Below are 56,778 nucleotides of genomic sequence, written 5' to 3'. Positions count from 1 at the left end.
CTGACGCTGGAGGAGTATCTCGCCGCCGGCCATCTGGTGGTGACGCCCTGGAACGAAAAGAAAGGGCTGCTGGACACGCACCTGGCGCGCATCGGGCTGACGCGGCGCATCACGCTAAAAACCCCGTCAATGCTAAGCTCCCCTTTTATCGTCGCCGAGAGCGCACTGCTGATGGCGATCCCCTCTTCCGTGGCGCGTCGGCTGGCGCAGCTCGCTAACGTGAAAACCTTTCCGCTGCCTTTCGCCGTGCCGCGCTTTACCGTAAAAATTTACTCTCACAAGCGCAGCGGGAAAAAAAGCTCGACGGACTGGCTCAAAAACACCCTCTGTCAAAGCGTTCAGCAGAAAAATGACGCGTTTTCTGGTACAAAACCAGCCCGTATATCCAACGCGCCGGGCGTGCTCAAGCACTCCTGAGGCGCGTGATTCGGTTGACCGCAAAGCCTGAGCGGCGATTCAGGTAAGTCTTGATCAGGGAAGCCTGCATGATACGTCTTGAAGATGTCACCTTGTTCGTCCGTTCCGCCGCGCTGGGCAGCTTTTCCCGCGCGGCCCGCGAAGCCGATATCCTTCCCGGTCAGGTCAGCGCCGCGGTCAACCGGCTGGAGCGCGACCTGAATAAACGGCTGTTTGCGCGATCGACCCGCAGCCTGCGCCTGACCGCCGACGGCGAAGCCTGGCTGCCCTACGCGCAGGAGATGCTGGCTATTTTGCAGGCCGGCGCCGAGCAGCTGCAGGGAGAAGAAGATGAGATGCAGGGCGAGCTGCGGATCGCCGTGCCTTCCGACATCGGACGTAACGTCGTGCTGCCGGTTATTACTGCCTTTTGCGAAAAACACCCCAAACTGTCGCTGCGCATCTCTCTCTCCGACCACGTCAGCGACGTTTTCCGCGACCCGGTGGACGTGGCCATTCGCTACGGCGTGCTGGAGAACAGCAGCTATGTCGCGCTGCCGCTGGCGGAAGATAATCGCCGCGTGCTGGCGGCCTCGCCCGCCTATCTCCAGCAGCACGGCAGACCGCAGCAGCTGGAGGATTTGCTGCGCCATCACTGTCTGCTCTATAGCCTTAACGGGCACGTCTACGACAAGTGGTCCTTTCCGGAAAACGGCGTCAGGCGTCAGCTGACGGTGAACAGCCGTATGCTGTGCGATGACGCAGACGTGGCGCGCCGCTGGGCGGTGGCCGGCATGGGGATCGTCTATAAATCCTGGATCGACGTCAGCGCCGACGTGCTCGCCGGCCGGCTTGAGATCCTGCTGCCCGATCGGCCCGGCGAGGCGGCCCCGCTTAACCTGATCTGTCCGCATCGCAAGCAGTTCTCCCCGGCGATCCGCGAGCTGCACCGGCTGCTGCGCGAGCAGCTTAAAGCCATTACGGCGCTGATGCAGACCCACCCCGCTTTCGGCTATGCCGAAGCAACGCTGCCGTCGAAGCAGCAGCGCGTATAAAGACGCGAGGCGTTTTGCCGCTCGCCGCGATTAGTCGCCGGCGTCGTCGAGCGCCACCATTTCGTGCGCTTCGCTTTGCTGCAGCCAGTCGCGGCTGTTGACGCGCAGCATTTCGATAAAGGCGTGCCCCGCGCTGGAAAGACGGCCGATATTCGGACAAAGGATACCGATGCGGGTGGCTGGCAATACCTCTTTTACCCTTAGCGGACGCAGCCGGTCGTGATAGCCGGGAAAGCGCAGGCGGACAGAGGTCCACATGCTCACCATCGGCGCCTCGTCCATCATGCGCGCCATTATCCAGGGCGATGAGCAGTGCGTAATGCGGGACGGCATCGGCAAGTTATAGCGGCGAAAGACCTGCGCCAGAATGGAGTGCTCGCCCGGCTCATCCCAGTCCAGCCAGTGATAATCCAGCAGATTACGCAAAGCGACCCTGTGCGTCACCGGATGATCCTCGCCGGCGATAAGGGTATTGCTCAAGGCGTACAGGGTTTCCTGGTACATCGGTGCGGTGCCCATGCCGGCCGTAGCGGAGATGACCGCCAGGTCGATGCGATTATTTTCCAGCGCCTCGTAGAGCTGATGCGTGCGGGCCTCCATCGCAATGATTTTTACCCCCGGCAGGCGCTGCTGGAAGCGCAGCAGAGTGGTGGTAAACGGCCCCCAGGCGGCGGCGGAGGTAAAGCCGATGCGCAACTGGCTCATCGACTTGCCCAGCAGGTTATCGATCTCCTCACGCGCCTGGCTCAGGGACTGATCGATATCGCGCGCATGGCGCAGCAGCACCTGACCATACGCATTCAGCGTGGCGCCGCGCGAAGAGCGCTCCAGAATGGGCATGCCGATCTCCGCCTCTATCTCCTGAATGGTTTTGCTGATGGCGGGCTGCGTCAGATGCAGCGTCCGGGCGGCTTTGCTGAGGCTGCCTTGCGCCGCGACCTCCAGCAGCACGTCAAGCTGGTTCAGCTTTAGTTTCATTTCGTCTCTCTCCCGCGCCGTACCTGAATGGTGCAAAAAGCGCGCTATAAAAGGTCAGCCAATATAACCTGACCCATAAAAATTACTCATGGTTGATATGCATTTATTTTATGGCAATAGTGCTGTTTCTCGCCTTTCTCTGCGTCATTACCCGTAAAGATCAGCGTATGAAACAGACCGTCCGATATGCCTCTGCGGAAACCGAGCTTTCCGCCTCGCTCTCCTGTCCTGACGCGGCTCTCTCCCAGCCGCGCAGTCAACAGACGAGGTCGCTGCTGGCGGTGACGCTGGGAAATGGCCTGGAGATTTATGATTTCACCGTTTACAGCTTTTTCTCCGTCATCATCGGCCATCTTTTTTTTCCTGCCGGCAGCGATTCCGCCTCGCTGCTGCTGGCGGTTGCGACCTTCGCCGTAGGGTTTATTATGCGTCCGCTCGGCAGCCTGCTGCTGGGGCAGTATGCCGACAGGCACGGCCGCAAAGCGGCGCTTACCCTGATAATGGGGCTGATGGCGCTGGGGGTGATGATGGTGGCCTTTGCGCCTGTTTACGCGCAGATCGGCCTCTGGGCGCCGCTGCTGCTGGTGATCGGGCGGATGCTGCAGGGATTTTCAGCGGGAGGCGAAGTCGGCGCGGCAACCAGCTGGCTGATGGAGGCGGGCGATCAATCGCAGCGCGGCGTGCGCGTGAGCTGGCAGATGGCCAGCCAGGGCGGCGCGGCGCTCACGGGCGCGGCGCTGGGCGCGCTGCTCACCCACACGCTGAGCAGCGAAGCGCTCTACGCCTGGGGCTGGCGCATTCCGTTTATTCTCGGGCTGGCGATCATGCCGGTGGGGATCTATATCCGCCGCCATCTTCACGAGCCGCCCGTCACGCAGGCGGCGCGGCAGGGAAATCCGGCGCGCGAAATCTGGCGCACGCATCGCCGCAAACTGCTGCTGGGCATTCTGCTGGTGATGAAAAGCACGACGACATTTTATCTTATCGTCTACTACATGCCGGCTTATATGGTGAATGCCCTGCACCAGCCTGCCGCCGCCTCATACTGGATCAGTATTCTTGCCGTGCTGCTGACCCTGGTTGTGCCCTTTTTCGCCGGTAAGCTCGCGGACAAGCTACCGCGGCGCAAACCGATCCTGCTCGCCTGCGCGCTCGGCTCGATGCTGCTGATATGGCCCATTTTCGCGGCCCTGCAGCAGGGCGCGTCGATGCTGCTGGTGCTGCTGCTTATCGCGGTCGATCAGGTACTGGCCAATATCAGCGCGGTGGCGTTCTTTCTTTTGATCCTTGAAGCCTTTCCGCGCCAGGTGCGCGCATCGGGCATGGCGCTGGTGTATGCCATCGGCGTGACGCTGTTCGGCGGCTTCGCCCAGTTCAACGTGACCTGGCTGCTGAACGTCACCGGCGAGGCGATGGCGCCGGCCTGGTATCTTCTGTTTAGCGCGGTCGTTTCGCTGACCGCCCTGATGGCCTGGCGTGAACAGGCCCCGCTTGCCGACGACTGACCCTGAAGGAGAGAGTATGTTGATCACTGAAATCCTGGAATATGAAGCGGAGATGATCGCCATTCGCCGCGATTTTCATCAGCATCCAGAGTTAGGATTTGAAGAGTTTCGCACCAGCCAGCGCATCGCCGAGCTTCTGACCGAGTGGGGATACGAGGTACACCGGGGCCTGGGCGGCACCGGCGTCGTGGGCACCCTGAAGGTGGGCAACGGCGAAAAACGTCTCGCCCTCCGGGCCGATATGGACGCCCTGCCGATGCAGGAGCTGACCGAGGTGCCGTGGCGCAGCGCGGTCGCCGGGAAAATGCATGCCTGCGGGCACGACGGACACTGCGCTATCCTGCTGTCGGCGGCGCGCTATCTGGCGGAAAAGCGCCCTTTCTCCGGCACCCTGCATCTGATTTTCCAGCCGTCTGAAGAGTCGGTCGGCGGCGCGCGGCGGATGATAGAGGATGGCCTTTTCACCCTGTTTCCCTGCGATGCCATATTTGGCCTGCACAATATGCCGCTGCTGCCCGCCGGCACGTTCGTCACCAAACCCGGCGCGCTGATGGCCTCCTCTGACAGCATGACCATTACGCTGCAGGGCAAGGGCGGGCATGGTTCAACGCCGGAGAACTGCCGCGATCCTATCGTCGCGGGCGCGGCGATGATTATGGCGCTGCAGACCATTGTTTCGCGCAATGTCGATCCTCAGGAGGCGGCGGTGGTTACGGTAGGCAGCCTGCAGAGCGGCGCGACCCATAACATCATTCCCGATAAGGCGGAGCTGAAGCTCAATATGCGCACCTTCAGCCAGCAGGTACGCGAGTCGGTGAAGGCGCGGATCCAGACGCTGGTCCAGGCGCAGGCGGAAAGTTTCGGCCTCACCGCGCGCATTGAGCCTGACTTTGGCTATCCGGTGACGGTTAACCATGCGAAGGAGACGGAATTCGCGTTACAGGTGGCGCGCGACGCGTTCGGCGCCGACAGCGTTGCCGATCCGCAGCAGGTGAAAAGCGTGATGGGCAGCGAGGATTTCGCGTTTATGCTGGAGGCGCGCCCGGGCTGCTATCTCTGGCTGGGAACCGGCACAGGCGAGAACGACTATGCCGTGCATCACCCCCTGTATCAGTTCAACGACGCCTGCATTTCAACCGGCGCCACCTATTGGGTGCGGTTAACCGAGGCCTTTTTGCCGCGCCGATGAGTCGGCGCGGCATTGAGGATGCCTGACCGGTTTTTTCGATGAGGCGGCGGCCAGCTTCTACGCTTTAAAGGGGGATAGCCTGCGGCTTTCCCCTTTTTCGCAACCTTACGGAGAGACCTATGCAGCACAAGCACCTACTTTTAGCGGGCGCCAGCGGCGTCGTCGGCTTTGCCGCTCACGATGCCTTTCATCAGGCAGGCTGGCAGATCACCACGCTCGGACGATCGCCGCAGAGCCCTCACGCCTCTCCTCACCTCAGCGCGGATCTCACCTCGGCGGAGGATCTCAGCCGGCACCGCAAGGCGCTGGAGTCCGTTACCCATATTTTCTATGCCGCGCTGCGCCAGGATCCCGACCCGGGCGTGGAGGCGGACGTCAACGCGCTGATGTTTGAAAACCTGATCGCGGCGGTACGCGCGTCAGGTTCGGCGTTAAAACAGATCATCTTCGTGCAGGGCGGCAAGGTCTACGGCGCGCACCTGGGGGTCTATCGCACGCCGGCGCGGGAAGAGGACAGCCGTCATTTTCCGCCTAATCTCTATTTCCGCCATGAGGACTATGCCCGGACACTGGGCGATGAAACGGGTATCGGCTGGACGGCGCTGCGCCCGGACATTGTTATCGGCCACTCTTTCGGCTCGCCGATGAATCTGGGCAATCTGCTTGGCGTCTACGGCACGCTGTGCCGCGAAACCGGCACCGCCCTGCACTTTCCCGGCCCTGACGCGGCCTGGCGCAATACGCTGGTCAATATCACCGACAGCCGCATTCTCGGCCAGAGCGCGCTCTGGGCCGCTGAACATGACAAATATGGCGCGTTCAATATCACCAACGGCGACGTCTTTCGCTGGAGCCACGTCTGGCCGAAGCTGGCGGACTGGTTCGGCGTGCCTGTCGGCGAGGCGCAGCCGATCTCGCTGAGCGAGCGTCTCCACGCCCTGAAGCCGCTCTGGGCTTCGATTGCCGATAAAGCGCAGCTGCAGGAGCGCGATATCGATCGCCTGGCGCTGGGCGGCTTTGGCGATTTTATTTTTCACGTCGAGAAAGATGCGATATTCGACGTGACCAAAGCGCGCCAGCACGGCTTCGACGCGATGACTAAACGCTCCGACGAGGTGCTGATCGCGCATCTGGAGGCGATGCGCAGCAGCAGGCTGATCCCTTAAAAAGGCGGGCGCGGCCGGAACTGCGCCCGATAGCTGAAAAAACTGCGCCTGAAGATGACAGCCTTATGACGGGCTCTGATAAAACGGAAAGGCGCCGAGTAGCAGGCAGCTGGCGAAAAGCACCATGCTGGTGATAAACGACCAGCGCAGGGTGCCGCGCTGCGTCTGCGCATAATCCAGCTTGAGCATCCCCACCAGCAAATAGGTGGAGGCGACCAGCGGGCTGAGAATATGCACCGGCTGTCCGACCAGCGCGGCGCGCGCCATTTCAACCGGCGCAATGCCGTAATGACCGGCGGCCTGCACCAGCACCGGCAGCATGCCGAAATAGAAAACGTCATTGGAGACCAGCCAGGTCACCGGCACGCTAATCAGCGCGGTAATGGCGGCTAAATAGGGGCCCAGCGCGGGCGGAATGATATTAACGATCGCCTGCGCCAGCGCATTCGCCATGCCGGTTTCTGCAAAAATGCCGGTGAATACCGCAGCGGCGAAAATCAGGCTGGCGACGGAGAGAATGGCGGGCGCATGGCGCGCCAGCTGCGCCTGCTGTTGATTAAGCTGCGGAAAGTTGACCAGAAAAATAATGGCCGTCGCCAGCATAAACAGATAGGCCATCGGCACGATATCGAGCACCAGCAGGGCAATTAAAGCGATAGTCAGCAGCCAGTTGGTCCAGAAACGCCAGGCGACGCAGAGTCTCTCTTCGAAAAGAATATTGTGGTGGGCGGCGGTGTCGCGCTGCCAGCCGAGACGCTTACGCTCCTGACGACCCAGAATCCATGCCATCACGAACGTCCAGACAATCGCGGCAAGCAGGGGCAGCAGCAGCGGAATAAACAGCGTGCTGGTTTCAACGTGAACCGCCGTTGCCGCGCGCGCCGTCGGGCCGCCCCAGGGAAGCATATTGCCCAGCCCCGTACACTGTAGCAGCAGACAGGCAGCTTTTAATTTCGACAGGCCGACGCGCTCGTAAATCGGCAGAAAAGCGGAGAGCACGATCATATATACCGTCGCGCCATCGCCATCCAGCGCCACAATAAATCCCAGCAGCGCGGTTCCGGTGAAGATTTTAACCGGATCGCCATCCACGACGGAAACGATACGCTTAATCACCGGATCGAACATGCCGGCATCGGTGACGCTCATAAAATAGAGCATGGCGAAAATCAGCATGACGCCGGTGGGCGCCACGGTGCGTAATCCCTTAATCACCATATCGCCCGTCTCGGCGCCAAAGCCGGCTATTAATGCAAAAAAGGTCGGCACCACAATTAATGCTGTCAGCGCAGACAGTTTTTTGGTCATTAATAAACCAATAAAAAGGGCGAGCATAAGCAGGCTGATCGTCAGCAGCATAATATTATCCTGTTGCAGGGTTAAGGCGCGCTTGTCAGCGACAAACGAGAACGTATCGGCATTTAAAATAAATTTTTATTAGATAATTATTTTTAATATCAACAGCTAATACAATCTTTAAAAGGAGTGGTAACGTGCGCTATTTCATATTTCTTATAAATTTAAAATTGCGCCAGGTGATAATAATCGGGCGTGAAACTCCAGGGTGAAAATCGTATCGCGCTTCACGCCCGCGGTTATTTACAGCGCCAGTCAGGCGACGCTGAAATTATCGATGATCGCGGGGCGACGGGCGCACCGGCAAATCCAGACGATAAAGTTTGACCGGGTACTCAACGGTTGAGGGCTTGCCGCCGGTGGTGGCGGGCGTGCGGTTAATCTGCGCCGACGGCATCCAGAGCTGCCCGTCGGCAATCCACATCGCATCAATCCACACCAGTCGGGGATCCTGCACCACGGTACTCACTTCCCCCTGCGGCGTGATCCGTTTTACGGCGCGGGTATTGATGTCCGAGGCATAGATATTGCCCTCGGCGTCGATGGCGGTGCCGCCCGTGCTCCAGGTATCGATAAACTTCTCCGCGTGGCGCGCGACCTCTTCCGGCGAGAGCGCGGCGTCGTTGAGGTAGCGCGTTTCGATACGCGCCATCGGGCCGGGGATCGCCTGGTAATAAAGCCATTTACCGTCCGGCGAAACCTCCAGCTGATCCAGCCCGACGCGCTTTTCACGCCCGTCGCGCAAAAAGAGCTTTTTCCCGTCGGCGTAGATAGGCAGATGGTCAATAGAGAGCGGATGGTTATCCAGCACCCGCCAGCTTTTGCCCGTTTTCAGATTCAACACCACCAGCCCCACCGCGCCGGGATCGGTGATATAGGCGAAATCGCCGTTGAAGCGCACGTCGTCAAGATAGCTTTCCGCTTTTAACGTCGGCGCCGTGAACAGGTAGCTCGCCACCACTTTGCGGCTGTGAATGTCGATGCGCACCAGCTTCGCGCCCTGCTCGACCGCCTTATCACCGGTGCCGATGCCTTTATTGCCGGCATCCATCACCCAGAGATCGCCCTCCGGGCCGAAGCGCAGCGCGTTGACGTGTAAAAAGTGATGAGCGGGATCCTGGCTCTCCCAGCGGTTCCACTCCGCATTCGGCCAGGCCTCCAGCGCGCCGTTTTTAACTTCGACCAGCTGCGGCCCCGCGCCCTCGGACTGCGTCAGCGAGGCGAATATGCGCCCCTCCGGGCTTACCGTGACGCCGTTCCAGACGCGCGGCGAGGTTTCCACCTGCTGCAGGCGGCTGTCCTGTTGGGTCGGCAGCTCAACCGGCAGCCGATCCTGCGCCCAGAGCGGCGCCGCCGCCAGCGTCGCCAGCAGCGACAACAATTTTGCGGTGCTTTTCATGTTTCCTCCTTGTCTTTCAGTCACAGCGGACACCCTTTCGCGCGCAGAATGGCATTGAAGCGCTCGGGATCGGCGCTGCCCTGCCGGTTGGTTTCGCGGATGCGCGCTTCGCGCTGCTCATGCTCCCGCACGCGAGGCAAGAGCGAAGCCAGCTGCGCCACGGGAATGCTGATCACCCCATCGGCGTCGGCGACAATCAGGTCGCCCGGATTCACCACCAGTCCGGCGCACTGGATAGTGACGTTGATTTCGCCCGGCCCCTCTTTACTCGGACCGCGCAGCGTATTGCCGCGCGCCCAGAGCGCGACGCCGCCCTCGGCCCACTCGTTGACATCGCGAATGGCGCCATCAATGACAAAACCGGCGATTTTTTTGGTCAGGGCGGAGGTGCGCATCAGGCCGCCGATCAGCGCCTGGGTCATATCGCCCGCGCCGTCGATCACCAGCACGTCGCCGGGCTGCGCCATCTCTATCGCTTTATGGATCATCAGGTTGTCGCCGGGCCGCACTTTTACCGTCAGCGCCGGGCCGCACAGCACCAGCGTGGGATCGTTATGCCAGGGCAGCAGGCCCAGCGCGCCGCAGGAGCGCCCCATACAGTCACCGATATTGGGCACCGGTAAGCGGCGAAAGGCGTCGATGGTATCAGCGTCAGGCAGACGATCGCGTTGCCCAATAAAGTAGCCGGCAGGCCAGGTCGAAGAGGGGGTCATGAGGGTTCCTTAAGTACTGCGCGGTTGACACAGGTCAGCGGATTTACCGCCAGACCCTTGAGAAAATCGAGACACTGAAGGGCCGCGAAGCGGGCGACCTTATCCAGCGCTTCCGGCGTGGAGCCGCCGATATGCGGGGTGATCGTCAGGTTTTTCAGGGCGCGAAAAGGGTGATCGCCCGGCAGCGGCTCCGTCGCCACGGTATCCAGCCCGGCGGCGAACAGATGGCCGCTGCGCAGCGCCTCATCCAGCGCCGCCTCGTCAATCAGCTCGCCGCGCGAGGTGTTGATCACCAGCGCGCCTGCCGGAAGCAGCGCAAGCGTGCGGCCGTTGAGCATCTGACGCGTGGCGGCATTGACGGGGCAGTGCAGGCTCAAGACGTGGCTTTGCGCCAGCAGCGCGTCGAGCGACGCCAGCTGTTCTTCAGGATCAATCGCCTGCGGGTCGCGCAGGGCGGGATCGTAAAAGCGCACCCGCATGCCCATGGCGCGCGCCGCGCGCGCGACGCGCTGGCCGATCTCTCCCATGCCCACCAGCCCCAGCGTTTTACCGCTCAGCTCCATGCTGCTGCCGTTGCGCGTCCAGCGCCCTTCGGCAATCTCCTGCTGCTGCCAGCTGATGCGGCGCGCGGCGTTAAGCATCAGCCCCAGCGTCAGCTCGGCCACCGATTGCGCGTTGGTGCCGGGCGTAGTCAGCACCGGGATGCCGAATGAGGTCGCCGCCTCGACGTCGATATTGGTGACGCCGACGCCATGTTTGCAGATCACTTTTAGCGTCGGGCAGGCGGCGATGGCCGTGCGGCTTAGCGTGACGGTACGCGAAATCACCGCGTCGAACGGAATCTGCGCCATCAGCGCCTCGACCTCCGCCGCATCCTGGCTGCCGCGCAGGTAGTGCACTTCGCAGCCCGCTTCTGCCAGCACGCGCTCTCCTCCGGCGCCCAGCACAGGCGCGGTCATCAGAATGGTCCAGCTCATGTGTTACTCCCTTGTTAATTTTCATCTAGCCTGGCAGGATGGAACGATAAAAAGTATTCCGCTTTTTTTATTAATTGATTCCTGTGAGGAATGGATGGAGCTAAAAGATCTCAGTTACCTGCTGGTGGTGCGCGAAACGGCGCACCTGGGCAACGCCGCGCAAGCCCTTGGCATCACGCAGCCTGCGCTGACGAAATGCATTCAGCGGCTGGAAAAATCGTGCGCCACGCGGCTGATTTTGAAGGTGGGGCGCGGCATCAAACTGACCGAGGCGGGATTGCTACTTTGTGAACGCGCTCAAAAAGTGCTGCACCTGATGCAGGTCACTCAGCAGGATTTAAACGCGCTGGGATCCGGGGCAGCGGGCGTGATTCGTCTGGGCGTGGCCGCCACCGCCGCCGAATTTATCCTGCCACACCTGACGCGCGAACTGCTGCAGCGCGCGCCGACGGTGGTGCTCGAGGTACAGGTCGGGATGAACGATCTGCTGCAGTCGCGACTGCGTGAGAACAGGCTCGATCTGATTCTGGGATTTCTGCCCGAGGAAAATCATGAGTTTGCCATCCGACCGCTGACGGAAGATCCGGTGGTGGTGGCGGCCAGCAGCCTTCATCCGCTGGCGGGGGTGCATCCTACGCCAGAACAGCTGAATCAGTTTCAGTGGCTGCTGCCGTCGCCGCAGGTCGCCACGCGACAGTGGCTTGAACAGCGCCTGCGCAGCGGCGGATATGCCCCGCCGCGCGTGCAGATGGAGAGCAATACGCTGTCGCCGCTGCGCCAGGTGCTGGCCCAGACCCAGCTGCTGAGTTTTCTCTCGCGCCGACTGTTGCATGAGGATATGACGCAGCACGCGCTGGTGGAAATTCCCCTGCCGCTGGTGATGATGCCGCGCACCTTTGGCTGGCAATTCCGCTCCCTGAGCGAACTGACCCCCGCGGCGCGCCTGCTGGTGGAGTTGGCGGAAAAACGCTGGCAGTGGTAATCGCCTTTACCCTGCGGTAAATATCGCCACCGCACGAAAAGTCAAAAAAACAATTTATTACGCAGCCTATTTTAAAAATAAGAGTGCTAACCTGAATTAATAAAAAAATGCGTAATGTTAAAAACGGCATATGGGCGCTGTCGCGCCTGTTTGCGGTCGGACTCTTTTTTATTTCCGGCCTCGATAAAATAATTCATTATAACGAGAATATTATTCTGATGCGTGAACATCAGGTATCAGGTTATTTTCTCCCCTGGGTTATTTTACTGGAGGTGGCGGGCAGCGTAGCAATAACCGCTGGATTTTTAACGCGTTTCACCTGCATATTCATGGTGGCGCTGTCGCTGTTGTCCGGCTTTTTGTTCTACCCCGGCTATTCGCATGTACATCTTATGATCTGGTTAAAAAACATCTCCTGCTGCGCGGGTTTTTTACTGCTATTTATTCATGGCGCAGGCAGCTGGAGCCTGGATAACTGCATCGAAATATATTTTAAAAATAATAAGCGCGTCTCATTTTAAAAAAATAATCCTTATTTCCGTACCTGACTCGTCCCCGGAGAATAAATGAACAGGCGTCACTTTCTGCGTCTGATGCTCGCATCAGGCATCATCATCCGCATGCCCATTACCGGCTCGCCGGCCGCTCACGCCGCTGAACCCGAAAACCGCTTTCACAGCGTTAGCCTGGCGCTAACCGGACGACAGCAGCTGGATCCGGCGATCGGCCAGCGTTTGTACGCGCTGTTAACGCGCCAGAACCCGCTTTTTCCTCAGCGTCTGTCGCAGCTGGCCGAGCGCCTTGACCGCAGCGACTCCCGCGCGCCTGAGGCGCTGCTGGCGTCGCTGTCCGAGGAGGAGGTCGACACTGCGCTGGCCATCATCACGCCCTGGTACCTTGGCTATACCGGCAATCCCGCCACCACGCGCGCCACTGACGACGCGCACTTTGTCAGTTTTCTCTCCGCCCTGATGTACGAGCCCACCGCCGACGTTACGCCGCGTCCTTCTTACTCGCAGCGCGGCAGCGACTACTGGCAGGCGGTGCCGGACGGCGTCAGCGCGCCGCCGATGCCGGCGAATATTCGCGCCTGGGGAAAAGCGTCGCCGCGCGCGGCATCCCGCGTCGCGCAGCCGCAACCGGCCTGGCTGGCAATGGTGGAAGGACGCGCCAGAACCTATGCGGAGGCTTTGCGCCTCACCGACAGCGCCGGAGATCGCTCATGACGCACTATGACGCCGACGTGGTGATTATTGGATCGGGCGCGTTAGGGGCAAACGCGGCATATCAGCTGGCGAAAGCGGGCAAGTCGGTGATCATGCTGGAGGCCGGCCCCTATATTCCGCGCTGGAAAGTGGTCGACAACTACCGCAACAGCCCCAGCAAACGCAACTGGTGCGCACCCTATCCCAACCTGCCCTGGGCGCCGAACAGCTACAGCGACGGCTATATCGAGGCGCAGGGCGATGACGATTTCAACTATGTCACCAGCTTTCTCAAGGTGGCGGGCGGCAGCACGCGTCACTGGGCCTCTGCCTGCTGGCGGCTGCTGCCCAACGACTTCAAACTAAAAAGCGTGTACGGCGTCGGGCGTGACTGGCCGATCGCCTATGACGATCTGGAATCCTGGTATCTGCGCGCGGAGCGCGAGGTGGGCGTGGTCGGCACCGCAGAGGAAGATCAGAGCGGTCAGGGACGCGACGCCTGGCCGCCGCGCTCCGCGCCCTATCCCCTGCCGCCGGAAGCGAAGCCCTACATGGTGCAGCGCATGCAGGCGAAGCTCGGACCGTTAGGCTATCAGGTGATCCATGAGCCGCACGCGCGCGTTTCCCGCCCTTATGACGGCCGTCCCGCCTGCGCCGGCAACAATAACTGTGAACCCGTTTGCCCTATCGGGGCGATGTACTCAGGGGATATGCACGTTGATAAAGCGGTGGCGCTGGGGGTCGATCTGCGCACCGAGTCGGTCGCCTGGAAGCTGGAGAAGGGGCCGAAAAACCGCATCGTCGCGGTGCACTACCGCAAACCTGACGGCCGCGACGTGCGCCTGAGCGCCAGGGCGTTTGTGGTGGCGGCGCACGGGCTGGAATCCCCGAAGCTGCTGCTGATGTCCGAGGTGGCAAACAGTTCCGATCAGGTCGGCCGCAACCTGATGGATCACACCGGGCTGAGCATGACCTTTCTTGCCGACGAACCGCTCTGGACCGGACGCGGCTCGGTGCAGCACGGCAGCATCGCCACCCGACGTGATGAACCCAGCCGCGCGCAACACTCCGCCATCCGCTACGCGCTGCGCAATCTGGTGCCGAACAGCGATGTGACGCCCGCGCTGCTCAGGCAGGGGCTGGCGGGCCGCGAGCTGGACGCGGCGATACGCGACCGCGCCTCGCGCATTATGAATATCAGCACCATGAGCGAAACCCTGCCGAGCCCCACGAACCGGGTGATCCCTCACCCGACGCGGCGCGACGGCGCTGGCCTGCCGACCCTGCAGGTTAACTATCAGCTGGACAGCTATGTGCGCGGCATGCGACCGCAGGCCTATCGCGACTTCGCCAATTTCCTGATGGCGTTTAACGGCGAGATGGTGGAGCCGCCCACCGGCTGGCGCAATCAGTATCACATCATGGGCACCACGATAATGGGCGACGATCCGCGCGACTCGGTGGTTGATGCGCACTGCCGCAGCTGGGATCACGCCAACCTGTTTATCGCCTCTACCGGCGTGATGCCCACCTCCGCCACCGTGAATCCTACCCTGACGGGCATCGCGCTGGCGCTCCGTCTGGCCGATACGCTGATTCAGGAGCTGTGAAGATGCGAACGGCAACCTTTCTTCTGCTGTTTCTCCCCGCGCTGGCGCTGGCGCTGGCGCAGCCCGACAGCGCCACCCTGAAGCGCGGCGAATATCTGGCTATCGCGGGCGACTGCTCCGCCTGCCATCGCAACCCGGATAATGGCCACCCCTTTTCCGGCGGCTATCGCATCTCCTCGCCGCTGGGAGACATTATCGCCACCAATATCACGCCGTCGCGCGTTAACGGCATCGGAAACTACTCTCTGGCGGATTTCCGCCGCGTCATGCGCGAGGGGCGGCGGCGGGATGGTAGCTATCTCTATCCCGCGATGCCCTATACCGCCTTCGCCTCGCTGACCGATGAGGATATCGCGGCGCTCTACGCCTGGTTGATGACGGGCGTTCCCGCCGAAGATCATCAGGTGCCCGCTACGCAGCTCCCTTTTCCTTTCTCCTGGCGCGCGATGATGGCGCTGTGGAACGGCCTGTTTTTGTCGCCGCAGCCCCTCGCCAGCGGCAGCGCTGAAGCGATCGGCAACGCGCGCGGCGAGTATCTGGTGAAAACGCTGGGACACTGCGGCAGCTGTCACACGCCGCGCAACGTGCTGATGGCGGAGAAAAGCGCGAGTTTCCTGCGCGGCGGAGCCGTCGGCAGCTGGCAGGCGCCCGATCTGACTCAGGCGCGCCTTTACGCCTGGTCGGAATCGGAACTGGCGACCTACCTTAAAACCGGCTCGCTGCCGGGCAAAGCCAGCGCGGCGGGCGAGATGGCCACCGTAGTGGAAAACTCTTTTTCCCGCCTGACCGACAGCGATCGACGCTCTGTCGCCCGCTATCTGCTGACGCTGGGTCAGGCGCCGGCCGATGCGCATGCTGCGCCGACGCCCCCTCCGCGCGCTATTGCAGCGTTCGAGACCGGACCGTCCGCGACGCTGCGCGGCGCCATCGGCGGCGAGCAGATGAACGGCGCGCAGCTCTATAACGCCGCCTGCGCAAGCTGCCACGGCGCGCAGGGCGAAGGCAGCCGTGACGCGCCGCAAACTTTTCCCCGGCTAACCGGCACCTCGGCGGTGCTCAACGCCGATCCCGCCAACCTGATTATGACCGTCGCAGAGGGGGTAGACCGCACCACCGGCTCAGGCCACGCCTTTATGCCACCCTTCTCCAGCCAGATGAGCAGCGCCGAGCTGGCGCGTCTGCTGGACTATGTCTCAACGCAGTTCGGCACGGCCGGACGGCACATCACCGAAGAGCAGGTTAATCACACCCTGCGCCATCCCAGGCATTCGCTCTGGCTGCAGCGCGCGCCGTGGGCGGGAGCAGGCCTGCTGGCGCTACTGATCTGTCTGGGGATATGGCGCTATCGAACGCATAAAAGGAGTCACCATGAAAGCACCTCTCTGTAGCGCACTCTGCGCCCTCGCCGCGTTGTGGAGCGTCACGGTCAGCGCTACGCAGACCCAAACCATCCTGAGCGCCGAGGATGCGCAGCGCATAATTTCGCGCGCGGAAAAAGAGGCGCAGTCGCTGAAGGCGCAGGTTTGCATTGCCGTGCTCGATCGCGCCGGACAGCTGCTGGCCTTTAAACGCATGGATAACGCGCCGCCGGGCTGTATCGACTCGTCAATGCAAAAAGGACGCGCGGCGGCGCTTTATCGCACCTCGACCGACAAATATATGGCGCGAGCCAACGGCACAGAGCCAGCGATAGCCACGCTGCCCAATATGGTGCCGCTGGGCGGCGGCGCGATCGTGACGGTTAACGGCGAGGTGACGGGCGCAGTGGGCGTGAGCGGAGCGGCAAATCCAGCGGAGATCGCCATTGCCGACGCGGGCAGCAAAGCGCTTAACGCGCCCTGACCTCGCCTCTGGCGAAGGCGGCAAAGCATTACGCGGGGCGGAGCGGCTATCCGCCCTGCGACAGAATAAGAATGAGACGCTTTTCTAATAAATTCTTCTTCAAAAACATCTATTTATTTTGTGACATGAAAATCAAAAGGCAAAATGTTATAAACTTGATAAGCTAATCAGGCGCAAAGCCAGTTTCTGTGCAACCGTGACGATGCGCAGTGCGCAACGCCTGCCCGAGACGCAATCACTCAGGGTAGCGTTTTCGCCTGCGTCCAGATCAAACTTAATGACATGATGGCAATATGAGTAAAAATGACGACGAAAAGCTGGTTGATATTTTGACAGGCGAGGCCGTGATGGCGCTACTGGCGCAGGATTCGCCCGTTTTTGCCGAGCACGTCGTGGCGCAGCTTCAGGCGATGGCGGCCTCTGAGCGCGATCCCATCAGGCTGCGAGCCTTTCAGCACGCGATTGCCGAGCTACTCGGCGCCGCGGGCCAGCACGGCGCCGCTTCTCGCTACGACGACTGGCAGGAGAGCGAGCCCACCCTTCACTGATCGCCGCCGCTATGGCCTGATTTTTTTAGCGACAAAGCGTGCCGCATCACGATATTTTTTTTGCAGCAGCGCATCCGCTGTCTGTTCAGCTTGTTGTTCGAGCAGCGTGCTCAGCCCCGCCAGCTCAAGCGGCTTTCCCGCTTTTAACAGCAGCGACGCTATCTCTCCGATCGCCGCATGAATATCGTCTGCATCTTCTGCTTTTTCAGTGCTCACAACGCCTTTGTCCATGCTGGTCATTATCGTTCTTAGTCCCTGACAGCTGCGCCTGGGTAAATGTCTACATTCGGACGATCAGGGAATCGCCTTGATCAGTTTCTGCCGCAGGGCCGCGACCCGGCTGGTCAGATCGGATAACTCCTCAAGCGGCGTATCCATCACTGAGATCATATCCGCCGGCACGCCAGCGGCCTCGGATTTCAGCGCGGTTCCCGCTGGCGTCAGCGTAATCAGCACGCGACGCTCATCATGTCCCGTATCGCGCCGTCTGCTGATCAGGCCCGCCTGCTCCAGCCTTTTCAGCAGCTGGCTCAGCGTGCCCGAATCAAGATGGACGCGCGCCCCCAGTTCAGAGACGGTGACATTGTCGGTTTCCCACAGCGCCAGCAGAACCAGATACTGAGGATAGGTCAGCCCCAGCGGCTTCAGACGCGACTGATAGAGCTTGGTCATCGCCAGCGAGGCCGAGTAGAGCGCGAAGCAGAGAAACTGATCGACGGTAACAGGCGCGCTGCCTTGCGAAGCGCCGCCGCAGGTTTCTGGTAATTCTTCATTCATGGTATTGCTGCTTATTATCTGATCGATAGAGGACGGCACTGCGTCATCCTGTGAGGCCGTGATAATATTGAATCAAATTAAATTGATGTCAACCTACCAGCCAGAGAGAAATCTCTGATTAATCAAAATTTCCTTTGCTCGCGGCCAGCGTGAGCTGTTGCAGGGCCTCGCAGGTCCTGCAACAGCGCGAATCAGTTATAGTCGACCCGAACCACCGCCTTCGACTTTTGCGGGTTCAGGTAACTCAGGCTGACGTGGTCCACGCCAGGCAAAACCACATCGCCTTGCGCCACCTGCTGAATGCCGATTTGCTGCGTATGAACGCCGTTGTTGTTCTGGCAGGTGAAGGTGATGCGGCTGGCGGCTGGGGTTAACTGGCAGGGATTCTGCGAGATCGCGCCGCTAAACGTCAGAGAACCGCCTGACGTCAGGGGCGCGGCGAAAGCGGAATTAAACAGCATTAGAAAGGTCAGACCAAGACCAGCACTCACTTTTGCAGCGGACGATGTCATCAACAGACTCCTCTGGGAAGTTCGTCCGTGAAAGGGATAATGCGATCCGTTATGGCATTGAATGGCAGAGCGTGACTCTTGTTATCACTGGCACTGTGAGTAACAGTATATTCACAAAGATGAAAAGCCGCCTGTCATTTAAGAAGGGATGTCTCTGGCGTGAAAGAAACGGCGATGCCTCTCCGACATCGCCGTTGCGCTTTAGTCGATCAGCTTATCCAGAGAGAGCGGCAGATCGCGAATGCGCTTGCCGGTCGCGTGGTAGACGGCGTTGCTGATGGCCGCCGCCATGCCCACAATACCTAGCTCGCCGACCGCTTTGCCGCCCATCAGGGTGGCGTGGTGATCCGGCTCGCCGACGTCGATGGTGACGATCTCCGGCACGTCCGCATTCACGGCGATCAGGTAGTCCGCCAGGTTGTTATTGATGACGCGGGCGTTGCGCGGATCGATGACGCCCCCTTCCAGCAGCGCCTGGCCCAGCCCCATCACCATGCCGCCGATCCACTGGCTGCGCGCCAGCTGCGGGTTGTAGAGACGGCCGCTGTCAAAGGCGGAGACCATCCGCTTAACCCGCACGGTGCCGAAATCTTCGTCGACGCGCACCTCAACGAACTGCGCGCCCCAGCTGTGCGCGGAAAAGGCTTCCGGACGCGTCATTTTCGCCATCGAATGCACCGCCTCATCGCGATCCTCTTCGCTATCCTCCTCAGAGAAGGTGCCAGAGAGCACGGAAAGCGTCAGCGAGTCGTTCAGCTGCACCAGTTTGTCGTAGCGAATGGCGCGGTCGGGCTGATTTTTCACGCATACGGCTCCGTCGCGCAGCACCAGCTGCTCGCGCGCCACCTGAAACAGCGGCAAACCGGGCGATTCAGTCGCCAGCGTAAAGAGTTTCTCGCGCATCGCTTCCGCCGTCTTGTGCACCGCCGCGGTGAGATTGCCCGCCAGCTGCGAGCCGCCTGCTACGCCAGCGCGCGGCAAATCGGTATCGCCCAGCTCGACGCGGATCTGGCGCGACGGGATCTGCAGCACCTCGGCGGCAGTCTGCGCCAGTATGGTATAGGTGCCGGTGCCGATATCCGCCCCGGCGCTCTGCACCACCAGGCTGCCGTCGCTGTGGAAAATCAGCTTCGCTTCGGCGGGCGAGCGGCTGACCGGATAGGTCGCCGTCGCCATGCCCCAGCCAATCAGCTCGCGCCCTTCGCGCATCGAGCGCGGCGCCATGCTGCGCCTGTCCCAGCCGAAGGCGTCAGCGGCGGCGGCATAGGCCTCTTTCAACCGGCGCGTGCTCCAGGGCGCGTTCAGCTGATAGTCATGATCGGCCCAGTTGCGCAGGCGGAACTCCAGCGGATCGATTCCCAGCGCACAGGCCATCTCATCCATCGCCACTTCCAGTCCAAAGGCGCTCGGGTTCTCGCCCGGCGCGCGCATCCAGCCAGGCGTAACGGTGTTGATCGCCGCCACGTAGTGACGCGAATAGACGTTCGGCACGGCGTAGAGACGGCCCGTGACTTTGTTGGTGCCCTCGGCGAAGGTATCGATCAGCGAGGTGTCGCTCAGGCCGTCATGGATAATGGCCAGAATTTTACCGTCGCGCGAGGCGCCCATCTCAAGGTTTTGAATCGTCGCCGGACGACCGCCGAGGCCGGTAAAGGTTTGCGGCCGGGTTAAAGAGACTTTGACCGGCCGCCCCAGCGCGCGCGAGGCGACGCAGGCGAGCGCCACATGGGTATAGGGCACCGGCTTAGAGCCGAAACCGCCGCCCACGTAGGGGGAGATGATGCGCACCTGGTCAACCCCGATGCCCAGCCATTCGGCGATCTCGGTCTGTGCGCCCATCACCCACTGGCTCGGTTCCCAGACCGTCATACGCTCATCCTGCCAGGAGGCGACGCAGGCGTGCGGCTCCATCGGCATGTTGTATTCGCGCGGCGTCGCGTAACGGCTTTTGATTTTGACTTCCGCCTGCGCCATCGCCTGATGGGCATCGCCGAGATCGATATTGGTGCCGCTGCTCTCTTTACGCGCGGCGCGCGGATCGTCCGGGTAGATCAGCGCCGGTTCCGTCTCATACTCCACTTCCACCAGGGTGGCGGCCCAGGTCGCCTGCTCGAAGGTCTCTGCCACCACAAGGCCGATATTCTGGCCGTTATGGATGATCTTATCGTCCTGAATCGGCGTATAGGTGGACTGCGCCGCGCCGCCGTCGGCGATGGCGGTCGGCTTATTGATTTTCAGGCTGTTGAGGTGGGTGTAAACCGCCAGCACGCCCGGCGCCTGACGCGCCTTTTCGGTATCCATACGGGTGATGCGTCCACTGGCAACGGTGGACTGGATCACCACACCGTACGCCGCATTTTCCGGCTGATGCTCAACTGCATAACGCGCTTCGCCCGTCACCTTAGCGACGCCGTCGCCGCGCTCGCGCTTTTCGCCCAGCGCCTGATAACTCTTTTCTGCCGTATCCATTGTTAATCCTCTCTGTTCGGCCTGTTAAGCCATGCCGCCCGCTTTCATCAGCGCGCGTGCGATGGCGCGCGGCGCCAGCAGTTTCTTGTGCTGGTTCTGCGGCAGCAGCTCGGCGTCCTGCACCACCAGCTCGGCGGCGCGACGCAGGGTCTGCTCGTTGAACGGCTGCCCGCGCAGCGCGCCTTCAACGTGCCGCGCGCGCCATGGCTTCGTCGCCACGCCGCCGACGGCGATGCGCAGATCGCGGATGCGGTCGCCATCAAGCTCGATGCCGACCGCCGCGCTGGCGGCGGCGAACTCATACGAGCTGCGATCGCGCACTTTCAGATAATGGGACTGGCGCAGCGCCGGCGTTAACGGCAGCTCCACCGCCACGATCATCTCGTCCGGGGCCAGATCGTGCTCCAGATGCGGCGTATCGCCCGGCAGCAGGTAGAACTCATCAATGGGAATGCGGCGTTCGCGCTGTGCGGCGTTGCGCACGATCACTACCGCTTCGAAGGCGGTCAGCGCCACCGCCAGGTCGCCGGGATAGACCGCGATGCAGCTTGCGCTGGTGCCCAGAATGGCATGGTTGCCGTTGACGCCGTCGCGCGCGGCGCAGCCGGATCCCGGCCGGCGTTTATTGCAGGCGGAAAAGGTATGGGGATCGCGGAAATAGACGCAGCGGGTGCGCTGCAGCAGATTGCCGCCGATCGACGCCATGTTGCGCAGCTGCGGCGACGCCGCCTGCCACAGGCTGTCATAAATCGCGGGCGCCTTTAGCTGGCATTCAGGATGATTTTCGACCTCGCTCATACGCGCCAGCGCGCCGATGCGCAGCGTATCCGCCGTAAAGGCGATTTCGCGCATCTCCGGAAGCAGGTTGATGTCAATGAGCGCGGCGGGCTGCTCGACGTCGCATTTCATCAGGTCGATCTGGGTGGTGCCGCCTGCCAGGAAGCGGCTGCCTGCGCGCTGCTTCTGGCGCAGCGCGTCGTCCGCGTCGCTGACGCTGACGTAGTCGAAGGGATTCATGTCGCCTCCTTGCTGAGATCGGCGGCCGCCTGCTGGATCGCCTCGACGATATGGGGATAGGCGCCGCAGCGGCAGAGATTGCCGCTCATATATTCACGGATTTCGTCCGCCGAGCCGGCGTGCCCTTCGTCGATGCAGGCCACGGCGGACATAATCTGCCCTGGCGTGCAGTAGCCGCACTGAAAGGCGTCGTGTTCCAGAAAGCGCGTCTGCACCGGATGCAGGGTGCCGTCGGCCTGCGCCAGGCCTTCAATAGTGGTGACCGACTGGCCGTTAGCCTGGGCCGCCAGCGTCAGGCAGCTCAGCACGCGTTTGCCATTGATAAGCACCGTACAGGCGCCGCACTGTCCCTGATCGCACCCTTTTTTGGTGCCGGTAAGCGTCAGGTGCTCGCGCAGCGCGTCAAGCAGAGTGACGCGGGGATCCACCTGCATCGTATGCGGTTGCCCGTTGATCTCCAGCTGTAGTTGTAGATTTTCAGACATAGCTCGTTTCCAGTATTTAACGGGTTTTAAAATGGGGTGTTATGCACGTTATGAGGGAGGCTATTGTGGTGTGCAATCCGTTAAGTCTAGACGGCTAAGCGAAAGCGGGGTTGCCTGTTTCTGGAAATCTGTTGCCTGATTGTCCAGGTAGCGATTTGAAAAGGGTAAACGGAGGTTATAAAAGGGAACCGGCCGCGGCGGCGGGTTCCTTGCTGGCGGTGCGTTTCGCAGGCGTCAGGCGAGCTGCGTGATAGCATACTCGCGGGCAATCGCCGCCGTTTCCCGCCCCCACGCCGAGGCTTTGGTTCTGGACTGATGCATATCGAAAGTTTGCTGGCTGGTGAACAGCTCTTCTACTGACCAGATCAGCGGATCCGCCGTCTCCTTTACCTCGAAGCTAAGGCAGCCTGACTCTTCTTTCGTCAGCCTGATATGCTCGGGAAGATAACGGCGCACCCGCGCCGTCTCCTCCGGGTTTTTACAAATTAGCCGACCGGTAAGCTTGATCATCGTTTTCCCTTCTGTTGCGTCACGTTGCGACTTTTTTACTACAAAAACGTGACGCTGCGCTATCCCGACGGTCTGTTCAGGGCGCGAATACCGCGCGCACGCAGCCATCCTCTTTATGCTTGAACATCTCATAGCCGCGCGGCGCCTCTTCCAGCGAGAAGCGGTGCGTCGCCATAAAGGCGGGATTCAGCTCGTTCTTCGCCACGTGATCCAGCAGCCGATGCATATAGCGCTGCCCGTGCTGCTGCGCGGTGCGGATCGTCAGGCTTTTGTTGATCATCAGCCCGAGCGGGAATTTGTCCATCACGCCGTAGACCCCCAGAATCGCGATGTTGCCGCCTTTGCGGCAGGCGTAGAGCGCCTGACGCAGCGCGGCGCCGACGTCGGTTTCCAGATGCAGCAGCTGTTTGGTTTTATCGTAAACCTGGCTCAGCCCTTCGCCGCGCGCCTCCATGCCGACGGCGTCGATACAGCTGTCCGGGCCGCGACCGCCGGTCAGCTCCAGCAGCGCCTCGTTGATATCGACCTGGGTATAGTCGAGCGCTATGCTGCCGGCATAGTCCCGCGCCATCGCCAGCCGCTCCGGGTAGCGGTCGATGCCGATGACCTGATGCGCGCCCATCAGCCATGCGCTTTGCTGCGCCATCAGGCCCACGCCGCCGCAGCCCCACACCACCACGGTGTCGCCGGGATGAATATTGCAAAAATCCGCGCCCATATAGCCGGTCGGCGCCGCGTCGGAGAGAAACAGCGCCTGCTCGTCGGTTACCCCTTCCGGCACCACAAAGCAGTCGTTGTCGGCGAAGGGGACACGGACATATTCGGCGTGCGAGCCGGCGTAGCCGCCAAAGGCGTGGCTGTAGGCGTAAATGCCGCCGGTTGGATGGCCCAGCACCGTTTCGCCCTTCTCCCACTGCGGGTTGGTGTTGTCGCAGCAGGAAGGCAGCTGATGCTGACAGTACCAGCAGGAGCCGCACGAGATAAATGAGGGCACCACGACGCGATCGCCGCGGCGAATATTTTTCACCGCGCTGCCGACCTCGACCACCTCACCCATAAATTCATGCCCGAGAATATCGCCCTCGCGCATGCTGGGGATGAGCCCGTCGATGACGTGAAGATCGGAGCCGCAGGTGGTGGTCAGACGAACGCGGATAATCGCATCATGGGGATTGAGCAGGCCGGGATCGGCCACCGTTTCAACGCTGAGATCGTTTACGCCGTTCCAGCAGAGTGCGCGCATCTATTTCTCCTTATCCTGGCGGTCGGCATGGCGGCCAGCAGGCTGGCCGTCAAGGGTTGGAATTTCGCCGGTTTCGGCCAGACTTTTAAAGCGGTGCAGCGCCTTGCTGACAATCTCTTTAGGCAGGAGATCGAAAAAGGTGGTGACCTTTTTGCCCAGCGTACCGCCCGGCGGCGTAAAGCGCAGCGTCAGCGCCAGTTCGGTTCCCCACTCGCCGGGCGCCGGGCGCAGCAGCAGCTCGCCCTCGTTGGGGATGTCTGCGCCCTCCAGCGACTGCCAGGCGATGATGTCGCCCGGCTGCGCCTCGACGATGCGGCTCTCCCATGCGTAATGTTTGCCGAGCGGCCCGTCTATCTGCCACCGCGCGTCGCTTTTGTTAATGGGCGTGACGGTGGCGAAATGGCTCATGATGCGCGGTAAGGTGTCGGGCGCCAGCCAGAGCGCGAACAGCTCTTCGGCGGGACGTCCGACGGTTATCCAGCGCCGCAGCGTGAGCACATCAGCCGCAGCTTCAGGTTGTGAGTTTTTGGCCAAAGGATCCTCCCGTAAGGCGCAAACAGGCGATGAACACAGTTTGAGTTAAGTTCAGAGGATCGGATATTGCGAGCGTAACCGCAGAGGAAGAGGGGCATGCGAGGATCGAAAAAAAAGCCGGGGACCTTCCCCGGCCGCACTATTGCTGGCTGTTCTGCCAGTGACGTTCGCAGTGTTCACGCGCTTCTGCAAGTAAATCTCGCAGCTCGGGCAGGCTGTCGCCTGAGCCGTAATCCATCGCGACGGCCACCTCTTTTTGTTCGTCTCTGGCCGCGAAAGTGAGCTTCTCGTCCAGTTTTTCCCAGTCGCCGTCGTGCTGACGGTAGATCAGCGCATAGGTCGGCGTGTTTTCGTCATCGCCGTAAATTTCATATTTCTGCTCAGGGGCGTCGTCAGGGCCGAACTGCAGCGTTTCGATCAGGGTTGCATCACTCATCTTGTTCTCCTTCGTGGGTAAGCAGTAAGGGTAGCTCATCGCGCGAAATCTCCTGAGATCTGAACAGATGACTCGCCGCGCGCCTGTCGCGCGGTCAGGGGGAAATAAAAGTAATGACCTCTCAGTAAACATAGGAAGATAGTTAATATTAAGGGAAAACAGATATATTTCTTTATGCCTGTTCTCAAAATGGAATAATAGTGTCAATGCGCGGAAGACATAGCGCTAGGTGGTTTTTCGATAGAATGGTAATATTTTTGTTATTGTTCTTACCAGTTACTATTGAAATATCATAAAATGTATCACTCATCCAGAAAATTAAGCGCTATTATGTTCGCCTGGGGTCTGGCTGGCATCCTTTTCTTGTTATTTATTACTTACAAAGTTCACGCCAAAGCCATTTTTCAAACGGCAGAATGCCTTTATCATAAAAGTTTCGAAAACTATTTTGACTGGTTAACGCACATATCACAATTTATTTACAGGACAATCTTTGAAACCTGCGATCATGATTATCGTTAACAGTATCAACACAAATAAAAACTAATGAAAAAGAAAACGAAACAACAGGTGCCATTTAACCAAAAATAACCAGACCAGAAATCCAGCCGAGCAGTAAAAGATTAAAAAAAGTAGCAGGCCTGCCAGTTTGTCCGAGAATCGCATTAGCATCCTTTCCAGCTTCATCAAAAGACTTCCGTAAAAATGACAGATTTCATAAATGCCTCATTTAACAAATCATGCTTTAATCAGCGTTCATTATCAGACTGGGATCATAAATCACCCTTCAACGCTTAATCTTACCAGCTAAGAATGTTCTCACCCTTTGAGCACGACAATCGGCATCAGGCATTTCAGGATCGCAGGCACCGCCCGCGATGAAATTATTCATAAATAAATGCGCTGCGGAAAATGTCTTACGACGGGGTGTTGAGTCAGGGTTTATCATGAGAAGAATAACGTTATCGCTGAGGTGTCTGCACGTCACACATCACGAGACGGATGATTTATGTAACTTTTGTTGTTTTTGCCCCTTGCCGGGCGCTTTTTTATTTTTAGCTCAGGCGAGCTTATAAAAAGGCAAAAGCAAAGCGTCAGCGCTTTGGTCTTTTATTTCATGCCGCGATATTTTGATGACCTCATCCAGACCTGATTTTTATACTCAAAGCTGATGATTAACTGCGCTCCTTCGGAGGAGCGCTTGTTCTCATCACATACAGCCGCCGTTAAAGAGCGCTCCTTAGGCGATGACGGCCGGCAGGTCGACGCAGACGTCAGGCGCTGCGAATGGCCTTGAGCGTTTGCGCTTTGCGCGCCTTCACTCGCCAGACGATCCACAGCAACCCAAACCAGAGCGGCATAGCACAAAGCGCGGCTAGCGTATCGGGATCGAATACCATAATCACGACCGAAAAGGCGAAGAACAGCAGGCTTATCCAGCTCATTACGATGCCCGCCGGCATTTTAAACCGCGACTGGGCATGCAGTTCCGGACGCTGCTTACGGTAGGCCAGATAGGCTACCAGGATCATGCCCCAGCTGTAGATCACCAGTATCGCCGCAAGCGTGGAGACGATGGTAAACAACGTCATAACGTTCGGCACAAGAAACAGCAGCAGCGTGCCGCTCAGCATGCAAAAGCAGGAGAAAAGCAGACTGCGCACGGGAATGCGCGTGCTTCTCGACAGAATGCGAAACTGCCAGTGCGCATGTTTTTCTACCGACAGGCCGTAGAGCATCCGGGTGCTGGAATAGACGCCGCTGTTGGCAGAAGACATCGCAGAGGTAAGGGCCACAAAGTTGATAATCGCGGCGGCGGCAGGCAGGCCCGCTTTGGCAAACAGGGTTACGAACGGGCTGACGTCGGGAGAGATCGCCGCCCAGGAGGTAACGGCGATAATCACGACCATAGAGAGCATATAGAAAATGATGATGCGCAGCGGGATCGCGTTAATCGCCTTCGGCAAGATTTTCTCGGGCTCGCGTGTTTCGGCAGTCATGGTGCCGAGCAGTTCAATGCCGGTATAGGAAAAGATGGCGATCTGAAAACCCGCGAGGAAGCCCGTCACGCCATGGGGCAAAAAAACGGCCGGATCTGACAGGTGATGCAGCGAGGCCTGCACGCCGTCGGGCGAGGTCCAGCCGGTGGCGACCATCCACAGGCCGGTAAAAATCAGCGCAACAATGGTGATGACTTTGATTAAGGCAAACCAGAATTCCGCCTCGCCGAACATCTTTACCGACAGCAGATTGAACAGACAGAGAATGCCCAGCGTAATAAGTGCCGGTATCCAGGCGGACATCTCGGGAAACCAGTACTGCATATAGCCGCCGCAGACCACCACGTCGGCAATGCAGGTCACGACCCAGCTCAGCCAGTAGGACCATCCCAGATAAAAGCTGGCTTTAGGGCCGAGATAATCGGCGACGAAGTCGGCGAAAGAGCGATAGTCGAGTTTCGATAACAGCACCTCGCCCATGGCGCGCATCACCATATACATAAAGAAGCCCACTAGCGCGTAGATGATGAGAATCGAGGTGCCCGCCACGGCGATATTCTTTCCGGCGCCCATAAACAGCCCGGTGCCGATGGCGCCGCCCAGCGCAATCATCTGAATATGGCGCTCGCTAAGCCCGCGCTCAAGCTGCGATGAAGAGGAGTGAGGCGACGGCGCGTGCGGTTCTTTTTCAGTCATGGCAATTCTTTCTAAATTAGGGAACTCGATTCAGCTTCAGCGCCGGTTCGCCCTCAAACCCGGAGCGCCTCTGAGAGTCGCCGCCCGTTTTTCAGCGCGGAATAGGTGTCGCCCTGGCAGGAGGACCGCACGCGAAAAGCCGGGCATCCTGTACCTGTTCGACGCCATATTTATTTCTCCTGTCGCAACAGGCGGAATAACGTGACGATTTACAGAAGTCCCTGCGCCGGTAATTAACTGGCGCAATTAAACCGCGCAATAAATATATTTATCGCACTCTTTGTTTTGCATAAAATAGTGAGAGCAGTCTCGATTCGCGTCGTTACTGATTAATGAAAGCCCTACCGTCTGTTTCAGTGAGACTCATACTGGTCGCCACCTGTAACAAAGTCAATACACACCCAACCCATTCTATTCACTTTTTGAACCCTTTCAAAGATCTGAAAAAATTGGCGAAAATGGCTTTTATGCAAAACAGACGCTGAATCAATGCATAAGTATGCAGCACAATATGGGTAAAAAAGATGAGTAATTATTCATATCCAGCCGTCTGAAAGCGGCTTATCTGATTTGATTGCGTCTTTACCGCTCATACAGCGGCAATGGATTAATCACAGAGCGACTTTTTTTAAGCAAAAAACGCTGTTTTTATTATGCGCCGGGCTCCCGCAACCCTGTGCGGTTAACTTTCTTTAGCGCAAAGCCAGAGGCATAAAGTGATCCGACAGGGTAACGGTGCGTTATCCAGACGGGTTAAGGATGGGGTGAGCGGTTTCTGGAGCAGAGAGAGGAGATTAACCTGCGCGTCAGCAGAATGATAACCGCACGCAGGTCGCATTATCTTTGCGGCCTGCCCGGCAGACAGGCTTGCGCCAGAGTGCTAACAGAGGTCCGGGCCCAGTTGACCGGTTCGCTCACGAAGTTCCAGGATTTCCTGACAGCTGATGCAGGTCGTGACCGAGGGCAGCAGCTCGCGCCGCTCAGCCGGAATATCCTCGCCACAGTTCACACAGGTGGTCCGGCCGGGGCGTGCCAGCCGACGACGAATCGCCTCGACTTCAGCGTTTTCGGTAAGGGAGATTGCCTCCATCGCCTCATCAATGATGTCTGCCATATATCGCGTCTCGAACAGGATCCTTACATTAAAAATAAATAAGCGGCTGGCGCTGCGTACGCCAGCCCTGACAATCAATGCCGCGGCTTGGCAGTAAAAATAAACAGCGAAAAGCGCCTTTTTTACGTCATGCAACCCAGGGGAAACCACCTTTCAATAACGCAATGGCTAAAATAGTGATGCTTCCCCAAAAGCCGAGGCTCAACAATAAAATAACCCGCCAGGCATCACTACTTGAATAATCTGCAATGCTGTTTTTCATCTTCGCTACCCTAATGTAATCAGGCCGATATACTTTGCCCCGTGGCAAAAAGATGCATCACGCATAAAGAGTTTAAAATGATGCAGCTAAATCCTTTGTCAACAATGCCATTATCGTCAGCGTCAGACTTGATACATATCAAATAAAAGAGGCGGATTTATTTTTTTACTATAGTAACCCCTCATCCATTATTGTCATTTGGGAATGGATGTTGTTTTTTATCACCTGTGTAGCCGTGGTGTTTTTCTCTCTTTTTTTGTGTCATCATTCTCCTCCTTCGTTGTCGCCTGTCAGAGATTCATTCGTGAGCCAACTCGCTATATTAAACCGGACGCCATTCGAACGAATGATGCACGCCATTTTGTTTGAAGTTATCGCTAATATTCTGGTGTTTATTATTTTGATTGCCTTCTCTTCCGCCGCGCCCGCGCAGTCAGGGGTACTGACCCTGGTTTCCTCCGCCGTGGCGATGGCATGGAATTATTTTTTTAATGTGCTGTTTGATTTCGCGCAACAGCGCACGGGCTTTAAAAAGGGGTTAGGGGTACGCAGCTTACATGCGCTTTTGTTCGAGACGGGGCTGCTGCTGGTTCTGGTTCCCTTTGCCGCATGGTGGCTGGAGATAACCCTGTTAGCGGCGATACGGCTGGAAACTGGTCTGGTGTTGTTTTTTCTTGCCTATACCCTGGTATTTAATCTTGTATGGGATTTGGCCCGGGATCGCCTCTACAAAAGCGCTGGCTAAATGTTCGCATTCTGTCTGGCTACCCTCACGCGCGACCGGCATCAATTTATTATTTCTTCGGTATAATGATTTCCTGTCGCCTGCCTTAACCGTAATTAAACCAGCGCGGAATTATCCGATCGCCATGACCCTCATGGTTACAAATTTGCTTGCCGGTTGTTAACTCATCCTCAATGCGCACCGCATCTCTGTTTATGAAATTTGTGGAAAAACGTTCTTTTTCAAAGAAAAAAACCGCTGGCGACAGAGATACTTTTATCAAAATGTTATATTTGAAAAATAATAATGGCCGTGAAGGCGTGAATCTCCCGGTTTTATCAGGCTTGATCTTGAAAAGGTTAATAACTATAAATGCCTCACAGCGAAGGGATATGACAGCGATTTCCGCCAGCATTGCTCGCTTTTTATTATTAGCCAGGGAGTTAACTAAATTGAAAATTGAGCCCTCTTCTCAGCATACTGATAGTCATTATCCACATGACAGATGCATTATTCTGGAATCGGGGCAGCCTCATTTCAGCAGAGGTATATCACCCATCCTTTTCGCCAGCGTACCAGAGCAGGGAAAGAGCAGCGGAAAACAGCGTCACTGGCGCAGACGATGCCGAACGCGCTAAGGGTTCCATTTATTTTACTGTCAGATACAGGAAAGAATTTATGAACAAAAATGATTATTTAAGTGAATTAAGGCGCTGCCCTTCAAAAGATATTCTCGATATCGTAACCAGTTATATGCGCAAGAAAGTCCCTTCACAAGACATATGCTCTTTTGAAGGGGCTTACGATCACCGTAAGGCTGAGCTGATAATGAATGAAATGCTCAACGATATTCCGGTGGATGTCTGGAGGCTGGTGAATTAGCAGGAGGAGTGAATCGGAAATATTGCTAAAGGAGAAAGGGCTTCACATCGTAGTGAAGCCCATTATATGGTCAGAATTGATGTGACAGGCCGACAGGATCGCTTACTTTGGATGATCCCGGTGATAAAGCGCCCACTCATCTATTTGTTCACCCGACGGCAGCGTGCAATAGCCTGTAACGCCCGCCTCGCTTTTTACCTGCGAAGGTTTTCCGCCGACATGAAGACACCAGTCGGTAGCCGGATTGTGCATGTCGAGGCGCTGCGGTGCCGGCGCGCGCTGCGCACAGGCGGCAAGTTGAAGCCCGGCCACCAGCAGCGTGACGGCTGTTTTACTGATTTTCATCACGTTAACTCCTGAGTCTGTTTTTATAAAGCATAGGTTAAGTGCCTTAAACAGGCTGTATGCCTGCATGAAACAGGAAAACTCGCTAAGTGTTCTGAAACGTCTTGAATACCTGACGTTATATTCCCCTGTTCATCATGATAATGGCAATATGCTGACAACGTTTTATTTTAGCTGGCTTCTGTTAAACCGCCTCTCAATATTACTCTCATCTGATTGTTATCTCCCTGGCAACAATCAATCGCCTAAATAGATATCCTCAAAAAACAACAGGTGTAATGAAAATTAACATCTTCCCCGCCATTACAATAGCCGCAGCGCCTTCATTTTTAATGGAAATTATTTTTACACTGATTTCCCTTCAGGTGATAAACGCAGTACATAACCTTTTCGCCATCTTTACATCATTAAAATTCGACCTGCATAATTCTGCTGATCTTTAACACTACCCTGTTCTTACTGGAACTATTAAAGAACATTTACATGTGCCCGTTAAAAACTGGTGACTCGCTTTTTTCAGAAGCAAAAGCAATTCGCCAGTGCTAAAGCCTCACTTAAATCTTATGGAAGAGTTACTGGTATGAATAACAAATTTGAACTGAGTCGGATTGCAAAAGCGTTACTGCTTGCCAGCGGCATGGGTATCGTGCCGGGCATGGCGCTCGCGGCGGTTATGGTTGGCAGCCAGACGGGCAGCAATATTACTTTAGAGGATGGAGCCACGCTGATTGGTGACAAATTATTGGATGACGGCCTTTACGGCATCCTGGTTCCGGCAGGAGCGCCAGGCACGGTGGCGGCCGGCAGCGGTTCGACCATAAGCGTTAAGGACGCCGACCATTATGCTAAAGGCATTTTTATAAAGGCTGATAGCAGCAGCTTTACCGCAGATAGATTGATTCTTAATGTGTCAGGCAAAACCGCCGTCGGCATGGAGCTGAGCGGCAATAAGGTCAGCGCCGATTTAGGATCCGGCTCTTTAGTCAATATCGTAGGCTCGGGTTTTGAGGGCATAGTGGTGAAAAATGCCTCTTCGCTGCAGGCTGATAAGCTCAATATCACCACTCAGGGCAATAGCATTATTGCCCTGCATGTCAACAGCTACGGCAGCAGCGCCAGTCTTGGCGGCGGCAGCAGTATTAATACCAACGGCACTAACAGTCATGGCATCCAGGTCGACGCGCTAACCGGAACAGCGGATAACGGCGCGGCCAGCCTGAAGGCGAACGACTTGACCATTACTACCCTTGGCGCAGGCTCCCAGGGTCTTAATATTCAGACTAACGGCACGGCCGATCTGGGCAGTAACTCAACCATTATCACGAGCGGCGATACCTCGGCGGGCATCTGGAGCCTGGGCGAGCTAACCGCCGATCATCTGGCCATCAGCACCTCCGGCGCCACCTCAAATGGCATATCTGTTCTCGACACCGGTGTGGCTACTATCGGCGCGGGTAGCGTGATCTCCTCCGCCCAGGCCGGCGCGATTGCAACGAAGGGCGACACCGCGACGATCAATTTTCTTGGCAGCGAAGAAGAACGCAATACGCTGAAATCGGCGGGCTCATACGCAGCATCCGCACAGTCTGCAGGCGCGGTCATTAATATGCAGAACACAGATATTGCGATAAACAGTATGAGCGTAACAGGCAGAGGGCTTTGGGCAACGGATGGCGGCTTAATTAACGGCGACGGGTTGACGATTACCGGTTCCGCTAATTCTTACGGCATTTATGCCCTGGCTGACGGCAAGGTTAACCTGACCGGCGATCTTACCATCAAGATGAACTCGCCCGATGGAATCGCGATGGTCACGCCCTATGTTGAGGGCAATGCGCCAGGCATTATCAGCGCCGACGGGAAAATGAATATCACCGGCAGTGTAGTATCAGTGGACGGCCTAATCGATCTGAGCTTCGCTACAGGTTCTCTCTGGTCCGGCGCCGCCAAAAGCGATAACGTCAACAGCGGCCATCTTAACGTCAGCCTCATCGACAGCACCTGGAACGTCTCGCAAAGCTCTAACCTCGATAATTTGCAAATGCGCAACGCGCTGGTCGATCTCACCGCAGCCACGGACAATGAAACCTACTCAACCCTGACCATCGCCAACCTGAGTGGCAGCGGCGATTTTGCGCTACGCACCGATCTGGTGGGCGACGGCGTAAATAACATCGGCGACAAAATTGTCGTGACCAACAGCAGCGCCGGCGACTACGGCCTGAAGATTCAGAACCGCGGCAGCGCCGTGACCACCGGCAACGAAGTGCTGACCGTAGTGGAAACCCCTGATGGCGTCGCTACCTTCCGGGGCAATTCGGACGTGGAGCTGGGCGGTTATGTTTATACCGTCAACAAACAGGGCAACAACTGGGTGCTCTCCTCGCCGAGACCTGACGTGCCGGCTGAAGACCCAGCGTCCGCGCCTGCGGACGGCTCCGGCGCGTCTCCCACGACGCCCACTTCAGGCAATTCGGGCAGTGCTTCTGCCGCAACCGGCGGCAAGCCCGCGATTACCAGAACCGCCAACGCCGGCGCGAACTTCCTTAATATTGGCTATCTGATGGACTACGCCGAAACCCAGACGCTGCTGCAGCGTATGGGCAATGTTCGTCAGGGAAAAAACGGCGGGAATGTCTGGCTGCGCGGAATGGATGGCCGCCTCAGCGGTTTCAACAACGGCAAGCTGAGCAATTTCAGCATGAACTACACCGGCTATCAGTTCGGCGCCGACAAACGCCTGTCCGAAGAGATGCCAGTCTATCTGGGGCTCTTTATGGGTGTCACAGAAGGATCGCCGCACTACAAAAATGGCGACGGCAACACCAAATCCGAAAGCTTCGGTTTTTACGGCACCTGGCTGAACGATACCGGTTTCTACGTGGATGGCGTTATGAAATTCAACCGTGTCAGAAATCAGTTCAACGTCTTTGATACCCAGAATAATCGTGTCAGCGGCTACGGCGTCTCATCGGGCCTCAGCGCGTCACTGGAAGCGGGTAAAAAAATCAGTTTCTCTGACGGAGCAGCGGGTTTTTATCTGGAGCCGCAGTTACAGCTGACGGCGGGTCATCAGGATGGCACCTCACTGCGCGCCTCGAATGGACTGAATATCGACCTCGCCAGCTATAAATCGCTGCGGGGTCGGGCCAGCATGTTGGTGGGTTATGAAGTTAACCAGCGCGATTACAACCTTAACGCCTACGTTAAAACGGGCATGCTGCACGAATATGCCGGCGATGCATCCTATAAGCTGAATGGCTCACAGGAACACCTCTCTTTCCAGGGGAATGGCTGGAATAACGGCGTCGGTGTCAGTGCGCAGATGAGCAATCACACCCTCTTCCTCGAGGCCGATATGGTGGACGGCAATCGCTTCAACCAGCGCCAGGTTAACGCGGGTTATCGCATTAGCTTTTAACTTCGGGTAAAGCAGTCTTTTTCTTCATCTAAGGAGCAGTAAATGAAAAAAACTTTATGGATCATGCTCGCATTGCTCTGTTCATCGTCGGCATTTGCCCGGCAGGAGGCCACAGTAGCAGAGGCGAAAAAAATGCGCGACGATCGACACGTGGCGATAACCGGCACCATCAGCGGCCGGGCGGATGACGATCACTACTGGCTGCAGGACGCTACCGGCCGTATCCGCATTGATGTCGACGATGACGATGATGACGATGACGGCCGCTACCTGATCGGTAAAAAGGTGCGGGTAACGGGTGAAATCGATCGCGACGATGGCCAATGCGAGATCGATGTCGACCATGTCTATATTCTCAAATAAGTCCTTCGGTTAATGGAAAAAGCCAGCGCTGACGCTGGCTTTTTTTTCTGTATGGCTCACTGGCTCAGTCTATGTCGTTAATTACTTCCTTCTCGCGGAAGGCTTCCTGAACACGAAGCTGCGGACGCAGCAGATACTGAAATAAGATCTTCTCGCCGTTCGAAATCATCCTGGCCAATAACAGCAAGAGATGGTGCGTGCTGTTTTTCTTACGCCATAAACATCAATACTTATACTTCCTTTAAAAGGAAAATACGTTTGATCGTTAAACCTCCTGACTGGACTTGCCGCGCAATTAAATTCTCTCCCCTGTGCTAAAATGAAAGCGATGAAAAACCTGAGTTGACTAACCTCGCCGTCATAATATTGCATTTATGAAAAGAGACGATCACTGATATTTTATCATTTATATCGCTGTAATTTTCACAATAACTCGCTCAACTTCTTTGACATCTCTTTTGATATTTTCGCCAATACCGGCATTACGCTCTTAACCTCGGTGCTTAGTGAGACAGGATTTTTATCGGTCGTGAAGATAGCCATCGAATTGCTAAAATATGTAATCCCAGGGCAATCACGTTCTTGTAGCACGCGTTGTGATAAGGTTCGGGTTTGCAGTTTAAAGCCGGTAAGGGCAGATTGCGCTTCTTTTTCCGCTGTCCATCGTGCAGCAATCTTGCCCTTGCTGCTTAAGGCCACTCGAAAGTAATAGCGCTTTCCAGCCTGTAGCGCTGGTGATTCTCCTGCAAATTCTGACAACCGCGCAAAGTGGTGTTGGGAAATTTGGCTAAGTGAAACATTTATCGCCTTTTTCCCGGGACATAAAACCACCTTCAGCGCTCTATCCAGAGGTAAAAAACTATTTTTATATTGATTATTAACGAAAATATTGAGTATCTTTTTAGAAGGCAAGAAAGCCGTGTCATCTCGATAGACGATAACATGAGCATGCGTATCGAGTGACTGAAAGCGGTCTTGCTCCGCAGTCAAATGCTCGGACTGTGATAGCACAGGAGCATGTTGCAAAGGAGCGACAATAGCATAATTATCAAATAGATAGATTGCTAAAACAACCACAATACCAATAATCATTCCCATTACAACGTTATAAGAAATAACCAGGTTAGCGGTGTTCTTTTGACATTGGTTGTTCATAATTTCCTCTGGCAAACAGAAACAGAATAATGAAAAATCAAAAAACATCCTGTTCATCTTACGAGGAACAAACTATTGAACTGATAAAGAGATAAGCGTGAAAAATTATAAGGATTATTTAACCAGTCTGAAACCATCAAATGCATGCTGCTCAATTCTTTTTCTCATTTACAACCCCCTTATAGAGTTCAACTAAAGACAAATCATTGAGAAAAGAAATAAAATTGGTGTCTCCCTTAAGGCCGAACTTGCGCATTACATTGTATTTATGCGCATAGATTGTCTTAATTGAGATTCCAAGAATTTTAGCCGCTTGACTAACTGAATGTCCCCTTTTCAGCAAACTCATTACCTGCAACTGTATTAGCGAGATCCGTGAATAGTTACAATCCTTACAGTCTTTTGGCTCAAAAGTGTTCGTCTTTTCTTCATTTGCAAGCAGCCAGGCTGCCGCGATTTTCTCTCTCACTTTTTTCACCGTATCATTGCGGGTAATCAAAGTTAGAGATTGATAGCACACTGGCAGCAGGTCTGAAGCAACACTGTCAGTGTAATTCGCAAAAACCAGAAGTATGCTACCCGGTTTACGGCAACGATATACTGGCTGACACATAAGCAGACGCCAGAGTGAAACATTAACCAGAATAATATCTGCCTGGCGTAAGTTTTCACCGTCAATTCCCGATAAAAATTCAATGGCGACGCAGGATAAAAGCGCTTCTTCGATAATCTTAGAGATGCCAAGTTTGAAATAACAATCATCGTCCGTGAAAATCACCTTAACATCCATACACTTTCCCTTTAGCATCCCAAATTATCGGATACGAATTTACAGCTAGACAAATTTTCCGTTGGTCAGCTCCAGCTTCCCTTTGTCTTTCAGCTCCTTAAGGACTCGACAAATCGAGCTTTTAGAAAGGTGAGAGCTATTCTCAATCAGGTACAGCGCTGAAAATCTTTTTTTCAAATGCGGCGGAAGCTTTTTCCAGCGATCGATCAAGGAAATGACCTCATCGTAAGAGTTACTTTTGGGCAACTGTATATAATTCATTAAGTCAGAATACTGGCCTGACAAAACCGACATAGCGTCATGGAAGAGATCTTTTTCAAAAACCAGCCGCCAGAATGTTTCATAGTCGATAAAGCTCACCTTTCCATAGTCTACCCTTTCCAGATAAACAGGAGGTTCATCAAGCGCAGGCGTCACGCCTACTACGAAAGGTGCTGACAGGATATTTAGCACTTTATGTTCGCTTTTTAGCTTTAGTAAAAAATCGCCATCAAGAATGAACATAACCCGACGCACATTATCTTTAATTAAATGATAACGGCGCTTACCGCGCGAAATTTCATCTGGGTTTGCAATCTGCGTATAACCCGCCAATGCGTCGATGATTCGCTCATGATTCTCAATCACTCTATACATATCGATTAGCTCAATCTAACTGATAGCACGTAGCTGCGCTTCGTGTTCAGTGATTAATATAAAATTAGAAGTCAGTTTGTTATGGTCGGTGTACTTTCTCCTGGCGTACTGCGTATGCGTTTCTGCACCTCCTTTTTGCCTTCCAAAATGTCCTTTAGCGATTTTGCTATAATAAAATTCCATCCATAAAACTCAATCCCATAAACAAGGCAAAAGGAAGACCTGAACACTGCGCCATGACAAAAAAGCCACACATAACACCATATAAATAACCTAAATCAGCCAATAACACCTACAAACAGAGATAACCTGTTGGTGTTATAACTTTTTTCTGAAAAAAAGGATTATTTATTGTCATTTGAAGTTTAATGTTATTCCTTCCTCCATAAAAAATAAATAAATATAAAAATCATTAAAGATATGATCAGGTCTGCAATAAAAAAAACCATTATGGAATCAATGTTAATTTCTACTTAAAAAAATAGCTTCGGCCCTGATGTCTCCTGAGAAAAATTAAAACACAGCCTCCCAAAAGCAGATAATTAATTATACAAAATCGATATATATAGATTTTTGTTTTGTTATTTATGAAATAAATGGAATAAAAAACCAAAAGAAGGCATTTATCCTTCACCTTGCATACAGGCTTCTTCTTCTATACTCCGCTGTTTTTTGCAAATTCTCAACGTTGATCGCTCTCGCCTGACCATTTTTGAGACGTTACACCATACGTTATTCCTTCATATGATTTTCCGTTCCCGCCATATTTCTGCCCCTTGATTATATTTAAGCGCCCGGCGCTTAGCGATGCCTTAATCATGCATACAGAACAATTGAAGAATCCACTTCAACTCCTGTATAGAAAGGGGAGTTAAAAATATGTTAACAAAAACATGCTCTTTACCAAAAAGAATATTTAAAAAAATAAATTATGGATTTTTTACTATTTAATTTAGCAAATTTAATCCATTTAATAGCGCTTCCCACTTAATGCGGGTTGAAAACAATATGGAGGAGGTATTAGTGAGAGAGTTAACGTCTTTTGAAATGCAGAACGTTTCAGGCGCTGGTTTTTTTGATTTCATCGGTGCGGTTGTAGTTGGCGCCGTAACGGGTATTACCGCTTTTGGTCTTAAGTGGGCAATGAGCGGCGGTAGCGCTGGCGGCGTGCTGGGCGTAGGTTTAGTTTCCGGTGCTGGTGGTTTAGTTATTGGCGCCGTTGTCGGCCTGGTCGATGGCGTATTATATGGTGCAATGAACGGATGGGATACAACCGCGGCCTGGTTCAACGAAGTTGTTGAAAATCAGTTTGATCTGAACGTTAAACCAGTTACTGCGTAAGAAGGATGAGTTATGCGTGAGCTTAAAGTTAGTGAGATCTCAAATGTTAGCGGCGGTTCATTAACCTCGCTAATTCTCAATTTCTTCAAAAATTTGAACTCCTCTTCCTCTCAGGAGGAAACCACCGAATGGACGCGTCCGGAAAATATTCCAGCGGCGAACCCTGTTAGTGGCGAAGCGTTTGGTATGGGTATTGTTGGCATCGTTGCCGCTGTCGCCTTCGGCCTGCTGATTTTCTAATTTTTCAGGGAGAATGATTCCCCCCTGAAAATATACCATTGAGTGATTTCAGGTAATAAATCCCTCTCAATAGCTGATGTGATAAATAACTTTAGATTAATACAAAGGAAAGTATATGAAAAAGGTAGCTATGGTTTCTCTTGGTCTGCTGCTGGCAGCAACTCAGGTTAATGCAGCATCTGACGGCACTATCGACTTCTCAGGTAACATCGCAAGCCAGACCTGTACCGTTAAGGTTAACGGCAGCGACGCACCGGTGGTGTTGCCGACTGTCGCTTCCAGCCTGCTGAAAACGGCTGGCCAGACCGCAGGCGACACCCGTTTCACTATCGATCTGAGTAACTGCTCTACCCAGACTGGCGACGTTTTCGCTTACTTTGAGCAAGTAACTGGCGTCAACGCTGATGGCCGACTGAGCAACACCGGTACTGCAACCAATGTTGATCTGCAGCTGCTGGATAGCGGAAACAACGCGCTGAACGTTGGCAGCACTGACCAGATGACTGCACCGCTCAAAGCAAAACTGTCCTCTGGTGCAGCAACGCTGACTTATATCGCTCAGTAACTACGCTACCGCTGCAGCAACTTCAGGTACTGTCAACTCCAGAGTGACTTACTCAATCTCTTATAACTGATTCTGGTGGGGGCTTGCTCCCCCACCTTCTCCCTTCTCTCCATCAACTCAGTCATATCATGAAAAAAAAAAGCGTTAACTTTATAACCTCATTGCTGCTCGCATGCATTTTTTCTTCGTCGGCTCTCGCCAGTGTGACAATTATCGGCACTCGGGTAATCTATCCTGCTACTGAGAAAGAGGTCACAGTGCGGTTAGATAACCGCGGTGACCAGCCCGCTCTGGTTCAGGCATGGATCGACGATGGCGACCCCAATCAGCCAGTAGATAAAATTAATGTTCCCTTCGTTATGCTGCCACCAGTATTCCGGATGGAAGCTAATAAAGGGCAGACGCTGCGTATCGTTTATACCGGCAGTAACCTGCCCACCAGTAAAGAGTCTATCTTCTGGCTAAACGTGCTGGACATACCTCCCAAAGATAAAAGCCTGGCTAATAAAAATCAGCTACAAATGGCTATTCGTAGCCGGATTAAACTCTTTTATCGCCCCGCAGCGCTGAATGCCAAAGGCGCGGAAACCGCAGCAGCTGGTCTCGTCTGGAAAAAAGGCAGCAAAAGCAATCAACTGACGGCCGTCAACAACTCACCTTACTACGTCAACGTGGCGCAAATCAGCGCAGAGGATACTGCTGGCCGCAAACTTACGAGCGAAAAAGGTGACATGCTGGCACCAGGCGCAAGCAAGGATTTCACTTTAAAAGTCGAGAACGTAAACCAAATAAAATCAACGTTTCATTACCAGTATCTGGATGATTTTGGCGCAGCGCGAGATGTAGAAGGCCAAATCAGCCAGTGATTTTCGATGCTGATATTTAGGGGTAGATATGATGGCAAGGACAGTCTCTGTAAATAAGTCATCGGGCAGACATTTTTGTCGCTCTTTTTTAGCACTTTTTCTTATTGCTACGACAGCTTCAGCCTGGGCTGAAACGAATTATGAGTTCGACGAATCCTTTGTGAAAAATTTACCAGGGGTCAAAGTCGATGTTTCCCGTTATGCAAATGGCAACCCCATAGATCCAGGCGTCTATACCCTGGATATTTTTCTTAATGGTCGCCAGATTGGTCGTGATAACGTTCGTGTAATACGTGAAGGGAGCGGAACTAAAGCCTGTCTCTCTTATGATCTGGTAAAAAATCTGGCCATCAAAGACAGCGTTTTTAATTCGCAGCAGGCGGAAGAATTACGTTCTGGCAAGCAGTGCGTTGCCCTTGAGGAGGTTATTGAGAACAGCCACGCAGCCATTAACAGCGCTGATATGCAGATGGATATCTCTATTCCGCAAATCTACCTGCTGCGATCGGCGCGCGGCTATGTTGCCCCAGAGTTCTGGGACAAAGGTGAAACTGCTTTTACGCTGAATTATAACACTAACTATTATCGCTCCGTTTACAGTGGCGGACGTGAATATGACTCCTTCTATGGCCGAGCGCTGGCGGGTTTTAATCTGGGCGGCTGGATGTTTCGTCACGATGGCGCGCTAAGCTGGCGTCGTCAGCAGGGCAATGAATATCATCATTACGATGATATTAACACTTACGTCATGCGCGATATTCCACAGCTGAAATCACGCTTGCTGCTGGGTGAAGGCAATACCAGCGGTGAAATATTTGACACCCTCTCCTTTCGTGGCGCGCAGATTTACACGGTCGAACAGATGTGGCCAGATTCCCAGCGTGGATACGCCCCGGAAATCCGCGGCGTTGCGCGTACGAATGCTCAGGTCATGGTGAGCCAGAACGGTAGCAAGATTTACGAAACCATCAAAGAAGCTGACGGCAGCGAAACGCATTTCTCTGTGCCTTACGCGGCGATGGCGAGACTGAAACGCCCTGGCATGACCTATTACTCCCTGACCGGCGGTGTGTCTCGACGCGATAATATGGTTTATACGCCGTCCATCTATCAGGGTACGATTCAACATGGTTTTACTAATAGCCTGACTGGCTACACCGGTATTCTGGGTTCGAATAATTATACCTCCGTATTGTTAGGCGGCGCGTTTGGCCTGCCTGTCGGCGCTATTTCCTTTGATATTACGGGCGCCCAGACAAAATATGGCGATGAGAAAAAGCAAGGCGTCAGTTATCGGGCGACTTACAGTAAGAAAGTCTCTCAGACCAATACCAACTTTACCCTGGCTACCTATCGCTTTTCGTCATCCGGCTATTATAGCTTTGACAACGCCCTCCAAATTAACAATTTTTATAAAAAACATGGTAATAATGGAAGTGGTAATTATCTTTCACGTCCCAAGCAGCGTTTTTCCATGACAGCCAGCCAAAATTTTGGAGACTCATTTGGGAATCTCTATCTTACTGGTTTCATTCAAAGTTACTGGAATGATACCGGTACCAATACGCAGTTCCAGCTCGGCTACAATAATATGATTGGGCGCGTATCCTATACATTTTCCGCGAACCGATTAATATACTCAACCGGCGGACATGATACACAATTGTCGCTTGACTTTTCAGTGCCTTTAGATAGCGATAACAGGCACTATATAAGCGGAAGCGCCACGCATACTAAAGAAGGCGTTAGTGCGCAAACGGCAGTTAACGGCGTTGTGGGCGATAGTAACCAATATAATTATAGCGTTGGCGTTTCGCGCGACGTTGAAAACAATAAGTCTGGTTCGTTGAGCGGACAATATCGTTCGCCATACAGTACGCTGACAGCGTCTTACACTAAAGGGGAAAATTATTATTCAGCATCAGGCGGCGCCAGCGGCACCGTAGTGGCTTTACCTGACAGTCTGATATTCAGCGCGTACCAGTCATCGACCTATGCCGTGGTAAGTGCAGAGGATGCAGGCGGTGCGCGGGTGTTGGGTTATCCCAATATTGTTCTTAACGGCAGCGGGAAGGCCATTGTGCCGAATCTTAACCCTTACCGCATAAACGAACTGGCAATCGATCCGAAAGGTATTCCGCTTGACGTCGAGCTGGAAGCGACGCAGCAGCGCGTGATCCCGGTTGAGGGCGCGGTTGTCAGACTGGACTACAAAACCAGTAAGGGTAAGCCGCTGCTCATTCGCGCCAATCAGCTGAACGGAAATGCTCTGCCCTTTGGCGCGTCCGTCGCTGACGAGAACGGCAACCTGATTACTACCGTTTCACAAGGCGGACAAATTTACGTAAGGCTGAATAAGGATGTGAATCGCCTGCATGTCTCCTGGGGACAAACACCAATGGATAAATGTCTGGTTAACCTTGAGTCGGGGGATATTCTGTCCAGTGAAAATAAATCGCTGGCAAGACTTACCACGACATGTAGTAGCGATCAGAGTCAATCTGTTCGCTACGTTTCAAACAGCGTAACCGACAATAAGAATCAGGGTTAATCAGGTGAAACGTTATGACATTGTTTAAAAAAATTAAGAGCGCGGCCAGAGTTTTTTCTCTGGCATTATTGGCAGTTGATGCTGCGTTAATAATAACAACCAGGGCCTACGCTGACGCAGATACTAAAATAACCTGCAAAGCGCCAGTGACAACTGCTGCTATAGATTTAAAAACGCTGGGGATAAATATTTCAAGCGCTGTACCAATTGGATCCACAGTGTATGAAGGTACTATGACAGTCAATGTTGACTGTGGCATTAATTTTACCCAATGGAAAGATGGACTGACTGCAGAAGTTTATTTCAAACCATATTCAATTCCGGAAGACTCTCTGGGTTATGGATTAAGTCTGTATCTGGGCTATGGCGGACAATACTCCAACGAAGCGGGAAGTATCCCTACTGGGCATTTGGTGGACACTTATGCAGGCATTGCTACTGGTGGTTCGCTAAATAATTATACAGCGATCATGCTGAACGTACCTTTTAAAATCGTACGGACATCTTCTTCGATGACAGCGATTGCAGGCCGTTCTAATTTGAACCTGTTTAGGGTTGGTTCTCAGGTTGAGGGAAGTGATGAAAACTTTGTTGCGTCAAACCTTAAATATGCAGCCACAGTAATTGATGAAACCTGTGACGTAGCCGGTAATAGAAATCAGAACGTGTCGTTAGGAAGCTATTCCGTTAGTAAAAGTAGTGGATTTGGTTCGGGTATCGGACAAACCACCAGCGCGATCCCTTTTGCTATTAAGCTGAATTGCGAAGCACTCTTATCGGGTACATTTGATGTGATGATGCAATTCAATGGCGACGCGGTCAGCGGTTTGTCGGATTCAGGCGTAGTGGCGTTAAATTCCGCGTCAACCGCTACCGGCGTCGGCGTGCAAATCCTGAATGGCAATCAGCAACCGATCGCTCTGGCGACGCCCTTTGCCGTAGCCTCATATCCGCTCTCTGATGCGCTCGTTACCGTACCGCTATATGCACGTTATTACCAGACCGCGTCAACGGTCAGCCCGGGAACAGCCAATGCGGTAGCGTCTTATACCATCAGCTATCAGTAACCTGCAGGGCTCTGCGGAGCCCTGTTTTATCTTATCCACCTGATTAAAGGATTTATCAGACGATATGCCACTAAAACAAAGGATACTTGGGGTTGGTGTATCTGATGAAAGCCCGTTTATTGTTTATTCAATCCAGTCAATACTGGCGGCGGAATTTAATCATCAGGAGATTTGCGCTTATCCCGTAGATGCAGAAAATTTGTTAATACGCATAAAGGAGAAAAAACCTGACATTTTGATTACAGATTTTAGCTTTAGCTTTGAACGCAATGATTTAAACGGCGTAACAAAAATTGAAGAAATTCATAATCAGATGCCTGGGCTGAAGATCATCATCTTTACGGCGCAGAATAACAGCGCTATTTTGAAAAGAGTGTTGCAAATTCCTGTTCACGCCATCGTCAGCAAACGCGACGACCAGCGAGAACTGGTACAGGCCTTTAAATGGGTATGTTCCGTCAATGCAGGCATTTATTACTCAGAACAGCTGAAACATCTGGCGCGTGATAATTTTTCAGGCCCGACAAAAAGTCTGTTATCGCCGTCAGAAGTTGAAGTAATCCGGCTTTTTGCCATAGGTTACAACTTAATGGAGATAGCTAAATTGCGTAAGCGCAGCGTCAGCACTGTCGCGACGCAGAAATATAATGCGATGCGCAAGCTTCAGCTGCATTCTAATACTGATTTAATCAAATATGTATTTGCCCAGGAATTAATTTAATCCAGGCATCATTTTATTGTCCGAAACAGCGAAAATCATGAAAAATCATAAAACCTGCTATGCGCTGGTGGCGCTTTGTTGCGCGCCATCCAGCGCTTACGCTACAAATTTACAGCAGGCCGCACAGGCGGCATTAACCTACGACTCTGCTTTGCAGTCCAGTAAAAAAACCAGCGAAGCCGATCGGCAAAAATACTGGCAAGGCATGGCAGGTATGTTGCCGACGCTAACGCTGGAAGGAAGCTGGGATCGTCAGGAACAACCCAACCGAAAATATCAGAGCGGCGTCACAACGCATAGCTATGACGTGCGCCTCAGGCAACCCCTGTTTGATATGAGCAAATATGCCGGCTGGCGTAAGGGTGTCGCTATCGCTAATACCGCCGAGGCGCAAGCGCGTCTGGCTGAAGAAAAACTGCTGAACGCTCTCGCCAACGCCTATTTCTCAGTGCTCTATCAGCAAGAGGTTCTGCAGGCGGCTCAGGCGGCCAGTCATAACTTCAAACAGCAGATGGAAAAGCTTCAGGCCGGTCTCCGCAACGGTCAGAACACCCGTACCGAAGTGGATGAAGCGAAAGCGAACTTCGCGATAGCGCAGGCGAAAGAGATTGAAGCGAGCAACCAGCTGCTGCTGGCGGGCGAAGCCGTTCGTCGCTTATCGGGCATTGATCCCGACACTATTGAGCCAGTGAATTTTCAGTGTCTGAAGTCCACGCCTTATTCATCTTTAGCCGAAGCGATCGGTGCCAGCCAGCAGCGCAACACCGAGATCAAGGTAGCGCTGTTTCAGAACGATCAGGCTGATGCGGATGTGCTGGCAGCAACCGGCGCGCATATGCCGGTCGTATCGCTTTACGCCAGCTACGGCAAAAACTGGAGCCGGAATGACAACGAAGATAACGTGCTGTATGACGCGATTTTCGGCACTAACGCTAAAAGCAGCAATCTTCAGTACGGCGTGAACGTCTCTGTTCCGCTGTTTGCCGGCGGCAGTCAGATTTCACAGTCGTTTGAAGCCGCTTATCGTCGCGAAGCCGCAAAATATTCTACCGTAGAGGCGCAGCGCAAGGCGATTCAGGACACGCGTTCCGCCTGGCTCAGCCTGACCAACGGCAAAGCGCTGCTGCAGGCGGAAAAAAATGCCGTGGTGTCAGCGCGCGAAAAAGTGCTGTCTGTGCAGTACGGCCGCGAGATGGGATTTCGTACGGTCAATGACGAACTGGATGCCCAGCAAAAATACTACAGCGCCCTGAAAGATCAGGCGGAAGCGCGTCTGAACTACCTTAACGCGCTGATCGGTCTGGCGCAAAGCACCGGCTCTTTGTCACTCAATATGCTGAGTTATTTTCAGTGCCGTTAATTCCCCAACTCATGATGAATATGTAAATGGAACAGTCGCTATTCCGCCAGGAAGCCCTTGATGCGGCCAACCGCGGCAGTCTGGGCACCGTGGCGCTCTATTGCCCGCCCTATCGCTGGTTGGTCATTTCCGTGGTGATCGTTATCACTGCGGCTACTGCCCTCTTCTTTATTTTTGGCAGTTACACCAAATATGAATCCTCAACCGGCGAACTGCTGCCTAAAAACGGCATGCTGATTATTCCGCCGCCGGTCAGCGCCACCGTGATCGATATTCCGGTCAAAGAGGGTCAGCATGTGAAGAAAGGCGACGTCGTGATGGTGTTGTCGTCAGAAGTTTCCACGCAGCTGGGACAGACACGCCAGGTCATCGCTGAAAACCTCGCCGCGCAGCGCGAACGCCTGCAGCAGGATTTGCTCAACCTCAGCAAGTTGCATGAGGTTGAAATGGAAGGACTGCGCGCAACGGTCAACAGCCGGAAGCTTCAGCAAGAGCAGTTAAAGCTGCAGCTGGCGCATCGCAACAAGCAGGTTGCCCTTGCGCGGTTACAGCTCGATAAACTGAAGGCGATGCAAAAACAGGGTTACGCGTCTAATCGCCAGCTGGAAGAGCAGGAATCTACGCTGCTCGATAATCAGGCGCGCTATCAGGAGTATCAGCGCCAGCTGCTGGATATCAAGCAGAAAATCGTTCAGGCACAGCAGCAGCTGCATGAAAAACCGCTGGACGATGAAAAAAAACGCAATGATATCGAACGCCAGCTGGCGGACAACCGGCAGTCGATGGCGGAAAACGAGGCGCGTCGCTCTGTTGAGCTGCGCGCACCGAAAAGCGGCTATGTCGGCATGATTATGGTCAAAAACGGCCAGATGGTTAACGCCGGCCAGTCGGCCATAGCCATATTGCCCAGCGACAGCGAGCTGGTGGCGCGCATTATGGTGAATACCCAGTCCATAGGTTTTATTCAGGCTGGTCAGCGTGTGGTGCTGCGTTATAAAGCCTTTCCCTACCAGAAGTTCGGTCAACAATACGGCAAAGTGATTGAGGTTTCTCGCACCGCCCTTTCGCCGCAGGAAGTGACGGCCTTAACCGGTAAAAACAATGTTCAGGAACAGCAATACCGGGTGCTGGTAGCGCTGGATAAGCAAACAATCAAAGCCTATTCGCAGGACGAGCCGCTCAAACCGGGCATGGCGCTGGATGCCGACTTTATCGTCGACCAGCGTCATCTCTACGAGTGGGTGCTGGAGCCGTTATTCGCGCTGGGTCACAAAATTTCTCTCTGATTAAAAGGTCTGCGCTGTGTTGTTATTAGAGAAACTCAATTTCAAATGGTTTAACCGCCTGCCGCTGATCCGTCAGTCCCAGGCGACCGAGTGCGGTCTGGCCTGCCTGGGCATGATCGCCAACTATTACGGGCACGAGATCGACATGATCACTCTGCGTCGCCAGTTTGCCACCTCGCTGAAGGGCGCCACGCTGGCCGACGTTATTGCGATGGCGCAGCAGCTCAACATGAGCTCGCGTGCGCTGCGCATCGATCTCGAAGAGCTACCCAAATTGCGTACACCCTGCATTTTGCACTGGGAGCTCAACCACTTTGTCGTGCTAAAAAAGGTGCAGGGCCATAAGGTCACGCTTCACGATCCTGCGCGCGGCATTCGGGTAATGACGCTGAAGGAGGTCTCCACCGCCTTCACCGGCGTCGCGCTGGAGCTGATCCCCTCCTCTACCTTTGAAGTTAAAGAAGAAAAAGCGCGCATCTCGATGCGTAAGCTGGTGGGCAGCGTAACTGGCGTAAAGTCCGCATTTATACAGGTGCTGATTTTGTCGGTAGCGCTGGAGCTGTTCGGCGTGCTCTCGCCGTTCTTTATGCAATGGGTTATGGATATGGTGCTGGTTTCCGCCGACTACTCCCTGCTTACCCTGCTTGGCGTCGGATTTATCATGATCGCGCTGTTTCAGACCATGATTACCGCCCTGCGCTCCTGGGTAATGAGCTGGTTCTCCAGCCAGTTGAGCGTGCAGTGGACCATCAATGTCTGCCACCATATGTTGAAACTGCCGCTTGAATGGTTCGAGTCACGCCATGTAGGCGATATTCTCTCCCGCTACGGCTCGCTAAATACCATACAGAGCACTCTCACTACCCGCTTTATCAGCACGGTACTGGATGGCGTTATGTCGATCATTACCGTAGCAATGCTGTTTATCTACAATGCAAAACTCGCCTGGCTGGTAATTGCCCTGTTCCTGGCTTATGCCCTGCTGCGCTTTATGGCGTATGATCCGGTGCGTCGCGCCAATGAAGAGCAGATTATCAGCTCAGCGCGCACCCAGTCTTCGCTGCTGGAAACGCTGCGCGGCATTCAGGCAGTGAAAACCAATAACAAGCAAATGCCGCGCCTTGCTGCCTATATGAACTTTCTGGTGGACAGCACCAATAAAGGCATCGTAATGCAAAAGCTCAATATCCTGTTCGGCTCGGCTCAGGGATTACTGACTTCCGTCGGCCGGGTTGTGCTGGTATGGCTGGCGGCGCTACAGGTGCTTGACGGTAACTTCTCGGCGGGGATGCTTACGGCGTTTATCAGCTTTGCCGATCAGTTTATGAGCCGCGGCGCGGGCCTGATTAATGCGATTATTGACTTTCGCATGCTGCGCATGCATGGCGAACGTCTGGCGGATATCGTGCTGTCAGAAACCGAACCGAGCTCAGAGGCGAGCCCGACGTTGCTTCATAAAAGCGATGACGCACAGCCAGCGCAGGATATCGTGCTAAACGATATTCGCTTCCGCTATGCGCCTGCCGAACCCTGGGTTATTGACGGTGTCAGCCTCACCATCAAAGCGGGTGAAAGTATTGCAATTGTAGGTCCCTCCGGTCAGGGAAAAACCACGCTGGCGAAAATTATTCTGGGCCTGCTGCACCCGGAAAGCGGCACCATCACCGTTGGCGGCATGGATATTACTCAGACGGGGCTGCAGCATCACCGTAATCGCATCGGCTGCGTGATGCAGGACGATATTCTGTTTTCAGGCTCAATCAGCGAAAACATCAGCTTTTTCGATAACGAACCCGATCACGCAAAAATTACCCGCGTCGCGCGGCTGGCGCAGATTCACGGCGATATCATGAAAATGCCGATGAATTACCAGAGTCTGGTGGGCGACATGGGCTCCTTTCTTTCCGGCGGCCAGCTGCAGCGCATTTTGCTGGCGCGCGCCCTTTATCGCGAGCCGCAGATCCTGGTGCTGGATGAGGCGACCAGTCATCTGGACATTTACAATGAAGCGCAAATCAATACCGCTATTAAGCGGATGAATATTATCCGCATCCTTATCGCACACCGCCCGGAAACCATCCGGAGCGCGGATAAGATCGTTATGTTGCATAACGGTAAGGTCAGCGAAGTTACGGCCGAGCAGCTGTTCGCCCGTAGAGAAGATAATAAAGCAATGGAGATGACACATGAATAAGCATATTTGCCGCTTTAGCGAAGGAATGATCACTCTACCTGAAGGCTACTGCGAGCGCACGTTGAATACGCTGGCCGATCCTCGCTCGGTTTTGCCGCCGATGACTATTTCACGCGATAAGTTAGGCAATCATAACAATGTGGAAGAATATATTGAGAGCCAGCTCGCTATTTTGAAAAAACAGATGAAAGACTGGAAACAGGGCCCCTACGAGCAGGCTGTTCTGGGTGATAATCTGACGTCAGGCGTATTGATTAACTATGATTTCAAACGAGGCGAAGGTATGCGGCTTTACCAAAAGCAGGCAATCTTTACCCTGAATATGGAAGATCTGCTGATTTTCTCTCTGTCCAAAGCTTCTCCGCTAACAGAGGAGGAGGTCAAGCGTTTTAACGAAATACTGAAAAGCTTCCAAATCGACTCCTGATCGCTATCCCCGGTTAACGCCGGGGCTGGTCTGCAGCCCTGCTGGATAAAGGCTGCAGGCACCCTTCCTCGGGAGATCGCAACGCTTATTCCAGGGCGGATGTTATTCCCCGAAATGCCTGTTTTTATCCTTACGCTTAAATTACCTTTCGCGTTATCTCTCATGACCAGGATACAGAATATATCGATCCTTTTTTCCGTTTTTTTACGGAAGATTTGACCATTTTACGCGACTTAACGGCTTTCGTTATTTTGATCCGGTCGCCATCGCTGCAGAAATTCCGTAATATCGCTATGTGTAGTTCTTTACGTAACCACATGAAATTAATTTTGCATAAAATGTTATTCAAGCCCTGTTTTCATACTTAAGAACGATCGGCAAAGACACCTGCTGGATCAGGCACGCAATCATATTATGTTGATGCAAAAGCAGCCAGCATTAATAGCGCTGACAGGTGAACAGATAAGAAAGCGGGCCGCCTATCAGATAAGATTTTTCGTCAACCTTAACGACGTCAAGCTGCAGGTAGGAGGGATCCAGCGTCAGCTCTGCCTTGAGAATATTAAAGATGGCATCGGGCGTAGTATCTGTTGCTGAAGTGATGATCTGGCTGATTTTATAGCGATAGGTATCGTAATCAATTTTATCGCCTGTAGTAAGAATAAGCCTTCTGTTAAGCAGCGTGGTGTTATCGCCGCTGATCACCTGGCCATTAAGCAAGAGATAGCCTGAGTTTCGATTCTGGAAACGCAGATCCTGCGTGACGTTAAAATCGAGACGGTTGCCCTCTTTTCGGCTGAGATCGTAACGCGTAAAGGTCGCGCAACGAAAGGGAAAGCTATCGGCTGTATTGCGAATGTATTGAGTGCCGATTAACAGCATAACCAGGGCTGCCAGCACAACAATAAATGCAATGCTAATACTTCGTTTCAATCCAGTCTCCAGTCAAGATAGTAAAAATTATCGCAGGAAATAACATGACCGCTATCGTTGAGCTTACAGGAGGAAAGGATCGTTCGTCCGTAGTTCTGTGGATTAAAGGAGGTATTCCTGTCGAAATAGAAACGACGGCTGGCATCGCAGGACTGATGATTCTCGCTGAGCATTTGCAGGATCTGTTTTGTTACCGATCCTCGTTCATTCGGGTCCAGCCCGGCGATAAATACCGCTTTGCATCCGCCCGGCAGGCTAATGGAAACGGGCGATATCTCCTGCTCGCTGGATTCCGATCTCCACATGCTCCATGCGATGACACTAAGCACTATAGCCAGAATAGCTGTTTTCACTAATCTGCTGCTTCGCCATTCGCGGCCTTTTTGCTTTTTCTCTGTCCGCTCACTCTCGGGATTATCGATTGCCGGTTTAGCCATGACGACGGGTGTTTCATCCGGTACGACCTCTGAAGAGACGGATTCGCGCGTTATTGCTATTTCAGTGTTAAGCCGGATACCTACTTTTGGAATGGTAACGATGAGGTTCTCACAGCCGTAGGCTGCCAGCGCTCTTCTCAGGATGCTCAGATACTGATTGAGATTACTGTTAGATCCACGCAGTCCATATTTATCCCAGACTTCAGTCAGCAGCGTTTCGCGCGGCAGGATCTCGCCGTCTGAATTCAGCAGACGCTCAAACAACCGGCCTGCAGAGATACTGAGGCTTAGCGTTTCCTGAGTAGGCAGATGACATAGCGAGCAGTCGTCTGCATTGTAAGCAATACTTTCATCGATTATGTAAATCATTCATGTATAAATAGATTTTCACTATTTCTTTAGCCATGCAAGGTTATCTCAATCCAGCCTTACTCAGTCAGTCTGTTGCCTAATCAAATAATAACGTCGTGAAAACAGAAGAATAGCACACTAAAAAGTGTTCATCAGATAGCTGAGACGCGAGAAAGCGACGATTTTCTTTCTGTTTAAGTGCGTCATAAATAGCGCGTGCCTGGCGTATTCATTGTGAAACGGTGGCAGAGGTGTTGCTGTTCGTGCAATCTGCCCGGCGAGGAAAAAGAGTGAACGGTTCCATCAGAGTGGCCTGATGATCAGAGTTATCCACTGAATAGATCCCAACAATGCGATCCTAATATGATCCCAATAAGATCCTAAAGAGATCCCCGATCGCTGTAACCCTTGCCAGTTCTGGCCTGAAAGGGTGATCGCATAAGCTGTAGTCAGTAAAATATAAGCTAGAGTCAGTAAACCATAAGCTGTAAGGCGTAAAGTATAAGCTGTAACTGGCAAAGAAGATAAGCTATAGTGAGTTCACTCACGGTTTTTTCTGTTTAACTGTGGATAATTTTTATCTTTAATTTCATGCTGCTATTCGCTGTCCTGTTAGTTCTGTCTGGATCATACAAGTTTGATCCACAGACTCAGCGGATCTGAAAGTGCCTGCAGAACCACTCGCGTGCTTTGCCCTTAACGATTTTTGACAGTTAAATTAACACGTTATATTGTTAATATTAGGATCCGGAGCCTGTTTTGGATAACGAAAGCATAGATCTTGATACCCTTTTCCAGGAGATGGATAAGTCCACTGGCGAACTTGTTACGCTCACGCCAAACGCCAACAATACGGTGCAACCGGTCGCGCTTATGCGGCTCGGCGTTTTTGTCCCTACGCTTAAGTCGTTAAAAAACAGCAAAAAAAACACCATGTCCGTAACGGACGCGACCGAAGAGCTCTCCCGGCTTTCGCTGGCCAAGGCAGAAGGTTTCGACAAGGTTGAAATTGTCGGCCCGCGACTGGATATGGATAACGATTTCAAAACCTGGGTGGGGATTATCCACTCGTTCGCCAAACATAAAGTGATTGGCGATAAGGTAAAGCTTCCCTTTGTCGAGTTTGCCAAACTTTGCGGCATACCGTCGAATCGCTCATCTAAGAAGCTCAGAGAGCGCATAAGTCCTTCTTTGAAGCGTATAGCAGGTACGGTCATCTCTTTCACCGCGAACACGAAAGAGCATTCCAAAGAGTACGTTACGCACCTTGTGCAGTCAGCTTACTACGATACCGCAAAAGATATTGTTATCCTGCAGGCCGATCCTCGCTTATTTGAACTGTATCAGTTTGATCGTAAAGTTCTTTTGCAGCTTAAAGCGATCAATGTGCTCAAGCGGCGCGAGTCGGCGCAGGCGATCTATACCTTTATCGAGAGCCTGCCCAAAAATCCGGCTCCAATTTCACTTGCACGTCTTCGCGCCAGGCTTAACCTTAAATCTCCCGTATTCTCTCAAAACCAGACCGTACGGCGCGCTATGGAGCAGCTGAAGGAGATAGGCTACCTGGACTACACCGAAGTTCAGCGAGGCCGTGCGGTCTTTTTTAACGTCCACTATCGCCGGCCCAAGCTGAAAGCGCCTAAAAATGAGAGCGAAGAAATTATCCCGACAGCACCTGCTGTGCCGGCCAGCCCCGATCCTGAACTGACGAAAAAGCTCGAAATTCTCGAGAAGCTGGGGATTTCAATGGACGATCTGGAAAAATTATTTAAAAACAAGTGATTGCATTTTGTTTTTCGCGCGAATAAGCGTTTAAAAACGTGGGTTGTTGGTTAATTTACTCACTATAGCTTATATAGTCTCTGGTGAGTAAAGGGGGTTATTGCGGCTGCTCTACAGGTCAAAACGGGAAGCACAATGTCGTGCTACATAGAGTAAACCTGGAATTAGCATTAAAAAACAGTCGGATAACCAGCTTCGCAAAACCTTTCATCTGGAACGCGCGTCACAAACATAAGCTGTAGTGAGTAACTTACTCACTACAGCTTATATACTTTTTTTCTATGCTTTATCACAGCGTCTCCAGTTACATCCCTTGCTCTGAGCCCTCTCGTCACCTGCCCTACCCTGACCTTTTTGTTGTGTGACTTAGTATTCAGCACCTTTACTCTGATTGTTGCTGATAACGTTAGCTGAGCAACTTACTCACTACAGCTTATATAAGGCCCCAAAAGACCCTTTTACTCACTACAGCTTATATATAAGCTGTAGTGAGTATCATAAGCTGTGGAGAGCAGTTTACTCATTACAGCTTATATCTCTCCTCTCTCCTGCTAATGACAGAGGAATATCTCATTCCAGCGTTCGGCCAGAGTCAGAACAGCTACTTACTACGCGCTGCTTTAAAGAGATGGGTGGAACGAATGATGGTTGAGCGGGAACCCACTCTCCAGAGCTAATGTAGAGAGACTTCATAGTGTGCCTTTGTCTGTCGTGCCTGACAGTCTTCAAGCCGAGTGGATAGTGCCCGCGAAAGAGTGAAAATCAGTCCCCTGTCTGGTGGTAAGCCAGTCGCCCTCAGCAAACTCCATCTGCTGTCTGATACCGTGCTGAACGGGGCAATTGCTTATGATGGGCCAGATTTATAAGGAACATTTCATCAGAACGCCGTGAAAAGACACAGCGTCACTTTCTGCTGTGCAGAAGGGGTCTGTTGCGTCTTAAAAGGGGATTTTATGACGGTAATCGACGGGAATTTCAGCTTGAAATATTCGACGCAAATTTCAATAAAACAGAAGGTTAGCTCGTTTTTTTCGTGGGTAAGGTGAGGTGAGAGTCTGACAGAGTCGATTCAGGATGGGGCCCTGAGGAAACATCACTCAGGGCCTTGCTGCTAGCGGGCTATACCCTCGGCCTGCATTTTTTCCAGTATCGTTTTTACTGCAGTATCGAGTTCGGCCTGATAGTGCGCAGGTATGCGGGAAAACTCATAGGTAACCAGACGTTTTTCCGCATCGGTCTTTTTACGGGCGAACTGCTTTTTATCCGTAAACTCCGCCATCTTTTCCGTTACGACTTTTTTGTCAGCTTTCGTGCTTTTCGCACTACTGTTTACCGAACGAATAAAGCCAATGATGCGGGATTTCGATCCAGGATCGTGCGGATCCAGTGTTACATCCCCTTCTATACGCTCGCGTACTCTCTCTACCAGTTCATCAAGGCTGCCCTGTCTTGCTTCGACTTTCTCAGCGATATCAAGCAGCGTCTGATAATCATTGATCGAGAGATCGCTTACTGAGGGAAACAGGCCAATCAGTTCATCAGGTACTGAAGCGGCCTGAAAGGCCCGGCTGATTTTCGCAGCCGACAGCCCTTCTGCTCTGGCGATATCTGACTGATTCATGCTCTCTGGATACATCAGCATCAGACGTTTACCCAGTTCGCGCAGCGTGTGCTCTTTCGCGGTCTGGATATCGACAGCGAGCTGGCGCGCGTCAGACAGCGAAAGATCATCTTTAGTGACCAGCACCTCGAATGGCGTGCCGTTATAGAGGCAGGCGGCGCGGCGGCGCGAACCATCAAGCACTTCAATGCGACCGTCCACTTCGCGGCCGATAGCCGGAAAGAACTGCTGAAGTTTAATGGTACGGGAAATATCGCTGACCGACTCCGGCGTAAGAAAAGCCTGGTCGCGGCCGTTTACCGCGGCATCCACATAAGTCTGCGTTTCAATATCATCATGCAGAATTTTTGTCAGGGCGAAACGCGCTTCGGCGCCGGATTTGAGAATAAAAACGCGGGTGCTCTCCGTTTCGCTCAGCATGCGAGAAAAGCTGGAATTACCCAGCGTGCGGCCCATTTTTTTCATTTCTTTCATGACTGCGAACTCCTGACAAATTCAATGCGTTTAAACACGGCCTGAGTAAAGCGCTCCGCCTCGCGCTTGGCATTTTTGAGCGCTTCTGTGCTGCCCGGGTAAGACTGAGGATCGGCGCTGACAATGGTGTCAAACGTCTCTCCGCAGCGCTCGAAGCCATCCAGCCGCGGTAAGGCAGCATCAAGAATGTAAGAGGTAAATACGTCACGCGCTAAACCGTGCGTCATCTCGTGATCCCGCTTGGAGGTCATTTTCGACATAAATCCGATATTACCCTTAATGCGCGGATTAATGCCCTCCTCTTCCAGCTGCTCCAGCATTTCCGGAAGACGAGTCAGATATTTGAGCGTGGAGTGAAAATCTACCTGCGCGGGCGGCGTCGGCGTGAGCAGCAGATCGCTGGCGGCGATAGCGTTAAGCATAAAGGCGTCGAGATGCGGGCCGGTATCGATAAAGATAAAGTCATAGTCATCGCCAACGCGATCGATGATGTTGCGGCGCAACACTTCCGACGGCAGCACGCCCGGCAGATGTTCGCGAACCAGATCGTTCCACTGGCTGGCGACGAAGCCGTCGTCAATTGAGGCCGGGATAATGTCTACGCCAGGGATAATCGTTGGCTGGATAATCTCTTTATGAAGCTGTTCGGCATCCAGATCGTTAAGCATCGCCTGCGCCGCGGTTTCCATGATAGAACCGATGCTGTTTGCATGATTGAGAAACATGGTGCTGGAGGCCTGGGGATCGAGATCGATAACCAGATTGCGCAGATCGTACTGCAGCAGGTCCGGATGAACACGCAGACCGTGCGCCAGGGTAACGGTACTGACCGTCTTGGAGACACCGCCCTTGAGGTTAACCACAAAAATGACGAACGGCCCTTCCCCTTTATGAATATCGCGATATTTAGGCACTTTACGATGTGCATAAATATCGACGACATCCTGCACCGTCAGCGCATAGTGCTTAGTATTGCCAGCATCCTTTTTGCCGAAGACGTGCCCTTTTGATTCCATTTCTTCAATCGCCTGCTCAACGGCTCGACGGCTGAGTTTGGGCAAATTAGCAACCGAATTGCGGGTGAAGGTCTGGTAATACTGATCGAGGCCAAATTCGTGACGCTTATCGATTATGTCATCACTCATACTACGCAACATGGCGTTTGCCCTGCGCGCTGTTTCGTCTACTCCACCATAATTGCTCTTCATCACTCCGCTCCGTTGGCAATATTTCAGGACAGTGTACAGAGTGTCCTGCTATGTGCAAGATT

55 protein-coding genes (1 of these 55 only partly in view) are annotated in these 56,778 nt (G+C 53.9%); 29 read left to right on the top strand and 26 right to left on the bottom strand.

Annotated features, from left to right (window positions below):
• Both AC6I7Z_RS22210 and AC6I7Z_RS22205 read left to right on the top strand, forming a co-directional pair.
• Positions 1-417, top strand: partial view of a LysR family transcriptional regulator gene (locus tag AC6I7Z_RS22210; protein WP_497815972.1) — the final stretch only. Its footprint begins 558 nt before the window's first position; the window shows 417 of its 975 coding nt (coding positions 559-975); its start codon lies off the left edge, out of view; its stop codon occupies positions 415-417.
• A 68-nt stretch (positions 418-485) separates the two neighbouring features.
• Positions 486-1,451, top strand: coding sequence for a LysR family transcriptional regulator (locus AC6I7Z_RS22205; RefSeq protein WP_497815971.1), 966 nt, complete (start codon positions 486-488; stop codon positions 1,449-1,451).
• A 30-nt stretch (positions 1,452-1,481) separates the two neighbouring features.
• Here the strand turns inward: AC6I7Z_RS22205 and AC6I7Z_RS22200 are convergent, their stop codons facing one another.
• Positions 1,482-2,429: a LysR family transcriptional regulator gene (locus tag AC6I7Z_RS22200; RefSeq protein WP_497815970.1), complete on the bottom strand. Its 948-nt coding sequence runs from the start codon at positions 2,427-2,429 to the stop codon at positions 1,482-1,484.
• Between the two features lie 110 nt (positions 2,430-2,539).
• On the opposite strand from AC6I7Z_RS22200, the gene AC6I7Z_RS22195 reads away from it, so the two are divergent.
• From AC6I7Z_RS22195 to AC6I7Z_RS22185, 3 genes are all read left to right on the top strand, one after another.
• Complete coding sequence (locus AC6I7Z_RS22195) at positions 2,540-3,934, top strand: MFS transporter (RefSeq protein WP_497815969.1); 1,395 nt, start codon at positions 2,540-2,542, stop codon at positions 3,932-3,934.
• 16 nt (positions 3,935-3,950) lie between these two features.
• A complete protein-coding gene (locus AC6I7Z_RS22190; protein ID WP_497815968.1) occupies positions 3,951-5,123 on the top strand; it encodes a M20 aminoacylase family protein in 1,173 nt (390 codons plus the stop codon).
• A 119-nt stretch (positions 5,124-5,242) separates the two neighbouring features.
• Entirely contained in the window at positions 5,243-6,289 is a 1,047-nt protein-coding gene (locus tag AC6I7Z_RS22185) for an SDR family oxidoreductase (RefSeq protein ID WP_497815967.1), read from the top strand.
• A 63-nt stretch (positions 6,290-6,352) separates the two neighbouring features.
• Here the strand turns inward: AC6I7Z_RS22185 and AC6I7Z_RS22180 are convergent, their stop codons facing one another.
• The 4 genes from AC6I7Z_RS22180 to AC6I7Z_RS22165 all read right to left on the bottom strand — a co-directional run bounded on the left by AC6I7Z_RS22180 (position 6,353) and on the right by AC6I7Z_RS22165 (position 10,734).
• Positions 6,353-7,648, bottom strand: coding sequence for a CitMHS family transporter (locus AC6I7Z_RS22180; protein WP_497815966.1), 1,296 nt, complete (start codon positions 7,646-7,648; stop codon positions 6,353-6,355).
• A gap of 268 nt (positions 7,649-7,916) precedes the next feature.
• Positions 7,917-9,044 carry an L-dopachrome tautomerase-related protein gene (locus AC6I7Z_RS22175; RefSeq protein WP_497815965.1) on the bottom strand — a complete coding sequence of 376 codons (1,128 nt, stop codon included), beginning with the start codon at positions 9,042-9,044 and terminating at the stop codon, positions 7,917-7,919.
• 20 nt (positions 9,045-9,064) lie between these two features.
• Positions 9,065-9,757 carry an RraA family protein gene (locus AC6I7Z_RS22170; RefSeq protein ID WP_497815964.1) on the bottom strand — a complete coding sequence of 231 codons (693 nt, stop codon included), beginning with the start codon at positions 9,755-9,757 and terminating at the stop codon, positions 9,065-9,067.
• The gene (locus tag AC6I7Z_RS22165; protein ID WP_497815963.1) at positions 9,754-10,734 is read right to left on the bottom strand and encodes a hydroxyacid dehydrogenase; all 981 of its coding nucleotides are present in this window, start codon (positions 10,732-10,734) and stop codon (positions 9,754-9,756) included. The genes AC6I7Z_RS22170 and AC6I7Z_RS22165 overlap by 4 nt, the downstream gene beginning before the upstream one ends.
• A 94-nt stretch (positions 10,735-10,828) precedes the next feature.
• Between AC6I7Z_RS22165 and AC6I7Z_RS22160 the strand changes: the two genes are divergently transcribed.
• From AC6I7Z_RS22160 to AC6I7Z_RS22130, 7 genes are all read left to right on the top strand, one after another.
• Complete coding sequence (locus AC6I7Z_RS22160) at positions 10,829-11,716, top strand: LysR family transcriptional regulator (protein ID WP_497815962.1); 888 nt, start codon at positions 10,829-10,831, stop codon at positions 11,714-11,716.
• Between the two features lie 107 nt (positions 11,717-11,823).
• On the top strand, positions 11,824-12,237 hold the full coding sequence (locus AC6I7Z_RS22155; RefSeq protein WP_497815961.1) for a DoxX family protein: 414 nt from the start codon (positions 11,824-11,826) through the stop codon (positions 12,235-12,237).
• A 45-nt stretch (positions 12,238-12,282) separates the two neighbouring features.
• A complete protein-coding gene (locus AC6I7Z_RS22150; protein ID WP_497815960.1) occupies positions 12,283-12,942 on the top strand; it encodes a sugar dehydrogenase complex small subunit in 660 nt (219 codons plus the stop codon).
• A complete protein-coding gene (locus AC6I7Z_RS22145; RefSeq protein WP_497815959.1) occupies positions 12,939-14,531 on the top strand; it encodes a GMC family oxidoreductase in 1,593 nt (530 codons plus the stop codon). Before AC6I7Z_RS22150 ends, AC6I7Z_RS22145 begins: the two co-directional genes overlap by 4 nt.
• 2 nt (positions 14,532-14,533) lie before the next feature.
• The gene (locus tag AC6I7Z_RS22140) at positions 14,534-15,919 is read left to right on the top strand and encodes a c-type cytochrome (protein ID WP_497815958.1); all 1,386 of its coding nucleotides are present in this window, start codon (positions 14,534-14,536) and stop codon (positions 15,917-15,919) included.
• Positions 15,900-16,373 (top strand): GlcG/HbpS family heme-binding protein, encoded by a 474-nt coding sequence (locus AC6I7Z_RS22135; protein ID WP_497815957.1) that lies wholly within the window; start codon positions 15,900-15,902, stop codon positions 16,371-16,373. Before AC6I7Z_RS22140 ends, AC6I7Z_RS22135 begins: the two co-directional genes overlap by 20 nt.
• Positions 16,374-16,666: 293 nt before the next feature.
• A complete protein-coding gene (locus tag AC6I7Z_RS22130) occupies positions 16,667-16,921 on the top strand; it encodes a hypothetical protein (RefSeq protein WP_497815956.1) in 255 nt (84 codons plus the stop codon).
• Between the two features lie 9 nt (positions 16,922-16,930).
• On the opposite strand, the gene AC6I7Z_RS22125 is transcribed toward AC6I7Z_RS22130, so the two are convergent.
• The 13 genes from AC6I7Z_RS22125 to AC6I7Z_RS22065 all read right to left on the bottom strand — a co-directional run bounded on the left by AC6I7Z_RS22125 (position 16,931) and on the right by AC6I7Z_RS22065 (position 28,976).
• On the bottom strand, positions 16,931-17,161 hold the full coding sequence (locus AC6I7Z_RS22125; protein WP_497815955.1) for a hypothetical protein: 231 nt from the start codon (positions 17,159-17,161) through the stop codon (positions 16,931-16,933).
• Positions 17,162-17,215: 54 nt separating this feature from the next.
• Entirely contained in the window at positions 17,216-17,698 is a 483-nt protein-coding gene (locus AC6I7Z_RS22120; protein ID WP_497815954.1) for a MarR family winged helix-turn-helix transcriptional regulator, read from the bottom strand.
• Between the two features lie 191 nt (positions 17,699-17,889).
• Entirely contained in the window at positions 17,890-18,210 is a 321-nt protein-coding gene (locus AC6I7Z_RS22115) for a YmdA family protein (protein ID WP_497815953.1), read from the bottom strand.
• A gap of 201 nt (positions 18,211-18,411) precedes the next feature.
• Complete coding sequence (locus AC6I7Z_RS22110; protein ID WP_497815952.1) at positions 18,412-20,679, bottom strand: xanthine dehydrogenase family protein molybdopterin-binding subunit; 2,268 nt, start codon at positions 20,677-20,679, stop codon at positions 18,412-18,414.
• A gap of 24 nt (positions 20,680-20,703) precedes the next feature.
• Positions 20,704-21,696, bottom strand: coding sequence for an FAD binding domain-containing protein (locus AC6I7Z_RS22105; protein WP_497815951.1), 993 nt, complete (start codon positions 21,694-21,696; stop codon positions 20,704-20,706).
• Positions 21,693-22,181 carry a (2Fe-2S)-binding protein gene (locus tag AC6I7Z_RS22100; RefSeq protein WP_497815950.1) on the bottom strand — a complete coding sequence of 163 codons (489 nt, stop codon included), beginning with the start codon at positions 22,179-22,181 and terminating at the stop codon, positions 21,693-21,695. The genes AC6I7Z_RS22105 and AC6I7Z_RS22100 overlap by 4 nt, the downstream gene beginning before the upstream one ends.
• A 234-nt stretch (positions 22,182-22,415) precedes the next feature.
• Positions 22,416-22,691, bottom strand: coding sequence for a putative quinol monooxygenase (locus AC6I7Z_RS22095; protein ID WP_497815949.1), 276 nt, complete (start codon positions 22,689-22,691; stop codon positions 22,416-22,418).
• A 76-nt stretch (positions 22,692-22,767) separates the two neighbouring features.
• Positions 22,768-23,934: a zinc-dependent alcohol dehydrogenase gene (locus AC6I7Z_RS22090; RefSeq protein ID WP_497815948.1), complete on the bottom strand. Its 1,167-nt coding sequence runs from the start codon at positions 23,932-23,934 to the stop codon at positions 22,768-22,770.
• Positions 23,935-24,468, bottom strand: a complete 534-nt coding sequence (locus AC6I7Z_RS22085; protein WP_497815947.1) for an SRPBCC family protein — start codon at positions 24,466-24,468, stop codon at positions 23,935-23,937.
• Between the two features lie 139 nt (positions 24,469-24,607).
• Complete coding sequence (locus AC6I7Z_RS22080; RefSeq protein ID WP_497815946.1) at positions 24,608-24,904, bottom strand: hypothetical protein; 297 nt, start codon at positions 24,902-24,904, stop codon at positions 24,608-24,610.
• Positions 24,905-26,178: 1,274 nt separating this feature from the next.
• Positions 26,179-27,600 (bottom strand): amino acid permease, encoded by a 1,422-nt coding sequence (locus tag AC6I7Z_RS22075; protein WP_497815945.1) that lies wholly within the window; start codon positions 27,598-27,600, stop codon positions 26,179-26,181.
• Positions 27,601-28,480: 880 nt separating this feature from the next.
• Positions 28,481-28,849 carry a TraR/DksA C4-type zinc finger protein gene (locus AC6I7Z_RS22070; RefSeq protein ID WP_497815944.1) on the bottom strand — a complete coding sequence of 123 codons (369 nt, stop codon included), beginning with the start codon at positions 28,847-28,849 and terminating at the stop codon, positions 28,481-28,483.
• Positions 28,842-28,976: a hypothetical protein gene (locus tag AC6I7Z_RS22065; protein WP_497815943.1), complete on the bottom strand. Its 135-nt coding sequence runs from the start codon at positions 28,974-28,976 to the stop codon at positions 28,842-28,844. Before AC6I7Z_RS22065 ends, AC6I7Z_RS22070 begins: the two co-directional genes overlap by 8 nt.
• 304 nt (positions 28,977-29,280) lie before the next feature.
• On the opposite strand from AC6I7Z_RS22065, the gene AC6I7Z_RS22060 reads away from it, so the two are divergent.
• From AC6I7Z_RS22060 to AC6I7Z_RS22050, 3 genes are all read left to right on the top strand, one after another.
• Positions 29,281-29,721 (top strand): PACE efflux transporter, encoded by a 441-nt coding sequence (locus tag AC6I7Z_RS22060; protein WP_497815942.1) that lies wholly within the window; start codon positions 29,281-29,283, stop codon positions 29,719-29,721.
• Positions 29,722-29,915: 194 nt separating this feature from the next.
• On the top strand, positions 29,916-30,338 hold the full coding sequence (locus tag AC6I7Z_RS22055; RefSeq protein WP_497815941.1) for a hypothetical protein: 423 nt from the start codon (positions 29,916-29,918) through the stop codon (positions 30,336-30,338).
• A gap of 40 nt (positions 30,339-30,378) precedes the next feature.
• Complete coding sequence (locus tag AC6I7Z_RS22050; protein ID WP_497815940.1) at positions 30,379-30,582, top strand: Hha/YmoA family nucleoid-associated regulatory protein; 204 nt, start codon at positions 30,379-30,381, stop codon at positions 30,580-30,582.
• A gap of 102 nt (positions 30,583-30,684) precedes the next feature.
• On the opposite strand, the gene AC6I7Z_RS22045 is transcribed toward AC6I7Z_RS22050, so the two are convergent.
• Positions 30,685-30,927, bottom strand: coding sequence for a putative hemolysin (locus AC6I7Z_RS22045; protein WP_497815939.1), 243 nt, complete (start codon positions 30,925-30,927; stop codon positions 30,685-30,687).
• Positions 30,928-31,429: 502 nt separating this feature from the next.
• On the opposite strand from AC6I7Z_RS22045, the gene AC6I7Z_RS22040 reads away from it, so the two are divergent.
• Positions 31,430-34,348: an autotransporter outer membrane beta-barrel domain-containing protein gene (locus tag AC6I7Z_RS22040; RefSeq protein WP_497815938.1), complete on the top strand. Its 2,919-nt coding sequence runs from the start codon at positions 31,430-31,432 to the stop codon at positions 34,346-34,348.
• A 42-nt stretch (positions 34,349-34,390) separates the two neighbouring features.
• Positions 34,391-34,711 (top strand): NirD/YgiW/YdeI family stress tolerance protein, encoded by a 321-nt coding sequence (locus tag AC6I7Z_RS22035; protein WP_497815937.1) that lies wholly within the window; start codon positions 34,391-34,393, stop codon positions 34,709-34,711.
• A 423-nt stretch (positions 34,712-35,134) separates the two neighbouring features.
• Here the strand turns inward: AC6I7Z_RS22035 and AC6I7Z_RS22030 are convergent, their stop codons facing one another.
• The 3 genes from AC6I7Z_RS22030 to AC6I7Z_RS22020 all read right to left on the bottom strand — a co-directional run bounded on the left by AC6I7Z_RS22030 (position 35,135) and on the right by AC6I7Z_RS22020 (position 37,292).
• Entirely contained in the window at positions 35,135-35,914 is a 780-nt protein-coding gene (locus AC6I7Z_RS22030) for a hypothetical protein (protein ID WP_497815936.1), read from the bottom strand.
• 103 nt (positions 35,915-36,017) lie between these two features.
• A complete protein-coding gene (locus AC6I7Z_RS22025; protein ID WP_497815935.1) occupies positions 36,018-36,656 on the bottom strand; it encodes a LuxR C-terminal-related transcriptional regulator in 639 nt (212 codons plus the stop codon).
• Positions 36,657-36,701: 45 nt separating this feature from the next.
• Complete coding sequence (locus AC6I7Z_RS22020) at positions 36,702-37,292, bottom strand: helix-turn-helix domain-containing protein (RefSeq protein WP_497815934.1); 591 nt, start codon at positions 37,290-37,292, stop codon at positions 36,702-36,704.
• 1,023 nt (positions 37,293-38,315) lie between these two features.
• Here AC6I7Z_RS22020 and AC6I7Z_RS22015 point away from each other — a divergent pair.
• The 11 genes from AC6I7Z_RS22015 (at position 38,316) to AC6I7Z_RS21965 (ending at position 49,910) form a co-directional block, all read left to right on the top strand.
• On the top strand, positions 38,316-38,633 hold the full coding sequence (locus AC6I7Z_RS22015) for a hypothetical protein (protein WP_497815933.1): 318 nt from the start codon (positions 38,316-38,318) through the stop codon (positions 38,631-38,633).
• Positions 38,634-38,645: 12 nt separating this feature from the next.
• Positions 38,646-38,873 (top strand): hypothetical protein, encoded by a 228-nt coding sequence (locus AC6I7Z_RS22010; RefSeq protein ID WP_497815932.1) that lies wholly within the window; start codon positions 38,646-38,648, stop codon positions 38,871-38,873.
• A gap of 115 nt (positions 38,874-38,988) precedes the next feature.
• Complete coding sequence (locus AC6I7Z_RS22005; protein WP_497815931.1) at positions 38,989-39,438, top strand: fimbrial protein; 450 nt, start codon at positions 38,989-38,991, stop codon at positions 39,436-39,438.
• 128 nt (positions 39,439-39,566) lie between these two features.
• Complete coding sequence (locus AC6I7Z_RS22000; protein WP_497815930.1) at positions 39,567-40,304, top strand: fimbrial biogenesis chaperone; 738 nt, start codon at positions 39,567-39,569, stop codon at positions 40,302-40,304.
• 28 nt (positions 40,305-40,332) lie between these two features.
• The gene (locus tag AC6I7Z_RS21995) at positions 40,333-42,855 is read left to right on the top strand and encodes a fimbria/pilus outer membrane usher protein (protein ID WP_497815929.1); all 2,523 of its coding nucleotides are present in this window, start codon (positions 40,333-40,335) and stop codon (positions 42,853-42,855) included.
• A gap of 14 nt (positions 42,856-42,869) precedes the next feature.
• Positions 42,870-43,922 (top strand): fimbrial protein, encoded by a 1,053-nt coding sequence (locus AC6I7Z_RS21990; RefSeq protein WP_497815928.1) that lies wholly within the window; start codon positions 42,870-42,872, stop codon positions 43,920-43,922.
• A 64-nt stretch (positions 43,923-43,986) separates the two neighbouring features.
• Entirely contained in the window at positions 43,987-44,643 is a 657-nt protein-coding gene (locus AC6I7Z_RS21985; protein WP_497815927.1) for a response regulator, read from the top strand.
• Positions 44,644-44,680: 37 nt separating this feature from the next.
• Entirely contained in the window at positions 44,681-46,003 is a 1,323-nt protein-coding gene (locus AC6I7Z_RS21980; RefSeq protein ID WP_497815926.1) for a TolC family outer membrane protein, read from the top strand.
• A 26-nt stretch (positions 46,004-46,029) separates the two neighbouring features.
• Positions 46,030-47,289, top strand: coding sequence for an HlyD family secretion protein (locus AC6I7Z_RS21975; protein WP_497815925.1), 1,260 nt, complete (start codon positions 46,030-46,032; stop codon positions 47,287-47,289).
• 16 nt (positions 47,290-47,305) lie between these two features.
• Complete coding sequence (locus tag AC6I7Z_RS21970; RefSeq protein WP_497815924.1) at positions 47,306-49,483, top strand: peptidase domain-containing ABC transporter; 2,178 nt, start codon at positions 47,306-47,308, stop codon at positions 49,481-49,483.
• Entirely contained in the window at positions 49,476-49,910 is a 435-nt protein-coding gene (locus tag AC6I7Z_RS21965) for a DcrB-related protein (protein ID WP_497815923.1), read from the top strand. Before AC6I7Z_RS21970 ends, AC6I7Z_RS21965 begins: the two co-directional genes overlap by 8 nt.
• A gap of 438 nt (positions 49,911-50,348) precedes the next feature.
• Here the strand turns inward: AC6I7Z_RS21965 and AC6I7Z_RS21960 are convergent, their stop codons facing one another.
• A complete protein-coding gene (locus tag AC6I7Z_RS21960; RefSeq protein WP_497815922.1) occupies positions 50,349-50,843 on the bottom strand; it encodes a FidL-like protein in 495 nt (164 codons plus the stop codon).
• Positions 50,840-51,544: a winged helix-turn-helix domain-containing protein gene (locus tag AC6I7Z_RS21955; protein WP_497815921.1), complete on the bottom strand. Its 705-nt coding sequence runs from the start codon at positions 51,542-51,544 to the stop codon at positions 50,840-50,842. The genes AC6I7Z_RS21960 and AC6I7Z_RS21955 overlap by 4 nt, the downstream gene beginning before the upstream one ends.
• 888 nt (positions 51,545-52,432) lie before the next feature.
• Here AC6I7Z_RS21955 and AC6I7Z_RS21950 point away from each other — a divergent pair.
• Entirely contained in the window at positions 52,433-53,413 is a 981-nt protein-coding gene (locus tag AC6I7Z_RS21950) for a RepB family plasmid replication initiator protein (RefSeq protein ID WP_497816083.1), read from the top strand.
• 1,111 nt (positions 53,414-54,524) lie between these two features.
• Here AC6I7Z_RS21950 and AC6I7Z_RS21945 read toward each other — a convergent pair.
• Both AC6I7Z_RS21945 and AC6I7Z_RS21940 read right to left on the bottom strand, forming a co-directional pair.
• Positions 54,525-55,508 carry a ParB family protein gene (locus tag AC6I7Z_RS21945; protein ID WP_497815920.1) on the bottom strand — a complete coding sequence of 328 codons (984 nt, stop codon included), beginning with the start codon at positions 55,506-55,508 and terminating at the stop codon, positions 54,525-54,527.
• The gene (locus AC6I7Z_RS21940; protein WP_497815919.1) at positions 55,505-56,716 is read right to left on the bottom strand and encodes an AAA family ATPase; all 1,212 of its coding nucleotides are present in this window, start codon (positions 56,714-56,716) and stop codon (positions 55,505-55,507) included. Before AC6I7Z_RS21940 ends, AC6I7Z_RS21945 begins: the two co-directional genes overlap by 4 nt.
• Positions 56,717-56,778: the final 62 nt, after the last annotated feature.

This window comes from Pantoea sp. X-Soil-MYKO-1289, from assembly GCF_059730625.1.
This window is presented reverse-complemented; position numbering and strand designations above follow the sequence as displayed.

What these genes read in the sequence shown, in the direction of transcription:
- AC6I7Z_RS22090 (WP_497815948.1), bottom strand. Translation starts at nt 23,934, where the DNA reads ATGCGCGCACTCTGCTGGAACGGCGTAAACGATCTCAGCGTTGAAACG.
- AC6I7Z_RS21965 (WP_497815923.1), top strand. Translation starts at nt 49,476, where the DNA reads ATGAATAAGCATATTTGCCGCTTTAGCGAAGGAATGATCACTCTACCT.
- AC6I7Z_RS22005 (WP_497815931.1), top strand. Translation starts at nt 38,989, where the DNA reads ATGAAAAAGGTAGCTATGGTTTCTCTTGGTCTGCTGCTGGCAGCAACT.
- AC6I7Z_RS22050 (WP_497815940.1), top strand. Translation starts at nt 30,379, where the DNA reads ATGAACAAAAATGATTATTTAAGTGAATTAAGGCGCTGCCCTTCAAAA.
- AC6I7Z_RS21990 (WP_497815928.1), top strand. Translation starts at nt 42,870, where the DNA reads ATGACATTGTTTAAAAAAATTAAGAGCGCGGCCAGAGTTTTTTCTCTG.
- AC6I7Z_RS22160 (WP_497815962.1), top strand. Translation starts at nt 10,829, where the DNA reads ATGGAGCTAAAAGATCTCAGTTACCTGCTGGTGGTGCGCGAAACGGCG.
- AC6I7Z_RS22190 (WP_497815968.1), top strand. Translation starts at nt 3,951, where the DNA reads ATGTTGATCACTGAAATCCTGGAATATGAAGCGGAGATGATCGCCATT.
- AC6I7Z_RS22115 (WP_497815953.1), bottom strand. Translation starts at nt 18,210, where the DNA reads ATGACATCGTCCGCTGCAAAAGTGAGTGCTGGTCTTGGTCTGACCTTT.
- AC6I7Z_RS22200 (WP_497815970.1), bottom strand. Translation starts at nt 2,429, where the DNA reads ATGAAACTAAAGCTGAACCAGCTTGACGTGCTGCTGGAGGTCGCGGCG.
- AC6I7Z_RS22125 (WP_497815955.1), bottom strand. Translation starts at nt 17,161, where the DNA reads ATGACCAGCATGGACAAAGGCGTTGTGAGCACTGAAAAAGCAGAAGAT.
- AC6I7Z_RS22035 (WP_497815937.1), top strand. Translation starts at nt 34,391, where the DNA reads ATGAAAAAAACTTTATGGATCATGCTCGCATTGCTCTGTTCATCGTCG.
- AC6I7Z_RS22105 (WP_497815951.1), bottom strand. Translation starts at nt 21,696, where the DNA reads ATGAATCCCTTCGACTACGTCAGCGTCAGCGACGCGGACGACGCGCTG.
- AC6I7Z_RS22195 (WP_497815969.1), top strand. Translation starts at nt 2,540, where the DNA reads ATGGCAATAGTGCTGTTTCTCGCCTTTCTCTGCGTCATTACCCGTAAA.
- AC6I7Z_RS22185 (WP_497815967.1), top strand. Translation starts at nt 5,243, where the DNA reads ATGCAGCACAAGCACCTACTTTTAGCGGGCGCCAGCGGCGTCGTCGGC.
- AC6I7Z_RS22150 (WP_497815960.1), top strand. Translation starts at nt 12,283, where the DNA reads ATGAACAGGCGTCACTTTCTGCGTCTGATGCTCGCATCAGGCATCATC.
- AC6I7Z_RS22065 (WP_497815943.1), bottom strand. Translation starts at nt 28,976, where the DNA reads ATGAAAAACAGCATTGCAGATTATTCAAGTAGTGATGCCTGGCGGGTT.
- AC6I7Z_RS22010 (WP_497815932.1), top strand. Translation starts at nt 38,646, where the DNA reads ATGCGTGAGCTTAAAGTTAGTGAGATCTCAAATGTTAGCGGCGGTTCA.
- AC6I7Z_RS22030 (WP_497815936.1), bottom strand. Translation starts at nt 35,914, where the DNA reads ATGTTTTTTGATTTTTCATTATTCTGTTTCTGTTTGCCAGAGGAAATT.
- AC6I7Z_RS21950 (WP_497816083.1), top strand. Translation starts at nt 52,433, where the DNA reads ATGGATAAGTCCACTGGCGAACTTGTTACGCTCACGCCAAACGCCAAC.
- AC6I7Z_RS21940 (WP_497815919.1), bottom strand. Translation starts at nt 56,716, where the DNA reads ATGAAGAGCAATTATGGTGGAGTAGACGAAACAGCGCGCAGGGCAAAC.
- AC6I7Z_RS21995 (WP_497815929.1), top strand. Translation starts at nt 40,333, where the DNA reads ATGATGGCAAGGACAGTCTCTGTAAATAAGTCATCGGGCAGACATTTT.
- AC6I7Z_RS22120 (WP_497815954.1), bottom strand. Translation starts at nt 17,698, where the DNA reads ATGAATGAAGAATTACCAGAAACCTGCGGCGGCGCTTCGCAAGGCAGC.
- AC6I7Z_RS22175 (WP_497815965.1), bottom strand. Translation starts at nt 9,044, where the DNA reads ATGAAAAGCACCGCAAAATTGTTGTCGCTGCTGGCGACGCTGGCGGCG.
- AC6I7Z_RS22165 (WP_497815963.1), bottom strand. Translation starts at nt 10,734, where the DNA reads ATGAGCTGGACCATTCTGATGACCGCGCCTGTGCTGGGCGCCGGAGGA.
- AC6I7Z_RS22205 (WP_497815971.1), top strand. Translation starts at nt 486, where the DNA reads ATGATACGTCTTGAAGATGTCACCTTGTTCGTCCGTTCCGCCGCGCTG.
- AC6I7Z_RS22000 (WP_497815930.1), top strand. Translation starts at nt 39,567, where the DNA reads ATGAAAAAAAAAAGCGTTAACTTTATAACCTCATTGCTGCTCGCATGC.
- AC6I7Z_RS22155 (WP_497815961.1), top strand. Translation starts at nt 11,824, where the DNA reads ATGCGTAATGTTAAAAACGGCATATGGGCGCTGTCGCGCCTGTTTGCG.
- AC6I7Z_RS22130 (WP_497815956.1), top strand. Translation starts at nt 16,667, where the DNA reads ATGAGTAAAAATGACGACGAAAAGCTGGTTGATATTTTGACAGGCGAG.
- AC6I7Z_RS22045 (WP_497815939.1), bottom strand. Translation starts at nt 30,927, where the DNA reads ATGAAAATCAGTAAAACAGCCGTCACGCTGCTGGTGGCCGGGCTTCAA.
- AC6I7Z_RS21945 (WP_497815920.1), bottom strand. Translation starts at nt 55,508, where the DNA reads ATGAAAGAAATGAAAAAAATGGGCCGCACGCTGGGTAATTCCAGCTTT.
- AC6I7Z_RS22055 (WP_497815941.1), top strand. Translation starts at nt 29,916, where the DNA reads ATGAAATTTGTGGAAAAACGTTCTTTTTCAAAGAAAAAAACCGCTGGC.
- AC6I7Z_RS21975 (WP_497815925.1), top strand. Translation starts at nt 46,030, where the DNA reads ATGGAACAGTCGCTATTCCGCCAGGAAGCCCTTGATGCGGCCAACCGC.
- AC6I7Z_RS22110 (WP_497815952.1), bottom strand. Translation starts at nt 20,679, where the DNA reads ATGGATACGGCAGAAAAGAGTTATCAGGCGCTGGGCGAAAAGCGCGAG.
- AC6I7Z_RS22020 (WP_497815934.1), bottom strand. Translation starts at nt 37,292, where the DNA reads ATGTATAGAGTGATTGAGAATCATGAGCGAATCATCGACGCATTGGCG.
- AC6I7Z_RS22100 (WP_497815950.1), bottom strand. Translation starts at nt 22,181, where the DNA reads ATGTCTGAAAATCTACAACTACAGCTGGAGATCAACGGGCAACCGCAT.
- AC6I7Z_RS22170 (WP_497815964.1), bottom strand. Translation starts at nt 9,757, where the DNA reads ATGACCCCCTCTTCGACCTGGCCTGCCGGCTACTTTATTGGGCAACGC.
- AC6I7Z_RS21985 (WP_497815927.1), top strand. Translation starts at nt 43,987, where the DNA reads ATGCCACTAAAACAAAGGATACTTGGGGTTGGTGTATCTGATGAAAGC.
- AC6I7Z_RS22080 (WP_497815946.1), bottom strand. Translation starts at nt 24,904, where the DNA reads ATGAGTGATGCAACCCTGATCGAAACGCTGCAGTTCGGCCCTGACGAC.
- AC6I7Z_RS22180 (WP_497815966.1), bottom strand. Translation starts at nt 7,648, where the DNA reads ATGCTGCTGACGATCAGCCTGCTTATGCTCGCCCTTTTTATTGGTTTA.
- AC6I7Z_RS21980 (WP_497815926.1), top strand. Translation starts at nt 44,681, where the DNA reads ATGAAAAATCATAAAACCTGCTATGCGCTGGTGGCGCTTTGTTGCGCG.
- AC6I7Z_RS22140 (WP_497815958.1), top strand. Translation starts at nt 14,534, where the DNA reads ATGCGAACGGCAACCTTTCTTCTGCTGTTTCTCCCCGCGCTGGCGCTG.
- AC6I7Z_RS22135 (WP_497815957.1), top strand. Translation starts at nt 15,900, where the DNA reads ATGAAAGCACCTCTCTGTAGCGCACTCTGCGCCCTCGCCGCGTTGTGG.
- AC6I7Z_RS22145 (WP_497815959.1), top strand. Translation starts at nt 12,939, where the DNA reads ATGACGCACTATGACGCCGACGTGGTGATTATTGGATCGGGCGCGTTA.
- AC6I7Z_RS22025 (WP_497815935.1), bottom strand. Translation starts at nt 36,656, where the DNA reads ATGGATGTTAAGGTGATTTTCACGGACGATGATTGTTATTTCAAACTT.
- AC6I7Z_RS22075 (WP_497815945.1), bottom strand. Translation starts at nt 27,600, where the DNA reads ATGACTGAAAAAGAACCGCACGCGCCGTCGCCTCACTCCTCTTCATCG.
- AC6I7Z_RS22095 (WP_497815949.1), bottom strand. Translation starts at nt 22,691, where the DNA reads ATGATCAAGCTTACCGGTCGGCTAATTTGTAAAAACCCGGAGGAGACG.